Source organism: Oceanicola sp. 22II-s10i (assembly GCF_002210105.1).
In the GTDB taxonomy this organism is placed as follows: domain Bacteria; phylum Pseudomonadota; class Alphaproteobacteria; order Rhodobacterales; family Rhodobacteraceae; genus Pseudooceanicola.
Genome location: NZ_AQQU01000016.1, coordinates 1 through 49,658 on the forward strand (window position 1 = coordinate 1; position 49,658 = coordinate 49,658).

General features: G+C 60.5%; 52 protein-coding genes and 1 pseudogene. 28 read left to right on the forward strand and 25 right to left on the reverse strand.

The genetic code is table 11. The features are described from left to right. Positions 1–265 precede the first annotated feature (265 nt). Complete coding sequence (locus tag ATO6_RS22450; protein WP_231035893.1) at positions 266–2,524, forward strand: heavy metal translocating P-type ATPase; 2,259 nt, start codon at positions 266–268, stop codon at positions 2,522–2,524. 243 nt (positions 2,525–2,767) lie between these two features. Here the strand turns inward: ATO6_RS22450 and ATO6_RS22460 are convergent, their stop codons facing one another. The 5 genes from ATO6_RS22460 to ATO6_RS22485 all read right to left on the reverse strand — a co-directional run bounded on the left by ATO6_RS22460 (position 2,768) and on the right by ATO6_RS22485 (position 7,454). Then, positions 2,768–3,457, reverse strand: coding sequence for a copper-binding protein (locus tag ATO6_RS22460; RefSeq protein ID WP_040618641.1), 690 nt, complete (start codon positions 3,455–3,457; stop codon positions 2,768–2,770). A 47-nt stretch (positions 3,458–3,504) separates the two neighbouring features. Beyond that, the gene (locus tag ATO6_RS22465; protein WP_141102058.1) at positions 3,505–4,863 is read right to left on the reverse strand and encodes a multicopper oxidase family protein; all 1,359 of its coding nucleotides are present in this window, start codon (positions 4,861–4,863) and stop codon (positions 3,505–3,507) included. An 11-nt stretch (positions 4,864–4,874) separates the two neighbouring features. Then, entirely contained in the window at positions 4,875–6,338 is a 1,464-nt protein-coding gene (locus tag ATO6_RS22470) for a TolC family protein (RefSeq protein ID WP_054540802.1), read from the reverse strand. 294 nt (positions 6,339–6,632) lie between these two features. After that, positions 6,633–7,049 carry a hypothetical protein gene (locus tag ATO6_RS22480; RefSeq protein ID WP_230040108.1) on the reverse strand — a complete coding sequence of 139 codons (417 nt, stop codon included), beginning with the start codon at positions 7,047–7,049 and terminating at the stop codon, positions 6,633–6,635. Positions 7,050–7,253: 204 nt separating this feature from the next. Then, complete coding sequence (locus ATO6_RS22485) at positions 7,254–7,454, reverse strand: heavy-metal-associated domain-containing protein (protein ID WP_009815466.1); 201 nt, start codon at positions 7,452–7,454, stop codon at positions 7,254–7,256. Between the two features lie 140 nt (positions 7,455–7,594). Here ATO6_RS22485 and ATO6_RS22490 point away from each other — a divergent pair, with 140 nt between their 5' ends. The 4 genes from ATO6_RS22490 (at position 7,595) to ATO6_RS22505 (ending at position 12,324) form a co-directional block, all read left to right on the forward strand. Further along, the gene (locus tag ATO6_RS22490) at positions 7,595–10,102 is read left to right on the forward strand and encodes a heavy metal translocating P-type ATPase (RefSeq protein ID WP_054540801.1); all 2,508 of its coding nucleotides are present in this window, start codon (positions 7,595–7,597) and stop codon (positions 10,100–10,102) included. 19 nt (positions 10,103–10,121) lie between these two features. After that, positions 10,122–10,541, forward strand: coding sequence for a Cu(I)-responsive transcriptional regulator (cueR, locus tag ATO6_RS22495; RefSeq protein WP_009503818.1), 420 nt, complete (start codon positions 10,122–10,124; stop codon positions 10,539–10,541). Between the two features lie 123 nt (positions 10,542–10,664). After that, a complete protein-coding gene (locus ATO6_RS22500; RefSeq protein ID WP_009503819.1) occupies positions 10,665–11,537 on the forward strand; it encodes a DUF305 domain-containing protein in 873 nt (290 codons plus the stop codon). A gap of 22 nt (positions 11,538–11,559) precedes the next feature. Further along, positions 11,560–12,324: a MauE/DoxX family redox-associated membrane protein gene (locus ATO6_RS22505; RefSeq protein ID WP_170317858.1), complete on the forward strand. Its 765-nt coding sequence runs from the start codon at positions 11,560–11,562 to the stop codon at positions 12,322–12,324. A gap of 100 nt (positions 12,325–12,424) precedes the next feature. Here ATO6_RS22505 and ATO6_RS22510 read toward each other — a convergent pair whose 3' ends face one another. The 7 genes from ATO6_RS22510 to ATO6_RS22540 all read right to left on the reverse strand — a co-directional run bounded on the left by ATO6_RS22510 (position 12,425) and on the right by ATO6_RS22540 (position 16,909). Further along, positions 12,425–13,165, reverse strand: coding sequence for a cytochrome c biogenesis CcdA family protein (locus tag ATO6_RS22510; protein WP_028095358.1), 741 nt, complete (start codon positions 13,163–13,165; stop codon positions 12,425–12,427). Beyond that, entirely contained in the window at positions 13,162–13,653 is a 492-nt protein-coding gene (locus ATO6_RS22515) for a hypothetical protein (RefSeq protein ID WP_009503822.1), read from the reverse strand. The genes ATO6_RS22510 and ATO6_RS22515 overlap by 4 nt, the downstream gene beginning before the upstream one ends. Beyond that, positions 13,650–13,850 carry a hypothetical protein gene (locus ATO6_RS25535; protein ID WP_028095359.1) on the reverse strand — a complete coding sequence of 67 codons (201 nt, stop codon included), beginning with the start codon at positions 13,848–13,850 and terminating at the stop codon, positions 13,650–13,652. The genes ATO6_RS22515 and ATO6_RS25535 overlap by 4 nt, the downstream gene beginning before the upstream one ends. A gap of 141 nt (positions 13,851–13,991) precedes the next feature. Further along, positions 13,992–14,957, reverse strand: a complete 966-nt coding sequence (locus ATO6_RS22525) for a cation diffusion facilitator family transporter (RefSeq protein ID WP_028095360.1) — start codon at positions 14,955–14,957, stop codon at positions 13,992–13,994. Beyond that, the gene (locus ATO6_RS22530; RefSeq protein WP_028095361.1) at positions 14,947–15,702 is read right to left on the reverse strand and encodes a transglutaminase family protein; all 756 of its coding nucleotides are present in this window, start codon (positions 15,700–15,702) and stop codon (positions 14,947–14,949) included. Before ATO6_RS22530 ends, ATO6_RS22525 begins: the two co-directional genes overlap by 11 nt. A 96-nt stretch (positions 15,703–15,798) precedes the next feature. After that, on the reverse strand, positions 15,799–16,377 hold the full coding sequence (locus tag ATO6_RS22535; protein ID WP_028095362.1) for a cation transporter: 579 nt from the start codon (positions 16,375–16,377) through the stop codon (positions 15,799–15,801). 103 nt (positions 16,378–16,480) lie between these two features. Next, positions 16,481–16,909: a helix-turn-helix domain-containing protein gene (locus ATO6_RS22540; protein WP_013959865.1), complete on the reverse strand. Its 429-nt coding sequence runs from the start codon at positions 16,907–16,909 to the stop codon at positions 16,481–16,483. Positions 16,910–17,116: 207 nt separating this feature from the next. Between ATO6_RS22540 and ATO6_RS22545 the strand changes: the two genes are divergently transcribed. The 13 genes from ATO6_RS22545 to ATO6_RS22605 are packed head-to-tail and all read left to right on the forward strand — an operon-like array spanning position 17,117 to position 27,693. After that, positions 17,117–17,683 (forward strand): SCO family protein, encoded by a 567-nt coding sequence (locus tag ATO6_RS22545; protein ID WP_028095363.1) that lies wholly within the window; start codon positions 17,117–17,119, stop codon positions 17,681–17,683. A gap of 5 nt (positions 17,684–17,688) precedes the next feature. Next, positions 17,689–18,111: a disulfide bond formation protein B gene (locus ATO6_RS22550; protein WP_028095364.1), complete on the forward strand. Its 423-nt coding sequence runs from the start codon at positions 17,689–17,691 to the stop codon at positions 18,109–18,111. Continuing rightward, positions 18,108–18,767 carry a thioredoxin domain-containing protein gene (locus ATO6_RS22555; protein WP_028095365.1) on the forward strand — a complete coding sequence of 220 codons (660 nt, stop codon included), beginning with the start codon at positions 18,108–18,110 and terminating at the stop codon, positions 18,765–18,767. Before ATO6_RS22550 ends, ATO6_RS22555 begins: the two co-directional genes overlap by 4 nt. A gap of 23 nt (positions 18,768–18,790) precedes the next feature. Continuing rightward, positions 18,791–19,258 carry a copper chaperone PCu(A)C gene (locus ATO6_RS22560; RefSeq protein ID WP_028095366.1) on the forward strand — a complete coding sequence of 156 codons (468 nt, stop codon included), beginning with the start codon at positions 18,791–18,793 and terminating at the stop codon, positions 19,256–19,258. Continuing rightward, positions 19,258–19,884, forward strand: coding sequence for an SCO family protein (locus ATO6_RS22565; protein WP_028095367.1), 627 nt, complete (start codon positions 19,258–19,260; stop codon positions 19,882–19,884). The genes ATO6_RS22560 and ATO6_RS22565 overlap by 1 nt, the downstream gene beginning before the upstream one ends. Continuing rightward, complete coding sequence (locus ATO6_RS22570) at positions 19,881–21,254, forward strand: M23 family metallopeptidase (protein ID WP_028095368.1); 1,374 nt, start codon at positions 19,881–19,883, stop codon at positions 21,252–21,254. Before ATO6_RS22565 ends, ATO6_RS22570 begins: the two co-directional genes overlap by 4 nt. 3 nt (positions 21,255–21,257) lie before the next feature. Then, positions 21,258–21,713, forward strand: a complete 456-nt coding sequence (locus tag ATO6_RS22575; protein ID WP_028095369.1) for a DUF411 domain-containing protein — start codon at positions 21,258–21,260, stop codon at positions 21,711–21,713. Between the two features lie 12 nt (positions 21,714–21,725). Continuing rightward, a complete protein-coding gene (locus ATO6_RS22580; protein ID WP_028095370.1) occupies positions 21,726–22,508 on the forward strand; it encodes a ZIP family metal transporter in 783 nt (260 codons plus the stop codon). Positions 22,509–22,536: 28 nt separating this feature from the next. Further along, complete coding sequence (lspA, locus tag ATO6_RS22585; protein WP_009503845.1) at positions 22,537–22,995, forward strand: signal peptidase II; 459 nt, start codon at positions 22,537–22,539, stop codon at positions 22,993–22,995. After that, a complete protein-coding gene (gene lnt / locus ATO6_RS22590; RefSeq protein ID WP_028095371.1) occupies positions 22,962–24,575 on the forward strand; it encodes an apolipoprotein N-acyltransferase in 1,614 nt (537 codons plus the stop codon). Before lspA ends, lnt begins: the two co-directional genes overlap by 34 nt. Next, a complete protein-coding gene (locus ATO6_RS25215; protein ID WP_009503847.1) occupies positions 24,566–24,733 on the forward strand; it encodes a hypothetical protein in 168 nt (55 codons plus the stop codon). Before lnt ends, ATO6_RS25215 begins: the two co-directional genes overlap by 10 nt. A 60-nt stretch (positions 24,734–24,793) precedes the next feature. Next, a complete protein-coding gene (locus tag ATO6_RS22600) occupies positions 24,794–26,695 on the forward strand; it encodes a penicillin acylase family protein (RefSeq protein ID WP_223870726.1) in 1,902 nt (633 codons plus the stop codon). Beyond that, the gene (locus tag ATO6_RS22605; protein WP_028095373.1) at positions 26,692–27,693 is read left to right on the forward strand and encodes a cytochrome c oxidase assembly protein; all 1,002 of its coding nucleotides are present in this window, start codon (positions 26,692–26,694) and stop codon (positions 27,691–27,693) included. Before ATO6_RS22600 ends, ATO6_RS22605 begins: the two co-directional genes overlap by 4 nt. 219 nt (positions 27,694–27,912) lie before the next feature. Here ATO6_RS22605 and ATO6_RS22610 read toward each other — a convergent pair whose 3' ends face one another. The 3 genes from ATO6_RS22610 to ATO6_RS22620 form a co-directional block, all read right to left on the reverse strand. Beyond that, on the reverse strand, positions 27,913–28,425 hold the full coding sequence (locus ATO6_RS22610; RefSeq protein WP_035367119.1) for a murein L,D-transpeptidase family protein: 513 nt from the start codon (positions 28,423–28,425) through the stop codon (positions 27,913–27,915). A 182-nt stretch (positions 28,426–28,607) separates the two neighbouring features. Continuing rightward, the gene (locus tag ATO6_RS22615) at positions 28,608–28,874 is read right to left on the reverse strand and encodes a zf-TFIIB domain-containing protein (protein ID WP_035367121.1); all 267 of its coding nucleotides are present in this window, start codon (positions 28,872–28,874) and stop codon (positions 28,608–28,610) included. A gap of 34 nt (positions 28,875–28,908) precedes the next feature. Further along, a complete protein-coding gene (locus tag ATO6_RS22620) occupies positions 28,909–31,263 on the reverse strand; it encodes a cation-translocating P-type ATPase (RefSeq protein WP_028095376.1) in 2,355 nt (784 codons plus the stop codon). Positions 31,264–31,445: 182 nt separating this feature from the next. Between ATO6_RS22620 and ATO6_RS22625 the strand changes: the two genes are divergently transcribed. Further along, a complete protein-coding gene (locus ATO6_RS22625; protein WP_028095377.1) occupies positions 31,446–31,730 on the forward strand; it encodes a hypothetical protein in 285 nt (94 codons plus the stop codon). Positions 31,731–31,777: 47 nt separating this feature from the next. Here the strand turns inward: ATO6_RS22625 and ATO6_RS22630 are convergent, their stop codons facing one another. The 5 genes from ATO6_RS22630 to ATO6_RS22650 form a co-directional block, all read right to left on the reverse strand. Beyond that, positions 31,778–32,440 (reverse strand): L,D-transpeptidase, encoded by a 663-nt coding sequence (locus ATO6_RS22630; RefSeq protein ID WP_009503854.1) that lies wholly within the window; start codon positions 32,438–32,440, stop codon positions 31,778–31,780. 291 nt (positions 32,441–32,731) lie between these two features. Beyond that, positions 32,732–33,259, reverse strand: coding sequence for a cytochrome c (locus tag ATO6_RS22635; protein ID WP_028095378.1), 528 nt, complete (start codon positions 33,257–33,259; stop codon positions 32,732–32,734). Beyond that, entirely contained in the window at positions 33,246–33,740 is a 495-nt protein-coding gene (locus ATO6_RS22640) for a DUF411 domain-containing protein (RefSeq protein WP_028095379.1), read from the reverse strand. The genes ATO6_RS22635 and ATO6_RS22640 overlap by 14 nt, the downstream gene beginning before the upstream one ends. Then, positions 33,740–34,669 carry an exo-alpha-sialidase gene (locus ATO6_RS22645; RefSeq protein ID WP_223870725.1) on the reverse strand — a complete coding sequence of 310 codons (930 nt, stop codon included), beginning with the start codon at positions 34,667–34,669 and terminating at the stop codon, positions 33,740–33,742. The genes ATO6_RS22640 and ATO6_RS22645 overlap by 1 nt, the downstream gene beginning before the upstream one ends. Before the next feature lie 17 nt (positions 34,670–34,686). Further along, positions 34,687–36,132 (reverse strand): multicopper oxidase family protein, encoded by a 1,446-nt coding sequence (locus tag ATO6_RS22650; RefSeq protein ID WP_054540800.1) that lies wholly within the window; start codon positions 36,130–36,132, stop codon positions 34,687–34,689. Between the two features lie 161 nt (positions 36,133–36,293). Between ATO6_RS22650 and ATO6_RS25220 the strand changes: the two genes are divergently transcribed. After that, the gene (locus ATO6_RS25220) at positions 36,294–36,743 is read left to right on the forward strand and encodes a hypothetical protein (RefSeq protein ID WP_176441066.1); all 450 of its coding nucleotides are present in this window, start codon (positions 36,294–36,296) and stop codon (positions 36,741–36,743) included. Here ATO6_RS25220 and mntR read toward each other — a convergent pair. Beyond that, positions 36,738–37,190: a manganese-binding transcriptional regulator MntR gene (gene mntR / locus ATO6_RS22660; RefSeq protein ID WP_054540798.1), complete on the reverse strand. Its 453-nt coding sequence runs from the start codon at positions 37,188–37,190 to the stop codon at positions 36,738–36,740. The genes ATO6_RS25220 and mntR overlap by 6 nt on opposite strands. 116 nt (positions 37,191–37,306) lie before the next feature. On the opposite strand from mntR, the gene ATO6_RS22665 reads away from it, so the two are divergent. Together ATO6_RS22665 and ATO6_RS22670 are read left to right on the forward strand one after the other, a co-directional pair. Beyond that, on the forward strand, positions 37,307–38,515 hold the full coding sequence (locus tag ATO6_RS22665; protein WP_223870724.1) for a multicopper oxidase domain-containing protein: 1,209 nt from the start codon (positions 37,307–37,309) through the stop codon (positions 38,513–38,515). Further along, on the forward strand, positions 38,512–39,693 hold the full coding sequence (locus tag ATO6_RS22670; RefSeq protein ID WP_054540797.1) for a ZIP family metal transporter: 1,182 nt from the start codon (positions 38,512–38,514) through the stop codon (positions 39,691–39,693). Before ATO6_RS22665 ends, ATO6_RS22670 begins: the two co-directional genes overlap by 4 nt. Before the next feature lie 327 nt (positions 39,694–40,020). Here the strand turns inward: ATO6_RS22670 and ATO6_RS22675 are convergent, their stop codons facing one another. Next, complete coding sequence (locus ATO6_RS22675; RefSeq protein ID WP_009503863.1) at positions 40,021–41,100, reverse strand: hypothetical protein; 1,080 nt, start codon at positions 41,098–41,100, stop codon at positions 40,021–40,023. A gap of 226 nt (positions 41,101–41,326) precedes the next feature. On the opposite strand from ATO6_RS22675, the gene ATO6_RS22680 reads away from it, so the two are divergent. Beyond that, positions 41,327–42,220 carry a recombinase family protein gene (locus ATO6_RS22680; RefSeq protein ID WP_088626263.1) on the forward strand — a complete coding sequence of 298 codons (894 nt, stop codon included), beginning with the start codon at positions 41,327–41,329 and terminating at the stop codon, positions 42,218–42,220. Positions 42,221–42,280: 60 nt separating this feature from the next. Here ATO6_RS22680 and ATO6_RS22685 read toward each other — a convergent pair whose 3' ends face one another. Then, positions 42,281–42,676: a PIN domain-containing protein gene (locus ATO6_RS22685; RefSeq protein WP_088626264.1), complete on the reverse strand. Its 396-nt coding sequence runs from the start codon at positions 42,674–42,676 to the stop codon at positions 42,281–42,283. Then, a complete protein-coding gene (locus ATO6_RS22690; RefSeq protein ID WP_088626265.1) occupies positions 42,666–42,893 on the reverse strand; it encodes an AbrB/MazE/SpoVT family DNA-binding domain-containing protein in 228 nt (75 codons plus the stop codon). The genes ATO6_RS22685 and ATO6_RS22690 overlap by 11 nt, the downstream gene beginning before the upstream one ends. A 236-nt stretch (positions 42,894–43,129) precedes the next feature. On the opposite strand from ATO6_RS22690, the gene repA reads away from it, so the two are divergent. From repA to repC, 3 genes are all read left to right on the forward strand, one after another. Next, positions 43,130–44,317, forward strand: a complete 1,188-nt coding sequence (repA, locus tag ATO6_RS22695; protein WP_088626266.1) for a plasmid partitioning protein RepA — start codon at positions 43,130–43,132, stop codon at positions 44,315–44,317. Continuing rightward, entirely contained in the window at positions 44,314–45,330 is a 1,017-nt protein-coding gene (gene repB / locus ATO6_RS22700) for a plasmid partitioning protein RepB (RefSeq protein ID WP_088626271.1), read from the forward strand. The genes repA and repB overlap by 4 nt, the downstream gene beginning before the upstream one ends. A gap of 177 nt (positions 45,331–45,507) precedes the next feature. Further along, on the forward strand, positions 45,508–46,728 hold the full coding sequence (gene repC, locus ATO6_RS22705) for a plasmid replication protein RepC (RefSeq protein WP_088626267.1): 1,221 nt from the start codon (positions 45,508–45,510) through the stop codon (positions 46,726–46,728). 136 nt (positions 46,729–46,864) lie between these two features. On the opposite strand, the gene ATO6_RS22710 is transcribed toward repC, so the two are convergent. Then, a complete protein-coding gene (locus ATO6_RS22710; RefSeq protein WP_088626268.1) occupies positions 46,865–48,067 on the reverse strand; it encodes a Fic family protein in 1,203 nt (400 codons plus the stop codon). 293 nt (positions 48,068–48,360) lie between these two features. On the opposite strand from ATO6_RS22710, the gene ATO6_RS22715 reads away from it, so the two are divergent. Both ATO6_RS22715 and ATO6_RS22720 read left to right on the forward strand, forming a co-directional pair. After that, entirely contained in the window at positions 48,361–48,831 is a 471-nt protein-coding gene (locus tag ATO6_RS22715; protein ID WP_254919247.1) for a hypothetical protein, read from the forward strand. A gap of 40 nt (positions 48,832–48,871) precedes the next feature. After that, positions 48,872–49,603 (forward strand): annotated as a pseudogene (locus ATO6_RS22720) (ArdC family protein); the annotation flags it as partial. Between the last annotated feature and the right edge of the window lie 55 nt (positions 49,604–49,658).

Below are 49,658 nucleotides of genomic sequence, written 5' to 3' on the forward strand. Positions count from 1 at the left end.
GGAAGTGTGACATTTCTACTTTGCAGATGTGGGACATTTTAACTTTGCGCGTACAGTGCATACACGCGTATTGTTTATTATGTAATATATTGGCAGTATCAATCAGCTTTCCTTCGCTAATCAGCAATCCAAGCTTGACCTTCCAGTTGCTGGAAGCCCCATCTTAGGAATTGGCATCATTTTGGAGGGCTAGAGCATGATACAGGTAACAGAACCGCACCCGCGAGAGCGGTCATCCGATCAGGCCAAGGATCCAGTTTGCGGCATGTCCGTCACTATGTCTCCGCAGGCCCGTCAGGCGGATTATGACGGTGAAACCTTCTACTTCTGCTCCGATAAGTGCCAGACCAGGTTCGAGGCCGATCCGATCTACTATGCCTCAGGTACGGCATCGGATCACAGCATGACCCCGAAAGCCGGAACTCAGTACACCTGCCCAATGCACCCCGAGATAGTTCGTGACGAGCCCGGCGCCTGTCCGATCTGCGGCATGGCGCTTGAACCGATGGTGCCGTCGGATGAACCCAGCGAAGAACTGACCGACTTTACCCGCCGGATGTGGATCAGTGCCGCCGCAGCCGTTCCTCTGGTTATCCTGACTATGGGAGAGCTGGTCGGTTTGCCGGTCCGGGACTTGATCGGACATCGGCTGGCGACATACATCGAGTTCCTGCTGGCGACGCCTATCGTGTTGTGGGCAGCGAAGCCGTTTTTCGTGCGGGGATGGGCGTCGATCGTGAACCGCTCGCCCAACATGTGGACGCTGATCGCGCTTGGTGTCGGCGCGGCCTACATCTATTCGCTGGTCGCCACATTCCTTCCGGGCGTGTTTCCGGAGGCTTACCGGATGGGCGCGGGAGTCGGCACCTATTTTGAAGCCGCCGTCGTTATCATCACTCTGATTTTCGTCGGACAGGTTTTGGAATTGCGGGCGCGGGAACGGACCGGCGATGCCATCCGGGCACTGCTCGATCTGGCCCCGAAAACGGCGCGGCGCATCCTGCCCGACGGCACGGAATATGACGCGCCGCTGGAAAACATTGTGGAGGGCGACCGGTTGCGGGTGCGCCCCGGCGACGCGGTCCCCGTCGATGCCAAGGTCGTCGACGGCACGTCATCCATCGACGAGAGCATGATCACTGGCGAGCCGTTGCCGGTCGAAAAAGGTCCGGGCGATACGGTCACCGGCGGCACAATCAATAAGAACGGCTCCCTTGTCATAGAAGCCGCTCGTGTAGGTGCCGACACGATGCTGAGCCAGATCGTCGAGATGGTCGCGAACGCGCGGCGATCCCGCGCACCGATCCAGGGGCTTGCGGACAAGGTTTCTTCCTATTTCGTGCCGACCGTTGTCGTGGTCGCCATCCTTTCCTTCGCCGCTTGGCTCGGCTTCGGGCCCGAACCTGCGCTCGTCTTTGCCATCGCCTCGGCGGTGTCAGTGCTGATCATCGCCTGCCCCTGTGCATTGGGCCTTGCGACGCCGATCTCGATCACGACGGCTGCAGGGCGCGGTGCACAGGCGGGTGTCCTGATCAAGGATGCCGAAGCGCTGGAACGCATGGCCAAGGTCGATACGCTGATCGTCGATAAGACCGGCACCCTGACCGAAGGCAAGCCGAAGCTGACCGATGTGAACGCTCTGGGCGACGAGACCGAAGAAACCATTCTGAGCCTCGCGGCTGCCTTGGAAAAAGGCTCTGAGCACCCGCTGGCAGAGGCCATCGTCGAAGGCGCGAAAGAGAGAGGTATCAAAGTCGGCAATGCCGAGAACTTCGAAGCCGTGACCGGCAAGGGTGTGAGCGGAACCGTCTCGGGCCACGCCGTCGCGCTTGGTAACACCGCGATGATGCGCGACATGTCCCTCGACACCTCCGCAGCAGAGGAGGCGGCAGACGTTCTGCGCAGCGAAGGCAAGACGGCCATGTTCGTGGCCATAGAAGGAAAACTGTCCGGCATCGTCGCCGTCGCCGACCCGATCAAGGAAACGACGGCCGAGGTCATCAAGGAACTGCACGAGGCGGGCCTGCGGATAATCATGGCTACGGGGGATAACGAACGCACTGCAAGGGCCGTGGCGCAGCTCCTCGGCATCGACGAGGTCCGGGCTGGAGTTCTGCCGGAAGACAAGAAGGCGCTGGTGGACGAGCTGCACGCGAATGGCAAAAAGGTCGCCATGGCCGGCGATGGTGTCAACGATGCACCGGCTCTGGCCGCAGCGGACGTCGGCCTGGCCATGGGCACGGGTGCGGACGTGGCGGTTGAAAGCGCGGGCATCACTCTCTTGAGCGGCGATCTGAACGGTATCGTCAAGGCACGGACGCTGGCCGTGGCGACGATCGGTAACATACGCCAGAACCTGTTCTGGGCCTTTGCCTACAACACGCTCGGTGTGCCCTTAGCTGCGGGCGTGCTCTACCCGGTATTCGGGCTGTTGATGTCGCCCATGTTCGCCGCCGCCGCAATGAGCCTCTCGTCGGTCTCGGTCATCGCGAACGCGCTCAGACTACGGCGATTGAGGCTTTAGACGATCCGCGTATTGAACGTGAAGCTGGACGATACTTCTATTTCAGCAAAACGTGTATTGCTGCATGAGGTTGCTGACCTTTGCCACTGGAAGCGTTCACTGAGAAAGCCGGAACGACGAGCGCAAGGGCGCATGTGCAGGTTATCAGGAAATTCATAATGCTCGGCTACCTCCGTAGCGCTTGATTTAATTGCCTCAAAGCGTTGGGGCCGGGCATGTACGCCTCGGCCCCAAGGTCAGTCTTCACTTCATCTGCGTGACAGTAAGCTTGCCCTTGACCCGGTCGGCAACAAACTCGATGTCCTGACCTTCTGCCATCTTGGCCATTATCGCTTCGTCCGCGCGGAATACCATCGTCATCGCGGGCATATCGAGGTTGACCAGAGGGCCGTGGATGATTGTGACCTTGCCGGCCTTGGCGTCGATCTTCTTTATGGTCCCGCTCGTGTATTCCACGTCAGCCTGAGCCATCTGGTCCCCCACCGAGACCGCACGGTGCATGCCGGATTCGTAGTGACCCGGGATCAGGCACGCGGCTTCGAACGTACCAGCATTCGCGAACGTCCAGACGACCTCGCCCGTGGCACCCGGATCAAGACGGATACGGTTCGGGTCGTCGTGTTCCATGTCCATCTTGGCCATTTCGATCTTGTGCTCGGCGTTATTTTCCAGCGTGTCGAGAACAAACTCGTGTTCCAGCTCACCCTTGTTCGTGATGTTGAAGCGTATGGTTTCACCCTGCTTGATGGTCATCTCCTCACTCTCGATCAGCATTTCGCCTTCGTCGTTTTCAAGCAGGGTTACATCAATCGTCCGGTCGACTTTTGCCGTATGGCCGGGCATACCGATGGCCATTTTGGCATGACCAACGTCAGCGAAAGCCCCCGTTGAAGCGAAAAGGACGAGAGAGGTGCTCAGAAGAAGTTTTTTCATTTGGTTTTCCTGTAGGTTTGGTTTGGTTGGAGTCGACGAAGGGCCGTTCAGCCCTTCGAGTTTGGTTTTGGTGTGAGAATGGTCTTGGGACTGTTGTTCGAGGCGAACTCGGGCAATTCGCCAGTCCATTCGTAGGCCATCTCGCCCGGAGGATTTTCGTACCAGCCGGGATCGGAGTAATCGTCCGCGTCGATGCCGTCCCGCACCTTTACGACCGAAAACATGCCGCCCATCTCGATGGGGCCGTAGGGCCCCCAACCCGTCATCATCGGGATCGTATTGTCAGGCAGCGGCATTTCCATTTTCGCCATGTCCCCCATGCCGGACATGCCCATGGGCATGTATTCCGGCTGGAACTGACGGATCTTCTGGGTCAGCGGCTTCTTGTTGACCCCGATGAACGTCGGCACATCGTGACCCATGGCATTCATCGTGTGGTGCGACTTGTGGCAGTGAAGCGCCCAGTCACCCAGATGGTCTGCGACGAACTCATAGGCGCGCATCCCGCCCACGGGGATGTCGATGCTGACCTCCGGCCATTGCGCTTCTGACGGCACCCAGCCACCATCCGTGCAGGTGACCTTGAAGTCATAGCCGTGCATGTGGATCGGGTGGTTTGTCATCGTGAGGTTGCCGACGCGTACTCGCACCTTGTCGCCCTTGTTCACGACCAGCGGATCGATGTCGGGGAAGATCCGACTGTTCCACGTCCACAGGTTGAAGTCCGTCATCGTCATGATGCGCGGCACATATGTGCCGGGATCGATGTCAAAGGCATTCAGCATGATCAGAAAATCGCGATCCACCGGCATGAACGTGGGATCCTTGGGGTGGACCACGAACATGCCCATCATCCCCATCGCCATCTGCGCCATTTCGTCGCCATGGGGGTGATACATGAAGGTTCCTGATTTCACCAAGTCGAACTCGTAGATGAACGTTTTGCCTGGCGGGATGCTGGGATGACTCAACCCGGAGACCCCATCCATGCCCGAAGGCAGGATGAGCCCGTGCCAGTGCACTGTCGTGCCTTCCGGCAGCTTGTTGGTGACGTAGATGCGGACCCGGTCGCCTTCGACTGCTTCGATCGTTGGGCCGGTGGACTGGCCGTTGTAACCCCACAAATGCGCGATCATGCCGTCGGCAAGTTCGCGCTCTACCGGTTCGGCGACGAGGTGAAATTCCTTGACCCCGTTGTTCATCCGGTGCGGCAGGGTCCACCCGTTCAGCGTGACCACAGGTGTGTAGTCCGGCCCCGACGACGGACGCGCCGTAATCGCCGTTGCCGCACTGTCCATCTGCGCGGCTTCGGGTAGGCCCATGTTCAGGGTTTGACCCCAGGCTTTTGAAGAGACCAGCGTTGCGCCTGCCGCGCCGGCTCCGAGTAATTGACGTCTGTTCAACATGTCAGTTCCTTTCAGTGTCCTGCACCGCCACCGGCGGCAAGCGTTGCGCCTTCTCCACCAGCACCACCGCCGCCTTCGCCGCCGCCATAGATCGCGGCGGTCAGATCGGCCTGTGCCATGTAGAATTCGCGTTTTGCATTTGCCGCTTCCAGGGATGCGCCAAGTTTCTCGCGCACGTCAGTCAGCAGCTCGAAAGTGTTGGTGATCATGCCGTTGTAAGACAGCAAACCCTCTTCTTCGACGGTCGTGCGTAGCGGCACCAGAACGTCGCGGTAGTGGCGCGCGATTTTATATGCGGCATGATAGGAAGTCTCAGCACCTCGCGCTTCGGACCGGACGTTCACGGCCTTCTCTGCGAGCACGTTGGCCGCTTGTAGATAAGACAATTCCGCCTTGCGCATCCGGGCCTTGCCGGTGTCATAGATCGGGATCGCGAACTCCACTTCCACCTGAGGGGTGGTCACGGTTTCCGTTTCTCCGTCCTCAATTTCCCGCTCCGCCTCGAACCCGGCAATGAACTCAAGATCGCTGACAATGCGGGTCTGATCGGTCAGCCCAAACGCCTTGGCCTGCGCTTCCAGGCCAAGTTTGGCAACACGCAGATCCACCCGGTTTCGGAGCGCCTTGGCCTCGATGTCGGTCACACGGCCGACAGAACGCGGCAGTGCAGGAAGGGCATCTGGCACATGGTAATCGACTTCGGTGCCCCAGAGACCCATCAACCTGGTCAAAGCCTCCTTGGACCGAGTGGCGTTCAATCGTGCCTGTGCAAGTTGCCCCGCCAGTTCGGCATTGAATGCCTGTTCGCGGGCCTGCCCAGCTTTGTTGAGTGCGCCGGTCTCGCCCAACCTCATCGCCAGTTCAGAGCCGGCGTCAGAGGTCGCTTTCGCGCGCCGCAGATAGCTCACTGCCTCGAAGGCGGCGACTGCATCGACCCATGCCTTTCGCGTCTGATTGGCCAGCGCAAGTGTGTCGTTCACGGCATTGAGCTGAGCCTGCCGGAAGCTTGCATCAGCAATGGCCATGCGCTGTTTGCGCGTGGTGGCATCGAGGACGTTCGACCGGATCAGCCCTTCGATCGCTCTGTAGGCACCGAGCTCAGGCGCACCGATTCCCAAAACACCAATTGATACGATCGGGTTTTCCGGCGTCGATTGCTGCCAGGCCTCAGCGGCCGACAGGCCAACATTGGCGTAAGACGCTTGCAGACCTTTATTGTTCAGGAGCGCGACCTGAACGGCGGTGTCCGCCGAAATGGTCTTGCGATGCACCATCGCATGCACCTGCTTTTTCAAAGCCTCGTTTTCGGCCTGGGTTTCGGCGAAGGCAGTCCGTTTGCCGATGGCCGGTGTGACTTGGCTGGAAATGTTGGCGAAGCCGGCTTTCGGTTCCGTGTAGATGCCCGGTACAGCGGTTGCGCAGGCACCCAAAATTAGCGGAAAGCCGAATAGCAGAGGAAATTTCGATAGCCGCATCAGTTGCCCTCCGTCTGCTCTTGATTGACGGAACGCCAATCACGGGGACCCGTCGGACCACGATAGGTGTAGCCAGCCAATGGATCTTGATAGCTGATCGGAGACGAAACGGTCGCGTTGACGACAGCCTGTTGTGTCGCAACGGAGGGCAAAGGGGTAGGCTCATAGGCGCATGCGCCAAGCCCGAGGGCCGAAGCCCCCATAAGTAGATGAATTTTCATGAAGGTAACCTGATTGATGAACGATGTCTCACGCAGAGTCTGCGCAAGGCTCACACCCGGATTGGGCGCCGTTTCAGATCAGGAATCGAGGGGGCCGCAGAAACCCTGATGTTTCGACGGAATGCGTCTGACCGCTCAGGATCATATATTTTTTCGCAGCAATAGGATCCGGGAATACCAAGTCTGCGTCTGGAATGACGACAGAAATGCATATTCCGTTACAACACTGAGTTGATTGATGCTCTGTTTCACCAATGTCGGAGGATATGTCATCCACGTCAACTGTCGCCGGGTGTTTCATGTGGTCGGCGTGGATATCAGTTCCCTGACCAACTGTCGGTTCGCTGAGAAGGGCGCTGATCGATCCAGAATGCTGACCATCATGCATTCCCGAGGCCGCGTGTGCCGCAGAAGGTGGAGACAGAACCAATGCCAACGCAAAAGCGAAGCAAGTGAGGAATTTCACCCATACCGAAGTGGCGACACGCATTCTCATGAACGGAAACTTGGACGTTTTGACAAATTAGTCAACGCTTACAGCGCGGGAAGGTTTGGCACATTCTAGCGAGGCAGGCGAATTCTCGCTGCGAGCGCTCAAAACTGTTGCGCAATAGATACATAGCAACGTTCACCAGTCAGACAGAAGACGCGAAAATGGTAGTGAGTACTTCAGTAATGACTGGAAGTGCCGGGACTAACTCAGTCTTTGCGATCCGTAGCCCGCATCGTGAATCGCTGCCTTCAGAGCGCTTTCATCCAATGCGCTATCTACCTCGACGGAACGCGCAGTCAGGTCACAGGTGACAGTCGCGTGTGGGTCTATCGTCACAATGGCCTTCTCTATCGACGCGGTGCAATGTCCGCAGTTCATGTCCGGCACGCTGAACCTGATCATCACGATCTCCTTCTTACTGCTGCCATCTAGGCCGTCCCCCTATGGGAAGGTCAATGCCCGAAAAAATTCCTCGATGCATCTGTTGACCTTCCAGCGAATGGAACCCTTATCTCTCGGAGGATCAGGATCAGGAGTCACCCATGTCGGATTCGCATACCCTTCGACTTTCCCTGCAGAACATGTCCTGCGCCTCTTGCGTCGGGCGGGTGGAGCGTGGGCTTTCCGGCCTGCCGGGCGTCAGCGACGTTCGAGTCAACCTCGCCAGCGAAACCGCTCAGGCGCAGATCGACGCGCCAGAGCGCATTTCGAACATCGTCGAAAAGCTGGAAGAGATTGGCTATCCGGCCCGTAAGCAGAGCACTCGCCTGAACGTGGCCTCCATGTCCTGCGCGTCCTGCGTCGGTCGGGTGGACAAGGCTTTGGCGGCGATGCCAGGCGTGCTGGCCGTGAACGTCAATCTGGCCTCGGAAACTGCGACGGTAACGTATCTCGAAGGCGCGGTTGCGGTTGCAGACCTGCTGAAGGCGGCGGGTGACGCAGGCTATCCCGCGACCTTGCCGCAGGACAGAGAGGCGGAAGACACGAGTGTCCGGAAGGATGAAGAGGCGCGGATGCTGGCCCGCAGGACCGCCCTGGCGGCGGCCCTCACCCTGCCGGTGTTTCTGCTGGAAATGGGCGCGCATCTGATCCCCGGCATGCATGGTCTGATCGGCGACACGATCGGCCATCGAGCAAGCTGGCTGATCCAGTTCGTCCTGACCACGGTGGTTCTGCTCTGGCCGGGGCGCAGCTTCTACACGCGCGGGTTTCCAGCCCTGCTCAAGCGTGCGCCGGACATGAACAGCCTTGTCGCGGTCGGCACTTCTGCCGCCTATCTCTATTCTCTCGTGGCGCTATTCGCGCCCGCGCTGCTGCCCGAACGGTCGCGTGCCGTCTATTTCGAGGCGGCGGCGGTCATCATCGTGCTAATCCTGCTGGGCCGGTGGCTGGAGGCGCGCGCCAAGGGCCGCACCGGCGCAGCGATCCAGAAGCTGCTGGGCCTTCAGGCCAAGACCGCCCGCGTGCTGGTGGACGGAGAGCCTGAGGACGTGGCCATCGAGCGCATCGCCGCGGGCGACATCCTGCTCGTGCGCCCCGGAGAGCGGATTGCCGTGGACGGTGAAGTGACCGAAGGCAGCGCCCGCGTCGATGAGAGCATGATCACCGGCGAGCCGGTGCCTGTCGCCAAGTTGGTGGGCGATCCCGTCACCGGCGGGACCGTCAACGGTTCCGGTGCCTTCCAGTTCCGTGCGACACGCGTGGGAGCGGATACGACGCTGGCGCAAATCATCCGCATGGTCGAAGAGGCGCAGAGCGCCAAGCTGCCGATCCAGGGGCTGGTCGACCGGATCACCCTGTTGTTCGTGCCGGCGGTCATGGCGCTGGCGCTGCTTACGGTTATCGTCTGGCTGCTGGTCGGCCCCTCGCCCGCCCTGTCCTATGCCCTCGTTGCGGGTGTATCCGTGCTGATCATCGCATGCCCTTGCGCGATGGGGCTGGCCACGCCGACCTCGATCATGGTCGGCACCGGCCGTGCCGCTGAAATGGGCGTGCTGTTCCGCAAGGGCGATGCGCTGCAACAGCTTTCGACAGTGGATGTGGTGGCGCTGGACAAGACCGGCACGGTGACCGAAGGGCGCCCCGAACTGACCGATCTGGTGCTGGCCGACGGCTTTGAACGGGCCGAGGTGCTGGCCCTGGTCGCGGCGGTCGAGGCGCAGTCGGAACACCCTATCGCCGAGGCCATTCTGCGGGCGGCGGAAGCCGAGACGGTCACTCGACACGACGCGCGGAACTTCACCTCCATCACGGGCCACGGTGTCCGGGCCGAGGTCGCAGGCCGCGACGTGCTGGTGGGGGCCGACCGTCTGATGACGCGCGAAGGGGTGGACATCGGCGCGTTGGCCGACGCCGAGCGCCGCCTGGCTGAACAGGGCCGCACCGCGCTTTATGCCGCCATCGACGGGCGGGTGGCCGCCGTCATCGCCGTGGCCGATCCGGTAAAGCCGTCCAGCGCGGCGGCCATCCGGGCGTTGCACGATCTGGGCCTGAAGGTCGCCATGATCACCGGCGACAAGCGAGAGACGGCAGAGGCCATCGGCCGCGAGACCGGCATCGACCATGTGATCGCGGGCGTGCTGCCCGATGGCAAGGTGGCGGCATTGGACGATCTGCGCGGCCCGAGCCAGCACATCGCCTTTGTAGGCGACGGCATCAACGATGCGCCCGCGCTTGCTCATGCGGACGTGGGCATCAGCATTGGCACCGGCACCGACGTCGCCATCGAATCCGCCGATGTGGTGCTAATGTCGGGCGATTTGCGCGGCGTGGTCAACGCGCTGGAAGTGTCGCGGCGTACGATGCGCAACATCAGCCAGAACCTGTTCTGGGCCTTCGGCTATAACGTGGCCCTCATTCCGGTGGCGGCGGGGCTGCTCTACCCGGTGTCGGGCCTGCTGCTGTCGCCGGTGCTGGCGGCTGGGGCAATGGCGCTCAGCTCGGTCTTCGTACTGACGAACGCGCTGCGCCTGCGCCGCGTCCGCCCGGCGATGCAGGAACAGGCGCAACCCGGCTCTGCCGCCAACCTGTCACCAGTCCCGGCTGAATAAGCTCAAGGAGGAAACTATCATGAACATCGGAGACGTGGCCGACATGTCCGGCCTTCCCGCGAAGACCATTCGCTACTACGAGGACATCGGGCTGGTCGAGCCGCTGCGCAGTGCCAACGGTTATCGCAGCTTTCGGCAGAGCGACGTCCACAAGCTGGCGTTTCTCGGCCGGGCGCGCGCCTTGGGCTTCACCATCGAGGACTGCCGGAGCCTGCTGAAACTCTATGCCGACACCGACCGCGCCAGCGCCGAGGTCAAGCAGATCGCCGAAGAACACCTCGACCGGATCGACCGGAAAATCGCAGAACTGACCGAGATGCGCGCGACGCTGTCGCACCTTGTCGATGCCTGCGCTGGCGATCACAGGCCTGATTGTCCGATTCTCGCAGATCTGGCTATGGAAGAGGATAAGACCCGGACCGCCAGGGCAGCGGATTAAGATATGTCCCGCAGCGGGCAGCGCCACCCATAAGGTGCGACTGGCTGCAGCTTTTTCGGAACATTCCAGCGCGGGAAAGTTGTTCTACCTCTATACTTCACGATTTCGAGAGAGGACAACTTCATGTCATATGGCCGCTTTTTCGCGATGATCGCGACATCTACCGTCGTCATGTTCGGTCTGATGTATCTCAATACCTACCTCTGGACGCATGTGTTCTGGTCGGAAACGCGGGTCTACATGGCTCTCCTGATGGGTGCCACCATGGCGATCATCATGCTGGGCTTCATGCTGTCGATGTATTCCAGCAAGACGGCTAACGCCGCCATCTTCATCGGTGCCGCTGTGGTCTTTGCCGCCTCGCTCTGGCTGGTCCGCAGCCAGGTGACGGTGGGCGACACCAGCTACATGCGGGCAATGATCCCGCACCACTCGATCGCGATCATGACCTCCAGCCGCGCCGATATCTCGGACCCGCGCGTGCGCAAGTTGGCGGATGAGATCATCTATGCGCAGGACAAGGAAATCGCCGAGATGCGTTATCTGGTGAACGATATCGACGCCAATGGTGACAGTCCGGCACAGTCAGAAAGCGGACCGGCGCAGATCGTGAGCCTTGACGAGGCGCTGTCCACGGCGGAGATCACCATTCTCGATCTTGAATTCCTGACCCGGGAGGACATCGCACAACTCTTCCCGGACGGCGCGGCGTGCACGTTCACCTACACCACCACAAGCAGGCCTGCGCTGGCGGTGGGCCGCATCGACGGTGGGAGTGTAGCTCTCGCCAAGATCAGCGGCGATCTGGTGCGGCTGGAGGCTGGCGACGCCGGAAGCACTTGGGGCAAGGAAGGCATGACAGTGGCGTTGAGCGCGCCGAGCGGAACCGGCACATTGGCCGCAAATAGTGGCGAAATGCAGGACGCCGATCTCGTTCTCGAACTTGGGCCCGGTCTGCGTGCAGGGTATCGCGGACATTACGGTTGCGGTGCCTGAACCAGAAACTGGAGGAAACACCATGCCGAAAGACGCATCGAAAACAGCCCAACTCTACCGGATGGTCATGCTGGATCACCTTTGCCCTTATGGTCTCAAGTCCAAAGACCTGCTCGAACGGGAAGGGTACGAGGTCGAGGATCACCACCTGACGACACGCGAGGAAACTGATGCTTTCATGGAAAATCACGGGGTCGAGACCACGCCGCAGACCTGGATCGGCGACAAGCGCATCGGCGGCTATGACGATCTGCGGGTCCATTTCGGCCTTGACGCACCGGAAAGCGAACGCTCGGACACCTCCTATCAACCGGTGATCGCGATCTTTGCCGTCGCGTTTTTGATGGCGCTCGGCTTGTCATGGTACAGCTTTGGAACCATCCTCAGCCTGCGCGCGCTGGAATGGTTCATCTCGATCTCGATGTGCTTGCTTGCAGTGCAGAAACTTCAGGATGTCGAAAGCTTTTCGACCATGTTCCTAAATTACGACCTGCTGGCGCACCGCTGGGTGCGCTACGGCTATCTCTATCCCTTCGGAGAGGCCTTCGCCGGTATCCTCATGGTCGCAGGGGCGCTCACCTGGCTGTCGGCACCCGTGGCCTTGTTCATCGGCACCGTCGGCGCGGTTTCGGTCTTCAAGGCGGTCTATATCGACAAGCGCGAGCTGAAATGCGCCTGCGTCGGGGGCGACAGCAAGGTGCCGCTCGGTTTTGTCTCGCTCACCGAGAACCTGATGATGATGGTCATGGGTATCTGGATGCCGATCCGGGTCTACCTGATCGGCTGACGGCACCGCGACCTCTACAGAGGCGCGGCGTGGATGACATTGATTGGCGGAGATAATCCCTACACTGCAGCCATCACACCTAGAGCTGGTTCGAGATTCGTCACCCGATCGTCGCGAGAAAGGGAAACGTCCCCAGCAGCCAATAGGCAAACCGTGACAATTGCCCGGTCATGATGGCAACTCCCATGATGATCATGGCAACACCCGCGCCCTTGTAGAGCCAGCGACCGGCTTTGCCGATCTGCCTTACCCGCGCGGCGATGGCGTCGGTGAAGAGCGCGGCCAGCAGGAAAGGCACCCCCAGTCCAGCGGAATAGATCGACAGCAGCCAGATGCCGTCCGACATGCCGCCGGAGGTCGAACTGAGCGTCAGGATTGCGCCGAGGATCGGACCGATGCAAGGTGTCCAGCCAAAGGCGAAGGCCAGTCCCAGCACGTAGGCCCCAAACGGGCGACCGCCGGGAATGTCGAGATTGAAACGGGTATCGCGCGAGAACGCATTGAGACGAAAGACACCCAGCATGACCAGTCCGAACAGAATGATGATCGCGCCGCCGAGATAGTTTAGCTCGGTGCGCCATGTCAGCAGCAGGGATCCGAGCGCGCTGGCCCGGGCCCCGAGGGCGACGAAGACCGTCGAAAAGCCCAGGACAAAGCAGGCACTCAACCCGAGCGCCCCGGCGCGCGCCCGCAAGCCGACCGACCGCGTCGTGCGCAAATCTGGTTGCCCTGCGATGTACGAGACGTAGCCAGGCACCAGTGGCAGGACACAGGGCGACAGGAACGAAATGGCACCCGCCAGGAAGGCCGCGAAGATGCCGATGCCGGAAATATCCATCATACATCACGATCGTTGTTGAAAGGCCGCCAGACCCACCAGAACGCGACCAGCGGTATCACGATCCATTGCAACACAGGTGACAGGCCCGCATCGAGGATCGGAATGATCGGCATCAGGTCCGAATAGGCCCAGGCCGCGCGGATCACGATGTTGAGCCATTCGCTGAACAGCGTGTATCCGAGCCCGAACACCACCGTCAGGACGGTCACAGACCGCCGCGTCGAGGCGACCAGGGGCCAGCCCCGGCCCGACAGCATGAGGGCAAGCATCAGCGCGCTCATGGCGATCAGGATATCGCCACCCGTGCAATGGACGGCTGCGAAGACAATCTCACCCCAAGTGCCCTCGTTCCAGATCGTGTAGAGCGGCATATGCGCGAACTCCCAGATCAAGTTGGCCGGGATGATCACCGCAAAATACCGACGCAGAGCTGTCAGGGAAACTCCGTCTGTCGAGGACAGCCTGACGCCAGTCGCGACGACACTCATTGAAACACACCTGTCAGCCGGTCCCACCAGTTGGGCTCCCGGCGTCGATGCTGGGCGTTGTTGATCAACTCGCTGACATAGAGGATCAGGTTCACGTTCTTGAAGTCCATGCCATGGAATTTTGCAGCGAACCGCCCGCCGATGTCCACGACATGGGTGACCGCTCCGTGCATCATCATGTCGCTGTCGGCGGTCATCGTGAACTCCAGCCCATATTCCCGCGCCGGAAGGCGCGTCGCGTCATTTGCCTGATCGGATCGTTTGGTCAGAATGACCCAGTTGCTCGGATCGAGCCCATGCCGGTCCGCGTAATCGCGCAGACGAGCCCGATGACATCATCATGCTCGGTCAGCGTTTCCTTGAACATTGGTCTTCTCCTTTTCACTTGCGTTGCCGTGACCGTAGAGATCGGCGTTCTGATGAGCGCGATCCTCATGCTCAAATTCGAGACTGGAATGGCTGATGCCGAACTCTTCCTTCAGCCGCTTCTTGATCGCGCTCTTGATCTCTTCGATCTTCGACCAGCCCTCGGCTGCCACGACGACATGGCAGTCGAGCGCAGCCTCGTGCTCTTGCATTTGCCAGAGATGGACGTAGTGGACGTCGGCGACGCCTTCGACTTTCCGCATCGCTTCGACGACGGCCTCGTTGTCGATGTCCGGCGGGCTCCCGAGCATCAGGGTTCGGATTGGGCCGCCTATTTCAGTGAAAGACAGATACAGGATGTAGATCGCGATGCCGATGGTGATGGCAGGATCGACCCAACGCATGTCGTAAAGGATGATCAGCGACCCACCGACGATAACCGCGACCGAAGCAAGCGCGTCCGACAGGTTATGCAGGAAAAGCGCGCGGATGTTCACGCTGCCCTTCTGCATCGAATAGGTCAGCATTGCGGTCAGCGTGTCGACCACAAGCGCAATTCCACCGAGAATGACGACGGTCCACCCCATGACTTCGGGTGGATCAATCATGCGCATGCCACCTTCGTAGATCAGATAGAAGCCGATCACGATGAGGGTGGTGTAGTTGATCAGGGCCGCCACGATTTCGACCCGGCCATAGCCGAAGGTCATGCGTTCATCGGCCGGGCGGCGCGCGATCTTGCGTGCGGCGAAGGCAATGACAAGCGAGGCCATATCGGAAAAGTTGTGCAGCGCATCGGCGATCAGTGCCAGACTGCCCGAGAATATGCCCCCGACGACTTGCGCAACGGTAAGTAGCCCGTTTGCCCAGATGGCGATGGCAACCCGCCGGTCCCCAGAATTCGGATCGATAGGCGCGTGCCCGTGGTCATGTGGCATTGGCAGGCTCCGCGTGCGCGTGTGTCGCGCGTCGGTCAGTCTTCAGGCGACCGCTGCGAAAACCACGTACGCGCGCATTCATCCAGTGGCGGATGATATGACGGTAAAGGGCACCACGCAGCCATCCAAAGGATTGCTCATGGGACAAATAGAAGGCGTCCGGCGTATCAAACACGCCGAAATCTTGCACGATGCCGGATTTCTGAATGTAGGTATCTTCTCCGTTCCAGGTGACGGGAGGCGCGCCAAGGCAATCCGTGCCCGCGCCATAACCGCAGAGACTGTCCGTGTCCGAGAAAGACGTTTGCAGGACTGTCAGGAAAGCGTCATCCAGGATGAAGCCTTCGAGGTTGAACCAAGCACCTTGATATTCGATCTCAACCCATGAGTGGAGAATTTCTTGCGGAGCAAGCGGATACACCAACTCTGGGACAACACCGCGCTGCAAGCCTTTGTGGATCGTAAACCCATGCAACCGGCAACGAATGCCAACACCACGCAGCAACGCCATCAAGAGCGTCCCTTTGGTATTGCACTGCCCGTAGCCGTCGGAAAGCACCTCGGAGGCGGGGATGTCGTCAGCTCGATTGTATCCGAACGCGATTTCATTCCGAACGAAATCATAGGCAGCTCCGATCCGATCGTATTCGGATAAGCCGCGCCAGCCGCGGGTCTCAATTAGATGCGCAAGAGGCGCGGCATCAAAATCCAGTAATTTGGTGGGTGCAAGTAGGGGGTCGGTCATCTGCAACGGAGTCGCTCCTCGAATCGTCTTGGAACAAGCCTAATTACTATAGTCACTATAGCTTCAACCCTTTCTTTCAGAAAGAATCTCCCGCAACTATTTGCCCGTATGAACTGCTTTGTGGTGTTCGCCGTGTGCGTCGCGCAGAATGTCGATACCTCCCCAGGCCGCGATCCCGGCGACAATCACGCCGACGACGAGGTCCGGCCAGTTGGTTCCCAGCCAGGCGACGAGGCCGCCAGCCAAGACGATTCCGAGGTTCGCGGCGAAATCGTTGTAACTGAAGGTGTTGGCCGCGCGGATGTTGACGTCCGGATCTTTGAGCTTAGCGAGCAGCCAGACGCAGACTGCGTTGATCGCCGCCGCAAACAGGGCCATGGCGATCATGATCGTCCCGAGCGGATCTGACCCGCCGATGTAGCGGCGCCATGCATCGTAGAGGATACCAGCGGCGAACAGGATCAGCAGCCCGCCGGAAACGTTCGCCGCCCCGCGTTTCCATTTGTCGGATCGGGACAAAGCGAAAAGGCTGATCGCGTAGACGAAGCTGTCGGAGAGGTTATCGAGCCCGTTGGCGATCAGGGCACTTGAGTCGCCGAAGGCGCCTGTTGCGAAAAAGGCCACGGCCAAACCGATATTGAGCGCCAGAACGATCCAAAGCGTCCGTCTCTCCATTGAATTTTGTCTAGCAGCCATTTTGTGGTTCCAGCCTGTGTTGTACGACACATTAACTTCTGCGGCTGATCTGCGTTCCAGCCGGAATGTTGGCTGAATTCCTTCAGGCCCCGATTTCCTCGTGCTCGGTCAGGCATTCCGAATGGTCCCGCAACACCTCAAGCACCTTGCAGTCTCCCGTCCGCCCGCCGCTGCATTCGTGAACCATGCGTTTCAGTTCCGTGCGCAGCGCCTTCAGGCGGGCCATGCGCTGCTCCACCTGTTTGAGCTGGCGACGCGCGATGGCATCTGCCTCGTCGCAGGGGCGGTTGGGATGGTCGCTGAGGTCGAGCAGCTCGCGGATCGCATCGAGCGAGAAACCGAGTTGCCGCGAATGGCGGATGAAGGACAGTCGGTCGAGCTGTGCATTGTCGTAGCGCCTCTGTCCGCCTTCGGTCCTGCCAGGTTCGGGCATGAGTCCGATCTGTTCGTAGTACCGGATGGTCTGCACTTTTGTGCCAGTCTTCTTTGACAGAGTACCGATCGTGAGCATTTTCGCCTCCATGAAAAAGATACAGTTTGTGTAGGTTTTGCCGTCGGAATAAACAAGTGTCGGATTCACAGACGCGTGAGTTCAAGCTATACCATGATTTCGTGCTTGAACCTCTAGCGGCTAGAGGATGTATCCGCACATGCAATAAGAATCAATAACAGGCGAACAGGATTGTCCCTTACATCGGCACAGAAGTTTCTTTGGGTTTTGGCAGGCGTGGCAGCGCTTGCCTTCGTATGGCTTTTGCTCTGGTCCGACTATCGTGCCGACCGCGCCCGAACCGACGCCGAACCGCCTTTTTTCGCTAAATTCGAACTGACGGACCACCAGGGTATGGTTCGAACCGAGGAGGACTTTGCGGGGCGCTGGATGCTGGTGTTTTTCGGCTTCACCAACTGTCCCGACGTCTGCCCGACGACCCTGTCAGAGGTCGCGGCGGTGATGGACGGTCTGGGCGACGATGCCGCCAAGGTCCAGCCGATTTTCATAACAATCGACCCCGAACGGGACACGCCCGCCGCACTCGCCGAATACGTCCCGCTGTTCGATGCGAGCATCATCGGGCTGACGGGCACGCCGGAACAAATCGCCGCCACATCCGAGACGTTTCCGATCTTCTTTGAACGCGTCGAAGAGGCTGCGGCGCCGGATGGTTACACGATGGGCCACACGTCGCATCTGTTCCTCTTCGATCCCGACGCGGGCTTTGCCGACTCCTGGCCCTACGGCACCCCGGCCGAAGAGATTCTCGCCGATCTGGAAGAGAGGATCTGATCGACATGAACCGCATATCCGGAGAAACAGCCCTCGGGCTGGCATGGATCATCGCGCTCGTCGCCTCGCTTGCCGTGCTTTTCATCGGCGAGGTGCTGGGGCAGACGCCCTGTGTGCTGTGCTGGTTCCAGCGCGCCTTCATGTTTCCCTTGGCCATTATCCTAGGGCTGGGCCTTTGGTGGCGGGACGGCCGTGTGGGGCGCTACGGCATCGCATTGGCGCTTGGCGGCGGCGCAATCGCCCTCTGGCACATGGGGCTGTACGTCGGTCTTGTTCCCGAACGCATCCAGCCCTGCACGGCCACCGGCCCCTCTTGCACCGATGACAACCAACTGGTCTTCGGCATCCCGATCCCGCTGATGGCCCTCGCCGCCTTCGCGCTGATCGGGGCGCTGTCGGCCCTTTCATTGAAGGACACACGAAAATGAACCGACGCGCCCTGATCCTGTCCGTTCTCGCCTTCGGCGTCGCCGGTTTCGGCGGAACCACCTGGTTTGCAACCCGCCCCGGCCCGGTGGCCGAAGCGGAGCCTGTTGCGCCGGAACTCGCGGACGCGATGATCCGCCCCTACTCGCCCATCCTCGGGCCTGCGGAAGCGCCCGTCACGATCGTCGAATTCTTCGATCCGGCCTGCGAGGCCTGTCGCGCCTTTCATCCCGTCGTGAAGGACATCATGGCCGAGCATGGGGATGCTGTCCGCGTCGTGATCCGCTACACGCCCTTCCACGGCGCGGCATCCGAGGAAGCGATCCGCGTGCTCGAGGCGGCACGCATGCAGGACGTTTACGTGCCGGTGCTTGAGGCCGTTCTGCGGGAACAGCCGAGATGGGCGTCGCACGGTGCCCCGGCGCCCGGCCTGATCCTTCAGATCGCCGCCACGGCCGGACTCGATGCCGAGGCCGCGCGCACGCAAATGATGGCGCCCGATGTCGTGGCGATCCTGAACCAGGATCGTGCCGACGTCGAGACCGTGGGAATTCGCCAGACGCCCACATTCTTCGTGAACGGCAAGCCGCTCGATCCATTCGGGGAGGCAGAATTGCGTCGTCTGGTGGCCGCCGAAGTCGCTGCCGCGCAAAGCTGAATACAAAGGGCAGGATCAGAACGATGAAAAAGTATATTTTGACCAGCACACTGGCGGCGCTTTTGACCCTTGGAGGGTTCTCAGCGCCCGCGCTGGCCGGACCCGAGGATGTTGTCGTCGAGAACGCGTGGTCCCGCGCCTCCATCGGGATGAACCGTCCCGGGGCCGCTTACATGACGATCCGCAACACTGGCGACGAGCCAGTGACGCTGATCGGCCTTACAACGCCGCTCGCGATGATGCCCGAAATTCACGAGACGAAGACAAATGCCGAAGGTGTGAGTTCCATGAACCCGGCGGGGGAGATCGCGATCGCCCCGGGCGAGAGCGTCGCGCTCGAACCGGGGGGCCTGCACGCAATGCTGATGCGGCTGCAAGAACTGATGACGGAAGGGGACACCTTTCCGCTGACCCTGCTTTTCGAAGACGGAGGCGAAGTGACGGTCGAGGTGCCGATCCTCGGAATCGCCGCGCGGGGGCCAGAGGACTGATGCGGCGACGGGCGATCCTGGGGTACGGGGCGGCTGGTGTCGGGGCGGTCGCCCTGATGCTCTTCGTCGGTTGGTGGCAGGTCGATGGACCCGGTGGACCTGAACCTGTCGGGCAGCGGCCTGTGGCCCTGACCGAGATGGATTTCCGTCTGACGGATCATGAGGGCAACGCGGTCGGGCCGGAAACCCTGATCGGTCGCCCGACGATGGCGTTCTTCGGCTTCACCTACTGTCCCGATGTCTGCCCGACCACGCTCTCGGACATTTCGGGATGGCTCGACGATCTGGGAAACGAGGCCGACGAGATGAACGTGGTTTTCATCACGGTCGATCCCGAGCGCGACACTGTCGAAACGATGGCCGAATATGTCGGCTACTTCCATCCTGCGCTCCGTGGCTGGACGGGGCCGGAAGAGCAGATCGCGCGCGTCGCGGACGGCTTCCGCGCCACCTACGAGCAAGTACCGACGGAGAGCGGCGATTACACGATGAACCACACCGCGAGCGTCTTCCTGTTCGCAGCCTCTGGGCGGTTCGTCACCATGATCGACTATCACGAAGCCAGAGAATTCGCGGTGCCGAAGATCCGTCGCGCGCTGGCAGAAGAAATGGAGGGGGCGACATGAGGCTCAGAACTTTGGCGGCGGGTGTCGCAATTGCGGGGACGGTTTCGGGAGCGGCTATCGCCATCTCTGATCTTTTGTCGAAAGAACCCGTGCCGCCGGAACTTGCCCAGGCAGGTAGCTGGATGCCCCAAGGTCCTGAAGCCCCTAGAAACGTTGACATCCTCGTGACGCTGCCCGCGACGGCATGGGCAGAGGATGCACCCGACCTCGGCTCCCTACCCCTTCTGCAGGTCGCGTTCGCCGACAGGCCGGTAAGCGCGATCGAGCCACCGCTGTCGACGTGGTCGCGCGACATTGCACCTGGCGAGACGCTCGATTTCTTGCTGTCCGAAGCTGGACTTGCGGCACCTGACAGAGCCGAAGTTGCCCTCGCGCTTGGCGCGGAATACGATCTGCGACGGCTGCGGCCGGGGCACTCGGTCACTGTTGCTTCGACCATGGACGGCAGCCCCCGCACCGTCGCACTTGCCGTCGAGGACGGGGTTCGGATCGAGGTGGTGTTCGGCGAGCGGTTGTCCACACAGGTCGTGACTCCGGATCCGGAGATCGTAACCCTTGCCGGCGAAGCGGTGATCGACAGCTCGATCTTCGCGGCACTCGAAGAAGCCGGCATACCCGCCCGTTTTTCCGTGGACCTTGCGCAGATGCTGGGTGGGACCGTGGATTTCCGCCGCGAGATGGCCGGCGGCGAAGCACTAAGGCTTCTCTGGCGTGAGGCGCGGGTCGGCGAGGACAGGATCGGACAGCCCGAACTCGCCTTCGCCGCACTGGAGATCGGCGGTTCGCTTTACGAGATCGTATGGCCGGACGACGGCAGCGGTCAGGCGACGATCTACGTCGATGGCGAGGTGCTGCGCGTCTTCGCACAGCCGGTCGAGGGTGCGCGCCTCAGCTCGGTGTTCGGACGCCGCACGCATCCGGTCTTTGGCAACGTCCGGATGCACACAGGCGTCGATTTCGCAGCGGCACGTGGGACACCGGTTCAATCGACGGCACCGGGGCGGGTTAGTTTCATTGGCTGGCGCGGTGGCTATGGCCGTGTGGTCGAAATCTCGCACGGCTCCGACACCATGACGCGCTACGCGCATCTGAGCGCCGTGCCGGAAGACCTGGCACAAGGCCAACGCGTTGCGGCGGGAGATGTGATCGGCCGCGTCGGCGCGACTGGCACGGCGACAGGTCCGAACCTGCACTACGAAGTCCTCGTGGATGGGCGCCCGACTGACCCCCTCACTGACGACCGGCTCGCCGAAGCAGCTGAGAGCGAAGCGGATGATACCGCCGCGCTCTCGCGTCTGGCCGAGGCGCGGGCGCTTCTGAATGAAAACCTCGGCAGCGAGATTGCCGAAACGACAACCGAAAGGCTCTGACCCATGAAACGCATGACCCAAGCTCTTGCCATCACGCTCGCCCTTTTCCCGGCGGCCCAGGCCCTCGCAGAGGCAACGGCGATCGACGTCCGCAAGACGAACGGTTGCGGCTGCTGCCTCTCGTGGATGAACCACCTCGAAGAGAACGGTTTTGTGCCGACCGGCCAGGACATGTTCGGTGGGTCGCTGGTTCGCTTCAAGCTCGACAACGGCGTGCCGCAGCGCATGGTCTCCTGCCACACCGCGCTCATTGACGGCTACGTGATCGAAGGCCATGTACCGGCCGCTGACATCCGCCGCCTTCTCGATGAGCGCCCGGACGCAGTCGGTCTCGCCGTGCCTGGGATGCCCTATGGCTCGCCCGGCATGGGGCCAGAAGACGACCGCGAGGCCTATGATGTCTTCCTCATCCGCGAGGACGGGTCGACGGAAGTCTTTTCGAGCTACGGCGAAGGATAACCTGGCCCGCCCATGGAAAACCTCTCTCCGATCATGCTCGGCTTCCTCGGAAGTCTGGCTGCCGGATCGCTCACGGCAGTCGGAGCAGTTCCCGTGTTGTTTGGACGCATCCCGTCGCGGGCCACACGCGATCTGTCGCTCGGCTTCGCTGCCGGTGTGATGCTCGCCGCTTCCTTCTTTTCGCTGATCATCCCGGCATTGGATGCGGCCGAGCCGATGTTCGAGAACGGCGCGATGCCTGCGGCCATCGTATGCGTCTCGATCCTCTTGGGCATGGGGGCTGTCGCGCTGATGAACGAAAAGCTGCCGCACGAGCATTTCAAGACGGGACGCGAAGGGCCCGAAGCGGCGTCTTTGCGGCGGGTCTGGCTTTTCATCATCGCGATCACGATCCACAACTTCCCCGAAGGCCTCGCGGTCGGGGTCGGCTTCGGATCCGGAGGTATGGAGGGCGGTTTGCCGCTTGCTGTCGGCATCGGGCTTCAGAATGCGCCCGAAGGATTGGCCGTCGCTGTATCTCTGCTGGGCGAGGGATATCCGAAGCTGCGCGCCTGGGGCATCGCGGCGCTGACGGGCATGGTCGAGCCGATTGGCGGCCTGCTCGGGGCCGGGATCATCACGCTGTCGGAACCGCTGCTGCCATGGGGACTGGCCTTTGCCGCGGGCGCAATGCTCTACGTCATCAGCCACGAAATCATCCCCGAAACCCATCGCAGCGGCCATCAGAACAGGGCGACGCTCGGTCTCGCAGTCGGGCTCGTTCTGATGCTGTTTCTCGATGTCTGGTTGGGATGAGGCAATGTCATCATACAAAGTATCTGCGATGATCGGCGTCTTTGCAGCGCTTGCTGCGTTCGCGATCGATCAGATCACCAAAGCCATTGTCGTTGCGAATGCCGTCACTTTAAGCGCCGGGATTTCCGTGTTTCCGGGATTCAACCTCGTCTTTTATCGTAATGACGGCGTGACTTTCGGGATGCTGGGCGGCGCTCCGTGGTGGAGCCTCATCGCTCTCGCTCTTGCCATCTGTGTTTGGCTGGGGGTTATGCTGTTTCGCGCCGAAAATGCGGTCGAAACACTTGCCTATGGCGCGATCATTGGCGGAGCCTTGGGCAATGTTATCGATCGTGTGCGGTATCGGGCTGTAACAGACTTTCTCGATTTCTACATTGGCACAACACATTGGCCTGCCTTCAACATGGCCGATATATTTGTTGTCAGTGGCGTGGGGCTCTTGCTCGCCGCGCCATGGATCAGCGCGCGGCGTTCGATCAAGTCGTGAAACCGAAAATTCTGAACCGCATCGCTCTGCGCCACCGTTTGCTTTCGCGGATGACGCTTGGTTTCGCCGCCGGGGCGCTGACCGTTCTGACTTTCCCGCCTTTCTCGCTTCTCCTGCTCGTTCCCGTTGCCTATTCCGCGTTCTTTGTCGGTCTTCGCGATCTCTCCCTAGGGCGTGCTTTCCTCGTCGGCTGGGCGTTTGGTCTTGGCCAGTTCGGTTTCGGGATTTCGTGGATTGCAGAGAGTTTCTACGTCGAGGCCGAGCGGTTCGGGGCGATGGCGATCCCGGCTGTCGCGGGATTGTCCGCAGGTCTCGCAATTTTCCCAGCCATTGCCGCAGCGCTCTTCGCCGAAATCGCGCGGCGCGGAGCCCTGGGTAGTCTCCTCGCCTGCCTCCTGTTCACGACCTCCTGGACCGCGACCGAGTGGTTGCGTGGTCACGTTCTGACAGGGTTTCCCTGGAACCTCGCCGGCTACGCACTTGCCGACTACGCCGCCCTTCGCCAGACCGCCGCCTGGGTCGGAAGCTATGGGTTAAGCTTTCTCAGCGTGTTCGTCGCGGCACTTCCCGGCGCGGCTGTCATGACGTCCGGGCGGCAACGATTGACCGTTTCGCTCATGGCGCTGGCCGGCATCGCGACGATGTGGGCTGTCGGTACGCTTCGCCTCCAGTCGGATGCACAACAGCCACCCGGTGTCGACCTGCGCATCGTCCAGGGCAACATTCCACAAGAGGAGAAATGGGCGCCCGAGAACCGCGAGGCGACCTTCGCGCGCTATGTTGAGCTTTCAACCCAGCCCGGCGATTTCGACGTTCTTCTTTGGCCGGAAACCGCCTTTCCGGGTTTCCTCGATGAGGATACGGAGGCGCGGGATCGCATTGCCGCAGCGCTACCAGACGGCAGCATGCTGCTCACCGGGGTGCCGGACCGTGTACCGAGCGAGGATGGCACCCGATATTTCAACACGGTCCAGGCTTTTGGCGAGACCGGCAGAATCCTGACCGGATACGCGAAACACCATCTCGTACCCTTCGGCGAATATGTGCCATTCCGTGGCTGGTTGCCCATCGAGCGACTCACGGCGGGTCTGGGCGATTTTACGCCCGGACCGGGCCCGCGAACGCTTGCGCTTCCGGGTGTGCCCCTGGTCGCCGTGGCGATCTGCTATGAGATCATCTTCCCAAGCCATGTGGTCGACGACCTGTTCAGGCCGGACTGGATTTTCAACGCGACAAACGACGCCTGGTTCGGCACCAGCATCGGACCCGAGCAGCATCTGGCTTCCGCACGGATGCGTGCCGTAGAGGAAGGCCTTCCTGTCATCCGAGCCGCGAATACGGGCATCTCCGCGGTCATCGACGCGAACGGTGACCTCGTCGCGCGGCTCGGCAACGGAGAAACCGGTGTAATAGATGCGGCTCTGCCCTCTGCTCATCCGTCAACGCTATATGCGCGCTTCGGCGACTGGGCGCTGCTGGCTCTCATCTTCACTACTTGGGCCGTGGGACTGGCTGCAGGTCTGGTCGGCACACACCGGTGCAACAAGAGAACACGAACGGAGAAAAAGTCATGCTGGTAATCGCGGGCATTGTCGCGGGTGCGATCTGGGGTGGATATCTGGCGCGACGCCGAAAAGGAAACCGGCTGGATATCCTCCAGTATGCGGCGAGTTCGGCGATCGCCTTCGGTCTTCTCACCTATTTCGTTTCGGTGGTCCTCTTGCGCATCTTTGCATGAGAAGGGTTTCGAAACGGCACCGACGTGAGACGTCTTTTCAACATATTACTGTACGGGTTCTTGGCGATCTGTATCACGGCATCGGTTGGTTCCGGGTTGGTCTATTTTCTGCTGAGCGCATCCGTTCCCGACTACAACGAGGACTTCTCGGTAGCAGGCTTAGGTGGACCGGTCGATATTCTGCGAGATGCCTCGGCAATCCCGCACATTACCGCGAGTTCCGCCGCGGATGTCTATTTCGCGATCGGCTTCGTTCATGCGCAAGACCGACTCGGTCAGCTGTTAAGGGCAAGGCGAATGGCCGAAGCTTCTTGGCCATCCGATGAGACATTGTCCGTTGCGCCAGCGGTCTCAGACGCGCTCGAATCCTATGCCGCCGGCGTCAATGCGTGGCTCGAGCTGGTGTCGGCGGGAGGGCGCGGCAGAGGCTCGCCGGAACTGTTGATCGCAGACGAACGGTCGATCGATGCCTGGACACCTGGCGATAGCCTGAGGATTGCCCGGTCTTTTCTGAATGGCCTGCGACCGGAAAGCGCACGGAAAGGAACGCCGAGCTTATCAAGTGCAATTATACCGTCGGATCGACCAAAAGTGCTCGAACTATTTGCGACTGATCCGCAGCAGCGCCTCGATGCATGGGCGATAGACGGTGACCGAACCGCTGCCGGGACACCAATTCTCGCCGCCGATATCAGCGGTTCCCTGTCGCTGCCCTCGGAATGGTATCTCGCCGATCTTCAGTTTTCGACAGGGCCGGCCATAGGGGCCACGATGCCGGGCGTACCTTTCGTTATTGTCGGTCGCAATACGCGCGTCGCCTGGGCCTTCCGGTCATTTCCCGTGCCAGACGAGGAGGCACCAAGGGGGCCGTCACCCGTGCAGGCGGCAGGTTTCCTGACGATGCTGGAGCTGTTCACGCGTTCGGCCGACGCGACCGATGCCATCGGAGTTGCCGCAGACATGTTGCCGAAAGGCATGGAGGCATTGGCCATTGACCGAGAGACCGTTGCCCGATGGCCAAAAGAGGAAGCCGTACGAGCGTTGTCATTTCGCGACATTCGACTGGCGGAGCTTGAAGCGCGGCAATCGATCTTCTCGACTGAAGGCGCCATCGGTGTTCAAAGGGACACCGTAAGTACCGTGGCGCGAACCCTGCTGCCCCTGATGGCGAAGGAGCTTTGGTTCGTGCAGTCCAGAGACAGCATCGAAGGCACCGATGCGAACGACCTTCGTCGTGAACTACTGGACAGGCTTGCGTCGTGGAATGGCGACATGGATCGCTATTCACCGGAACCTCTGCTGTTCTGGACTTGGCTCCGGGCTTTGCAGCAGCGCATTTTGAAAGACGAATTTCCGGCAGCGCAGCAACTCTGGACCCGTCCGAACCCGAACTTTCTTTATGCGGTACTCAGCGATCGTCGCGGTAGCGCAATCTGGTGCGACATCCGCCTATCCTCACCTCGCGAGACATGCGAGGAGCAGGTTCGCGTGGCCCTGGATGATGCCCTTGGCTGGCTGGTCGATCGATATGGGCGCGATCCCTCGACGTGGACCTGGGGGGAGGAGCATAGATTGGACATGCAGTGGTCGCCGATCAGTTCACGTGGGTTGCTGACCAACCTGCTGTCCCTTCAAGCGCCGATTTCAGGCGATCCGTTTACGCAATTCTTGACATCATTTGGTGTTGAAGAAGACCGTCCATTCCTTGTGAGTGCCGGAAGCAATTTTCAGGCGGTCATGTCGATATCGGAAGCAGCGGGATCATACTACATCACGCCCGCCGGACAGTCGGGACATCCGCTATCTCGATTCTACGACAATCTCTTTCCCTCGTGGATACAAGGCGAATACCTCGCCATGTCGACCGATCTGTCACTGGCCCGTGGCGGCGCTTCCGGGATCTCGCGGCTCACACCGGCTACCTCCGACAACCCTCGGATGAGCGAGGGCCAGAGCGAATGATCACAAACTTCTTCTTCCTTTACGACCCTTTCGGCTATGTGCTGTCACCGGTGTCGCTCATTGTTGTCGGTCTTACAGTATGGCTGTTTTTGCGTGGGCTCAAAATACACGCTCGCTGTCTCGGAAGGGTTTCTGGTTGGCGTCGAACCGCCTTCTTTGTCGGCCTCGCGGCCGTCCTCGTCGCGACGAATGGGCCGCTCGCGCCATTGGGGCACAGTCTGTTTTCGGTACATCAGGTCGAGCATCTTCTTCTGCGACTGGTAGGACCGCTTCTTATCGCGGTTTCTCAGCCCTGGCTTGGCCTTCAAGCCGGATTGAAAAGGGAATGGCGCCGACGCCTTGCCGCGATTGGGCGTGCGCGCATCCCGCGATTCTTGGCGCTTCCTGCATCTGCCACCTCCTTGTTGATTGGTGCGCTTTTCGTCTGGCAGATCCCGATGATCTACGCCCTTACACAACGTATTGCGGCGATGGAAGCGCTGGCACATCTGTCTATGGTGCTTGCTGGGCTTTGGTACTTTGCTATGCTGTTCGATCTGCGTGATCCGCCTGAAGGAGCGCGGCGCGGCGCTCGGCTGATGTCAGGGTTCGTGGTGATCGTTTCCAACATCTTTCTGGGCTCCCTGACAACGCTCAAGGAGGTGCCCCTCTATGGATCAGAAATCATCGCAGCGAGCGGTGGTCGACTTCGCGCCCTGGCTGACGAGACAATCGGTGGCTACGTAATCTGGGTCCCGTCGTCGATGGTTCTCATCGCGGCAATCATTCTGGTGCTGAACGGCTGGAACGCGGCGGAGGAACGGCGCTGGACGTCCCGCTACGACCTGATGCGCCAATCGAATGCGGCGGCGCTCGAGTTTCCGGAAACCGCGGAGGAACTGCGTCTGAAAGTAGAGAAGCCGAACCGGGACATGGGCCGTACGCTCGCCCTTGGCGCATTCTCCATGTTCATGGTTGTCATGATTACCGTCGTGACCATCGTCTATGCCCTCGGATAGATTGAATTCGACATGAGACCAGACGCATTCTTCTCCGCTAGGGCCCGCCTGTTTCGCCACTGCCACGGCTGGACACATATTGTAGTGTCCTTACGCGTACCGGGTGCTTGCGCTGGCCCCCGGCGGCGAGCGTCACTTTAGCCGTGATCGCCATCGAAGTGATCAACGTGGCCCTGTGCCGACGATTTTCCTGATCTGACGGAAGATCATCTCCTCCCATCAGGCGTAGATGTCGATCGGTGTTCCGTCTTTCACCATTGCATAGATGTCCTCGATCTGCCGATCTGTGACCGCGATGCAGCCAGCTGTCCAGTCGCGGACATCCGTTGGGTCGATCCCTGGGCGTGGACCACCATGGATGAAGATGTCGCCGCCGGGGGAAAGGCCCTGCGCTTCAGCGAAGGCTATGTCGGCCTCATTCGGATAGGAGATGCCAACCGAAAGATGATACGTACTGTCGGGGTTGCGCTTATCGACTACGTAAGCGCCCTCAGGGGTCCGGCCGTCTCCCTCGAATTGCTTGTGACCCTCAGGAGCGAAACCCAGCCCGACCGGATAGGTTTGCAATACGCGATCGGCTCCGTCCAGAACAAGCAAACGCTGCCCCTTGTAAAGCCGAACACGGGTCACCTCGGGTCCGCCATAGCTGCGGAACTTGCTGGCACAGCCAGACAAAAACGCTGCCAACCCGCCCAACAGGACGGCGCGGCGGGGAAATCGGATGGTTTTCACTGCTCGATGCCTCTTTCGTGAGGTCTGATATGGACATTACGTTACCTTGCAAATGCTGCGTGATCAATGTCCGTGGGCAAGCGCGGCCTTTGCGATCTCTGGACCAACCTGCTCACCGCTGAATGCCTTGCGGGCCTACCGCAGCGCCTTGAGGGCGACCGGCAGGGAGGCCACGGCAAGCCTTAATCGAACAACTCGTGAAGCCAGGATTTGCGCCGATAGCCGTGCTTTCCGCGCCGGTAGCCGCGATCATCGTCGTAGCCGCGCGGCTCAGGCACCCGCTGAGGCGCCACATCGGGTGCCGAACGCTCGATGATCTTGTCCAGTTCGCCCCGGTCGAGCCAGACACCCCGGCAATCGGGACAGAAGTCGATCTCGATCCCCTGGCGGTCGGTCATGCTCAAGGGCACCTCGCAAACCGGACACATCATCCTGCCCTTCACGCTCATGTCTCGTCTCGGCTCCTTTCCGGGTTCTCCCAGTTCAATGACCATGTGCCAGCGCCCCTTTGGCCAAGCCTTCGCCAACCTGTTCACCGCCGGACGGCGGCGCCTTGGCCTCTTGGCTGTTAAGCAGGCGCAGGGCGTTGGCCACCACCAGCAATGACACTCCTACGTCGGCTGCAATAGCGCCCCACATCGATGCCAGTCCGAACGCGGTAGCGACAACGAAAACGCCCTTGGTCGCCAAGGAAATACCGATGTTCTGATGGATAATCGACATTGTCCGGCGCGAATGACCGATCAGCCAAGGCACCTTGCCGAGGTCGTCGGTCATCAGGGCAATATCCGCCGTCTCGATTGCCGCGTCCGAACCAACAGCGCCCATCGCGATGGCGTAATGCGCGCGCGCCATGGCGGGGGCGTCGTTCACCCCGTCGCCGATCATGGCCACCATGTCATGCGTTTCGACCAGTTCTTCGATGGCTGTCACCTTGTCTTCGGGCAAAAGCTCGGCACGGACCTCGTCGATGCCGACCTCGGCTGCAACGGCGCGCGCTGTCCGCTCGTTGTCGCCCGTCAACATGACGATGGTCTTCACGCCTTGCGCGTGGAGCTGTGCCACGATGCCCTTGGCGTCGGGGCGGATACGGTCGCGCAATTCCAGGATGCCGGTCACGCCGGTGTCGTCGCCCACGGCAACAAGGGTGCTGCCAGCCCCTTCGATGCGGTCGCGCAGATCCTTCGGAATGGCGTCGCCGAAACCCTTCTCCTCGGCAAACCGGTCGGACCCTAGCCAGATCGACCGGCCGTCTGTGCGTCCTTCAAGTCCCCTACCGGGAACGGTTCGGGTGTCTTCCGCGGCGGACACATTGATGCCGTCGGCTTCTGCCCGCGCGAGAATGGCACGCGCCAAGGGATGCGAGGAACGTGCCTCCAGCCCAGCGGCGAGGGTCATCAGATCTTGCGCCGATGCTTTGCCCAGCGGATGCACCGCCGCCACCTCGGGCTCGCCCATGGTGATCGTGCCGGTCTTGTCCATGGCCAATGCAGTGGTCTTGCCCGGTGCCTCAACATATGCACCGCCCTTGATCAGCACCCCCGCCCGCGCAGAGGCGGTGAGTGCAGCGACGATGGAGACCGGTGTCGAGATGACCAGAGCACACGGGCAGGCGATCACCAGCAGCACGAGTGCATTGTAGAACCAATAATCCCAGGCCCCACCGAAAATGAGCGGCGGCAACAGGGCAATTGCGATGGCGAGAGCCATGACGATAGGCGTGTAGATGCGGGCAAATTTCGCCACCCACTGCTCCACCGGCGCGCGGCGGGCATGGGCGTCGCCGACCATGCGGATAATCTTGGCCAACACGGTGTCCGAGGCGGCCTTCGTGGCGCGCACCGTCAGTGTGCCTTCGCCGTTGATCGTACCGGCATAGACATCGTCGCCCCGTTCCTTTGGGACCAGCGCACTCTCTCCGGTGATTGGCGCCTGATCGACGGCCCCTGCCCCATCGACAACCTCACCATCCAATGGGATGCGGTCTCCGCCGCGCACGACGAAACGTGCGTTGATAGCAACCGCGGAAGCCGGTACGTCCGCTTCCGAACCGTCATCATAAAGAATTCTTGCCGTCGGCGGCGCCAGGTCCAGCAGAGCTGAAACCGCATTCCTCGCACGCCCGACGCTCCAGCTTTCGAGGAAAAGCGAGAGCGAGAAGAAGAACGCAACCGTCGCCGCCTCGAAAAATTCGCCGAGGCCAATTGCACCCGCGACTGCGACTACCATGAGCAGGTTCATGTCGGGCGACAGCCGCCGTGCGGACGACCATGCCTTGGGCGCCACGAGCCAAACACCGAACAGGATCGCAACCGCGAATAGCCCTGCCTCGACCAGTGGCATCGGCGCTTCGCCGTGCCCTGCGAAGAGGCCGAGTGCCCCCCCCATGCCGGTCTCGATGATGTGCCACAGAAATCCCGCGGCCCAGAAGCCGCCACTGAGCGCCGTAAACAGCCGCTGGCGTGCAAGATGGGCCGCCTGGTCGACCGACGCGTTTTCGGCATCCCAGGGCTTGGCGGTCATGCCGGTGCTTGCGACCAGCTCTGCAATTTCGCCGTCCGATACACTCTTGGCGCTGTCGAGAATAGTCATCCGTCCATTGATCACGTCGAACGCGAGATGCTCGGCCCCGCCGATCTTCGGGCCGACCACCTTGTTCAGGATTGCTACCTCCTCGGCGCAATCGAGGCCGGACACCTGAAAACTGCGCCCGCCCGCTGGCGCGGGCGTCGTCGGAACGATGTCGCCGCACGTTCCGGCGCTCCCGCAGCAGCTGCCGCCGCTTGTCTGGGCATCTTCGGCGTGATCGTGGTCGTGACGATGGGTGTCGGACGGCATGAATGGACCTCTGGATTCGGGTGCTTTACCATGACATAGCCCCTACAGTAGCTAGAGCTTCAAGAGCAAAATACGGTGGTATTTCAGTTTGTTTTATTGCTAGAGGATGCGGCGACCGGCTCCATCACGCCTTGAGGCATGAACAGCCGCTGCAAAGAAAAACAGTCACGAAAGGAAGCTTGATGCGGGTTTTGATGCTGAAGCAAAAAATGATGGTTGCAGTGGTGCTGTCGCTTACGGCCGGATGCGCAGTCCAGCCGACTGGGCCAGGCGACGCGGCAGACCAGCGGGGCAACGTTCCCGAAGCCGTGATTGCAATGGCTGCCCCGGATCAGGATGTTGCAACCGCGCGCTTGGTGCCCGAGGACGGGTGCTACTGGTACGAACACAGCGGCCCCGTTGAAACGACCTTGCTGCCGCTGCGCACGGCGAACGGCAACCCTATCTGCGTCGCGCGGGAAGTGTGACGACGACCCGCACGTCACATCAATGCGCTGAGAGCTAATTACCTCATTCAACTTCTCGCGGTAACGCTGTCCTCAGCCGAATAAAGATGTGCTGTCGATCCGATCTCGACGTTCGGATAAAGCTCGTTGATGTGTGCCATAACCATCCGCACGCAACCCGAACTCGCACGACCGCCGATGCTTCTCGGATAGGGTGTGCCGTGTATCCGAAGATAGGTGTCGCGATCACCGACATAGAGATAGAGCGCCCGCGATCCCAAGGCGTTTTGAGGCCCGGGTTCCATCCCGTCGGCCCATCTTGCGTTTTCGGGATCCCGCTCGATCATATTCTGTGTCGGCGTCCAGTGCGGCCACCTGACCTTGCGCTTGATGTTATAAACACCTGGCTCGTAGAGGTTGCCCCGCGCGATCGCCACGCCGTAGCGCATCGCGGTTCCACCCTCCTCAATGTGGTAGAGATACCGCGCGACCGCATCGACATGGATGTCTCCCGGCACGAGGCCGTCCTTCGCGTCCACACGCTGAGGCAAGAAACGTGGGTGTAGTCCCCAAGGGTTTGACGTGGCCGGATCGAAGCCGGGCGGGCTGACTTGCGCGTCCCATTCAGCCTTCTGCGCCTCGGTGGGCCAGCTATCGGCAAACACAGGGTTGGCCACAGTCGCCGAAAAGAGCGCTGTTGTCGTTTGAATGAAGTGTCGTCTTGTCAGCATGTCGTACCCTTTCGGTTCCCACCGGCGATCAATGGCAAGAACGATATACATTCTCGTCGACTAGATAGGACTTCTAGTGGCTAGAGGTTCAAGGGCAAATTTTCGTGAACGCATGCACGCGACCCTGGTAGCACATGCTTGCCTTGCGGTCGGGTTAACGGCCAACCAGGTCAGGTCCGAATTAGCGTGGTAAAGCGGGAGTCGGGGGGCGGAGTAGGACAGATTTGCCGAATTGGTCCCCCGGTGGATCGGCTTTGGTCGAAAGATACTATCCTGACACCCTGTCGAACTTCACCCGCCCGTGTCATTGGCCGAAACTTCGGCTTGGAACTCACGTTGTCGCTCAGGCCAGGTGCTCTTGATGTAGACGAGGATCGCCTCGATCTCTGCGTCTGTCAGATCCTCTCCGAAGGCCGGCATGTCGCTCTCGTATCCCGGCACGACGGCACCGACCCCGCCTTTAGTGATCTGAAAAAGCATGCGGTCTGAATGGTGCCAGGTGTGGCCTGTGTCATCATGCGGCGGGGCCGGCATTCTTCCGGTGTCAAGACGACGACGCCAATCGGGCTGGCCTTCAAGGTTCGCACCATGGCAACTGGCGCAGTTGTCCGCATAAAGCTGTTGCCCTGCCGTGACCTCGGATGCAAGCACGGGCTCTCCCAAGAACGTCAGTCCCTCGACACGCGGGTCCACCGGTTCCGATTGGGCCAGCACCACAACGCCGGTGGTCGCGAGCGTGGACACTAGGGCAGCGAGGTGCACTGACCGCCTGACCGTACCCTTCGCCAGTCGGTTTTTCGGCCCCTTATTCATCGGCATAGATTGAGATTCCTTCCGGGCCAAAGGCGTAGGTCCTTAGCGTGCCTGACTTGACCGCAGCCATCCCGGGTGCATTCGCGGGCATTCCCGGCAAGGTGATACCCGTTATCGCCGGACGGGTTTCCAGCAGCCGCTCGATGATGTCGACGGGGACGAGACCGCTGACATAGTAGCCGTCGATTTCGGCCAAGTGGCAGCCGATGCCCTGGGCGGGCACACCGACTTCGACCGAGCGTTTGTCGAAGTCGCGGTCATCCACACGCGTTACGGTAAAGCCGTGTTCTTCGAGATAATCCCCATAGGCATCACAGCAGCCGCAGCCCGGATCGCGCCAGATGGTGATCTGCCTTTCGCTGCCCGTCAGACCGGGCGCCACATCGCCTGTCGCTTGCGCCCAAGCCGATGTGGTCAGGCCCACCATTCCGACAATGCCGCTGCCAATCAGACCAAGCGCGTTTCTTCTCTGCATCATTTTCTCCATCATAGTTCTCCTGTTTCGATCCAGGTTGCGCCGCCGTCACGGCTGAATTTCAAGATGCCGCCCAACAGGGCAGCGATGTAGGTCTCGTCTCTTGGATGAACCGCAACAGCGGTCGCAGCTTTGCTGGCCCGCTTTTGCCAGATGACTCCGCCGTCCTGCGATGCCCAGAGGCCCGAACGCAGAGCGGCATACATCACTTCCGGCGCCGAGGGGGCACTGGCCAGCGACAGGATCGGTTGACCGCCTGGCAATGGCGCTTCGGACGGTGGGGCTTCACCCGCAACCAATGCGTCCATCGCGTTGCCTGGCTGCACGTCCTGCCAGCGACAAAAGCAATCGGGCACCCGCGCAAGGCCAACCTCGGTGCCCGCATAGATCCAGATCCCGCCCATGCCGGTTTCAAGCTCGACCGAAGCCAGAGCAAGAGGTTCGCGCTCTGCGTCGTCGAGCCAGGGGCGGTCCATGGCGAGCGACCAGGTTGCGCCGGCGTCCTCGCTCTTCCACAATCCGTCGCCGCGAACCGAGGCATAGATCATGTCCGAGTTCCGCGAGGCGATGGCAACGGCATTGATCTCTCCGTCAGGCAGCCCAGCGTCGCTGACGCGCCACGAAGCGCCCCCATCTTCGGAAGTGCTGACACCGCCCACGGCGAGCCCCGCAACCACACGGCCGGGCCGGTCGCGATGGGTCGCCAGCGACAGCACGTTCCCCGGTGTCTCTGCCGCGGTCCAAGTCCGGCCGTCATCGTCACTGACGAACAGCCCTCCTCTCGCCAGCAGAATGGTATCGCCATCAAAGGCAAGTGCCGCTGGATCACCATCGCTCGCCGCGAGTGCGAACCCCGGCAACATCGAAGCGACGCCGATACTGAGTGCCGCGGTGAGTACCTTGCGCCGGTTTGGCCGACATCCAATCTCAATCGACTTCAATCTGCATGCTCCTCTGCTCATGCGACGCGGATCACGCCCATCATCCCGGCCGCCTGGTGCTCAAGGATGTGGCAATGGAACATCCAGTCTCCGGGATTGTCGGCGACCAGGGCGATTTCGACCTGCTCGCGCGGCGCGATCAGCACGGTGTCCTGCCATTCACGGAATTCGGTCGGCACGCCATCGCGGCTGATGACGCGGAAGGAGTGGCCGTGCAGGTGGATCGGATGGTCGAAGGCAGTGGCGTTCGTCATTTGGAGGATATGGCTCGCGTCGCGCTCCAATGTCAGGAAGGGATCGAGCATGTGCCCTTCGGCCGCGACGCCATTGACGAACCACATGCCGCCACCCACAACGCCACCCATCATTCCGCCCATCATGCTGCCGGACTGGCTCGGGCCCATCTGGCGCTCGACCATGGCGCCCATCATGCCCCCGGTGAACAGGATTTCGTGACGACGGGCTGCGTTCAGATCAGGTTCGATCAGTGGATTGGCTGGAAGGGCAATTTCCCATTCCGGCGGCGTGGCACGCAGGGGCGTTTCGTCAAAGACGACATCCAGCAGGTTAAATTCATTATCGCGATAGGCGCGGTCGACGATTTGAAGCGTGGTTCCCGGGTCGGCAGGGCAATCGAGCATTATGTCGGCACGCATCGCCGGGCCCAGAACCACGACACCGTCAGGCGCGGCGTGCGGGGTGATCGGCTGGCCGTCGAGCGCAATGATGCGCGCGGAAAGGTCGCCGAAGTCGAGCGCGAAGATGCGGGCGTTGGCGGCATTGATCAGCCGCAACCGGATGCGTTCGCCTTGCCGCACCACGAAGACATCGGGAACACGCCCATTTATCGTGACAGTATTGCCCAGACGGCCCGCATGGCTCATGTCCATGGCTGCGCCGAAGTCATCCGCAATCGCCGCGTCCCGCGTCAGCCGCCAGTCGTCAAGCAGCCAGGTGACATCGCGGTCGACCCGCGGCGGGTTGGATTCGTCGATGATGAGTGGTCCGGCCAGCCCACGTCCGACCTGCTCGAAACTGCGCTGGTGGGGGTGATACCAAAAGGTCCCGGCATCGATCGCGTCGAACTCGTAGGTGAAGGTTTCTCCGGGTGCGATCGGCTTCTGCGTCAGGTGTGGAACCCCGTCCATCGCGTTCGGCAGACGAAGTCCGTGCCAATGGACGGTGGTTTCCTCGTCCAGACCGTTTGTGACGACGATGCGCAGCCGATCGCCTTGCCGAACCCGTAGCTCCGGGCCGGGAACCTGACCGTTGAAGCCCCAAACGGGGGTTGCGGGATAAGGTTCTGGGACCAGCCTTGCCTGTCCCGGCGCGGGGCGCAGCGAAAAGCTGCGGATTTGCGGCTCGGCGCGCAGAGGCTTTCCGAAAGCCGCGGCGCCGAAACCCGCCAAGGATGTTGCAAGAAAAGATCGGCGACTGAAACGGGAACTGATTTGGTAGGACATGGATAAACACTCTCTGATTTCACTGTACGCCGCCAAAGCAATTGCTCAGCGACGTTCATGGCCCCGCGCAAACGCCCATTTGGGGGCGTCCGGCACGGAGAAACACACGAAGCGCAATCAAGCGCCGTGTGTCAGATCAGAGGTAGACTCGAGGAGGTTGTTTGGCCGGGGGGCCAGATATTCCGTGCGGAACGTCCATTGGCCGGATTTCATGGGCCGCGGCGGCAGCGATCGGGCTGGTGCCAGCCGGAATCGAAAGAAGAGCGGCCATTCCCGCGGCATTGCACACAAAATCACAGACGGAACCCATCTTACCGTCTTCCAAGCTGCCGCAGGCGTCGCAATCGTCCATCGCCATCATGCCGCTGTCCGTGGAGACCATTGACGAGGCCATGGCAATTGAGCCCGCAGACTGCGCGACCGCGCCGATGGCAAAAGCCACCAGCGAGAGAATGCAGATAAGGCGCGCCCAACGTCTCATGATCTTGATCTACTACCCGCGCGATCCGAATGCCAGCGGCACAAAATCACGTTTCTTGGAACATCCAAAGATTGGCTCGTTCAAATCCTCGGCCAACCGACTTGTTGCAGCGGCAACCACCTGCCTATGACCGCTGGGCAAACGCCGCGAACAGGGCAAGCGTGCGCTCGCTCACATGATGCTCGATCCCTTCGGCATCGCGTTCAGCCGTCTCGGGGTCTAGCCCGAGGCTCAGGAGAAAGCGCAAGACGATCTCGTGGCGGTGCCTGCATTCCTTGGCAAGCGCCCGGCCTTCCTCGGTCAGAAAGACCGAACGGTATTTCGCGCGAGTGATCAGGCCGTCCCGCGCCAGACGGCCAAGGGTTTTGGCGACCGTCGGCGCGGTCACGCCCATCCGGGCCGAAATATCGACCGGTCGGGCTTCGCCGTTCTCGTGGATCAACTCAGCGATCAATTCGACATAGTCTTCCGCCACCTCGCTGCGCCGCGCCTCGCGCACACCGATGAAGGCCTCGGCGCGGGATTCGACCGCACGTGCCTCTGCCTCGGTTGATTCAAGGTTCTCATCATCAATCATGCCGTCACCCTCGCACGATCAGGATTGACTCGTAAAGCCTGAGCGATGATTATTAGCCTATGCTAACTTTTTGCGCCGGGACTTTGGCCTGCGTGTCATCTGAAGGGACAACGTCCATGCCTGTCGATACCAGCAAGCGAGGGCGCGAGGTGTCGTCCGCCGTGGAGACATCGCTGCCCACAGCGCCACCTGGCGTCGTCACGGAGCCAGTTTCGGCGTCGCGACGCGCGTTGTTGGTCGGCGGTCTGGTGGCTGCCGGCGGAGCGGCCGTGGCCGCGAGCCGCGCGCAATCCCAGGCAACGCCCGACCCGATGGCGGGGCATGCTATGCCCGGCGGGGCGGTCGATCCGTATTCGGCCCATGACAGTGGCATGGCGCATGGTAACATGACGATGGTCGGCCAGGTCGACCACGCCCGGAACGGGTTCGACCCGACGGCCATGCTGACCGACTGGGAGACCGGTCGCACCGAAGTTCTGCCGGATGGGCGCACGTTGCGAACGTTCGAGGTGGACGCCATCGACATGGAAATCGAGATCGCTCCCGGCGTGTTCTTCCCCGCCTGGACGTTCGATGGCCGCGTTCCCGGCCCCGCCCTGCGAGCGAAGGAGGGCGAACGGCTACGGATCGTCTTTCGCAACCTTGGTTCACATCCCCATTCCATGCACTTTCACGGCATTCATTCAGCGCGCATGGACGGTGTTCAAGGCGCCGGGCTGATCGATCCGGGCGAGGAGTTCGTTTACGAATTCGATGCCAAGCCCTTCGGCTGCCACCTCTACCATTGCCATGCCCTGCCACTGAAACGGCACATGCACAAGGGCATGTACGGCCTTTTCGTGGTCGATCCGGATCCGGCGCGCCACCCCGAATTTGCGGCCGTTGCGGCGTCGCGTGTGCTGGGCAGCCCGGAAAACGCCGAATGGCAGGAACTGGCGATGGTGATGAACGGCTTTGACACCAATTTCGATGGTGAGAACGAGGTCTATGCCGTAAACACGGTCGGCCAAGCTTACATGAACGCGCCGATCCGGATCGACAAGTCGCGCCCGGTGCGCATCTACCTCATGAACGCGACCGAGTTCGATCCGATCAACTCGTTCCACCTGCATGGGAATTTCTTCGACTATTACGACACCGGCACCCAGCTCACGCCGACCCTGCGCACGGTCGATGTGATCATGCAGTGTCAGGCGCAGCGCGGCATCCTCGAGTTCAGCTTCGCCGATCACGAGGACGGGATGTATATGTTCCATGCGCACCAGGCCGAGTTCACCGAACTTGGCTGGATGGGCTTTTTCGACGTGCGAGAGGCCGGAGCATGACCGATCATATCCAACGCAGCCGCCCGCCAATGACCCGCCTGCTTCTCGTCCTCGTGCCGCTGGCCGTCATGCTGGGGGCTTTCGTGTGGATTGCCTCGCTCGATCCGCTGCGCGGCTTCAACAATGGCGCGCCCCCGGTCGAGGCGTTGACCGTCGAACGGACGATCCTCGATGGGTCGGGGATTTCGCTCAGTGTGCGCGCCGGCGGATCGGAAGCAATGGTGGTCGCGCAGGTCGCAGTGGACGACGCCTACTGGACCTTCACGCAGGAGCCCGCGGGGCCGATTGCCCGCGGCGAAGCGGTCTGGTTGCGAATTCCCTATCCGTGGGTTCTCGGCGAGGCCCATCGCGTCAACCTGCTGACCAACACGGGCGCGACCTTCGGGCATGAGATCGGGGTCGCCGTCTCGACGCCAAGCGCCACCTGGGGGCAACTCCGGCTGCAGGCAGTGATCGGAGCGATCGTCGGCCTATTGCCGGTTGCGCTTGGTCTCATGTTCTTTCCGGCGATGAAGGGCGTCGGGCGAAGCGGGATGAACTTTCTGCTCGCACTGACGGTTGGGTTGCTGGCCTTCCTGCTGATCGACATGACTGCGGAAGCGGTGGAGTTGTCCGGCGATGCGGCGGCGATATTCCAAGGTTCTGCCATGGTCTGGCTGGCGGCGCTTACAAGCTTTCTTCTATTGATGGCTATCGGGCGCTGGCGCGGCAATCCGGAAGGCATCGCGCTTGCGTTCTACATTGCCCTCGGGATCGGGCTTCACAACTTCGGCGAAGGGCTGGCAATCGGCGGCGCATTCGCCGCCGGGTCGGCGGGGCTTGGAACTTTCCTCGTCCTAGGCTTTGCCTTGCACAATGTCACCGAGGGCATAGGCATCGCCGCCCCGATGCTTCGTGCCCGGCCAACGCTTTGGACGTTTGCCGCTCTGACCCTGCTCGCCGGTGGCCCGGCCATCCTCGGAATGTGGGCGGGCAGCCTTGCCTATGCGCCGCAATGGTCGGCACTGGCACTCGCCGTCGGAGCGGGTGCGATCCTGCAAGTCATGGTCGAGGTCAGCGCCTACCTTGTACGTCAAAACGCCGACAGGCAGGCGGCGCTGATGTCACCAGCCGTACTGGTCGGGTTTCTGGGCGGCATCGCCTTCATGTACGCGACGGCGGCATTGATCAAGATCTGAGCGGTGATCGGCTGTTTCGGCTTCATGGGGCGGTCGCCCAGCTCTATAAACTGACCCCGTCTGTCCACGGGTAGATCGCAATTTTCGTGCCCCAGTTTTTGCGCCCAAGAGACTTATTCTTTCGTGATTTCGAAATAAAGAATTTGAGGCTAGAGCGACTAGAGGATCCCACAGATAGGTGAAAACACCGCAAATCCATCTGACTACTATTTCTGAGCCGCACGTCGAAATCGACTGTCTCATATTTTTGGTCTGTCACGATTCTGGTCCTCCGTTGAACTATCAACAAATGTTACGCACCAAAACGAGTGCTTCTTTAGAGGTGTTTCATGGCATCGCCCGCCACATGCGGAAACGCACCTGTTCGGTCACCTCGCGGATTAGACCTTGCGCTTCCATCCAAGCAAGGTTGCGCTGGACGGCGGCGCGGCTGGCACCGGTCAGGGTCTCGGCCATTGGAGCGGAGACGACGGGCCATTCGGTCAGCACCGCGCGCAATGCAGGTGGTGTCTTGCCAGAGAGCGGTGCCATCATGTTGTCCGCCCGCGCTGACCATGCCTGGATATCGTCGAGGTGCCGCATCGCGGTCAGGCATGCTGTTTCCATTCCCTCGAGCCAACGCTGCAAGCGCTCGGCAGGTGGGCCACTGGCGCGCAGCCCCCCTGCCCCGCGCATAGCCAGAGGCGCAAAGATGGCCCCCCCATTCAAATTCGGGCCTTCGCTCGCGGCAATGCGTGCGGCGGTAACCGCCGCTTCCATCCGGTCGTCCTGTTGCCCGAGGCCCGCAAGGTTCCAGAGGTGAAACCCCATGCAGGCGCGTGTAATCGAATGCAGGTGGGCGGCTTGCGCCATCAGGTCAAGCCAACCGACCGCGCGATCCGCAAAGGGCTCGGCTTCATTGGCCATGTTTTCAGGGTCACGGCGATCGAGGAAAGCGGATAAGTCCACCTCTGGACCGGGACCGCCTGTCAGACGGCGCACCGCCCATCCGACACGCGCGAGCGCTGCGGTGTCGTCCTGCACCCCGGACAAGCGCATGGATATCCAAAGCGCCAGCCGATCCGGGCCAATTCGGTCACCCACAAACCAGCTGAGGTCTGCCGCCTCGATCAGGGCGAGCCTGAGCCGCCAGCCTTCCGGGCCACGGTGCAGACGGTCATCCAGCGCGCCAATCCGGCTAGCCACACGGGCAAGACGGGCGGCATTACCTGCCTCTGCCTTCCGCCAATCGTCGAGGACTGCGGTTTCAGGCAGCTCTGCCCTCGGTCTGGGCGGCAGATAATCCGGCTCCACTTCTATTGGACCGGGCAGGAACCACAGGTCGTCCTCGGACGTCTCTTCAATCCCCTCCGCATCAACTAGAGGATCGTCCAATTTACTATACTGCGTAGGTACTTGAGGCTTCATATGTGCAAAATATGGCGCTTTTGCATTTTACCAAAGTGTTTTGTTAGGGTGCGCCTGCACACCCTATATAGCACGCGCGCGCGGTGGTCTGCGATATCTCTCTGATCGCGCTCAGCATATGAAAACCAAGGGGTTTTTGATTTGCAGCACCACAAAGAGCGCCCTTGCCTCTGTTTACAAACGGTCGTTTAGTAACGGTATATGAAATTGCTAACGGCCGATTTTTATGCCCCTGTTAGGCTATGCGCGCGTATCCACAGAGGATCAGACCCCCCTGCCCCAGTCTGAGGCCCTGAAAACTGCGGGATGCGTCGAGATCTTCGAAGAGCACGCCTCAGGCGGCAATCGTGCCCGGCCGGTGCTTGCCCGCTTGCTGGAGCGCATTAGCAAGGGCGACACACTGGTTGTCGTACGGATCGACCGGCTCGCAAGCTCTCTGTCGCACCTTCTCGAGGTGATCGAACGGTTGGAGGCCAAGGGGGCGTTCTTTCGTTCCATTCAGGACCCGATCGACACCGGATCTCCGCAAGGCAAGTTCACGCTGCAGGTTCTGGGCGCCGCGGCCGAGTTTGAGCGGGCGCTGATCCGCGAACGTACCAAGGCGGGGCTGGCGAGTGCCCGTACTAAGGGCCGGGTCGGCGGGAACCCGGGCCTACGCGCCCGCGATCCAGCGGCGCTACGCAAGGTGCGGCTCGCGCGGCAAGACGGCTACATGGAGCGGCTGAACGAGACGGCTCAAGACTGGGTGCCACATGTCCGACGACTTCGACCCGATATGGCCTGGGAAGATGTGCTTCGGATCATCAATGGCCCCCTGCCGTACGACCGCCACTGGACGCAAAGCCGCCTTCTGCGCGCAGTGAAAGCCTATGTGCGCGACGGGTTTCTGCCCAATGAAGTGCTTGGTCGCGCTGGACGACGCGAAACCGACGATCGCCTGCCCGCGATTGTCGCTGGCATCAAGGGCGCGAACCCTGACATCGCGCTCCAGGCGATCTGTGACCGGCTGGAATTCATGCGCGAACGCTCCCCGCGCGGACGCGCCAGCTGGCAGCCGTCGTCCGTGAGGATGCTGCTGGAACGCGCGGAGAAGTTGGGCTTGCTAAAGTGCGCGCAATAAACACAACCTTGCAAATCTTCCAAATCATGGAACGATTGCAAGGTTGCAGCCCATTTCTGGTCAGGTGAATGGATTCACGACGTGTAACTGATTTTCGACCAGCAATCCGTCGTGCATATCTTCGCTCCACAACGTCGTGCATCCAGCAATAAGAGCGGCCGACACAATCATCGCGTCATAGACCGAAAGCTGGTATTTTTCTGCCAACGCTCGGCCCACAAGATGGGTTTGCACGGACAGGTCCTCGACTGGACACAAGGATTGGACCCCTGCGAGAAAAGCGCCGGTCTCCTCCCAACTGAGACCGGCTTTCCTCCGGCAATTGACCATCGCTTCGTTCAGGACCTGCACACTGATCCGCGGCCCTTGCCCCAAGATGTCTTCCGCCCGATCCGCCTTTGGGCCGTCGTCAAGAAGGTAAAGGACGACATTTGTATCCGCGAATTCAGCGTTCATGCGCAACGTCGCGGCTCAGGCGTGCGTCCTTGGATAGCTTTCCGCGAAACCGCCTTAGCCCTTGCAGGACTTCATCGGCGCGAGGTTGGCGCTGGACGAGCAAAGTACCGTCGTCCTTTATCAGATCGATTTGGTCACCTTCTTTGAGGCCTAGTTCGCGCACAAGATCGGCAGGCAGCCGGACTGCGAGCGAATTCCCCCATTTTGCAACTTGCATGTTGTCGTTCCTCCAGCTGGATATACGATCATATATGTATATCATCCTGCCGCAATTGCCAAGATCAGCATGCGACGACGACGGCGAACGGGCTTGTGTTTCGACGGTGAGCTCACACAAGATGTGGAAAAAACTTGCGCGAATCCGACTCTTACGGCAATAGTCACGGAAACGAGGCAAAAAACGTCAATAACCGTGAACACGCCGAAGATGCGTAGCGCGGATGGAGAGGGCAGATGAACAAGACTTTCGTGCACCAGGACCTGAACGCGGTCATCCGCCAGCATTCTGAGTGGCTGGCCAACCAGTTGCATTCACAACGCGAGAGCCTGTTTCCCCCTGACGCCACAAAGGAAATGCGCAAATTCACCTCCGGCGAGGCGGCAGCGCTTCTTGGTGTGAACGATTCATACCTGCGCAAAATCAACCTTGATGGCAAGGGCCCTTCGCCTGAACTGACGGCCGGCAATCGTCGCCTGTATTCCGCGCAGGACATTCAGGCCCTGCGTGTCCTGCTGGAAAAGACCGCGCGCAAGCCTGGAGACTATATCCCCGGACGGCGTGACGGCGATCACCTGCAAGTCATCGGTGTGATGAACTTCAAGGGTGGATCGGGCAAAACGACGACTTCGGCACACCTTGCACAACGGCTGGCCTTGCGCGGTTATCGCGTCCTGGGCATTGATCTTGATCCGCAGGCCTCATTCACGGCGTTACATGGCGTACAGCCCGAATTCGATCTGACAGATGGCGGCACGCTCTATGACGCGATCCGCTATGACGACCCAGACCCGATCCGCGCTGTCATCCGCAAGACCTATATCCCGAACCTCGACCTGATCCCGGGCAATCTGGAACTGATGGAGTTCGAACACGAAACGCCGCGTGCTCTTTCACAAGGCAACGCAGGCCTGTTCTTTTTCCGCGTGAAAGAGGCGTTGGCGCAGGTTGACGGCGATTACGACGTTGTGGTCATCGACTGCCCGCCGCAACTGGGCTTTCTCACCATGTCCGCACTTTCTGCCGCCACCGGCGTGCTGGTCACAATTCATCCGGAAATGCTCGACGTGATGTCGATGTCGCAATTTCTGCGCATGACGGCTGATCTGATGGACGTGATCGCCGAAAGCGGTGCGGACATGTCCCACGACTGGATGCGCTATGCGCTGACACGCTATGAACCTCAGGATGCACCACAAAACCGGATCGTCGCCTTTCTGCGCACCATGTATGGCGATGCGGTGCTCAACTCGCCAATGCTCAAATCCACGGCGATCTCCGACGCAGGTCTGACAAAGCAAACCCTATACGAAGTAGAGCGGAGCGCCTTTACCCGCACGACCTACGATCGCGCCCTTGAAAGCCTGAACGCGCTGAACGACGAAGTCTCTGATCTTATTCAGAAAACGTGGGGGCGGTCATGACGAGTGGCAAGAAAAAACGCATGTCGATGCTCGATAATCTCGCGGCAGCCGGTGGCCCGGGCCCTACCCCTCAGGCTGGCGCCGTAACCCCTATGATGACGTCCAACCGCGCCCTGCGCTCGGCCCGTGATGCGGTCGATTCACATCATGTCTGGGAACTCGACCCGGCCAGTATCGTCGACGACCGAATGGCCGACCGGCTTGATCCGGCGGATGTGCATGATCTGCGCGCCGCAATCGAGGCGAATGGTCAGACCGTACCAATTCTTGTGCGCCGGCACCCGTCAGAGACGGACCGCTATCTGCTCGTCTATGGTCGCCGCCGGCTCGAGGCGATCCGCCAGTCCGACAAGGTCGCCAAGGTGCGCGCACTGGTCGCGAATCTGGATGATGACAGCGCTCTGCGTGCGCAGATTTCCGAAAACATGGCGCGCCGCGATTTATCCTTCATTGAAAAGGCGATTTTTGCGCAAGAACTCGTATCGTCGGGCTTTGGAAATCAATCACAGGTTGCAGAAATTCTGACTGTGACCAAATCTTCGGTGTCCATGGCCATCGCCATCGCCGACATGGTCGGTACAGACCTCATCCGCGCCATCGGTGCTGCACACGGCATCGGCCGACCCCGGTGGGAGGCCATGGGCCGTGCCATCGCGGACAAGGGCCTGGATCGGGGCAGCCTGATCCGCCTTGCTGAGGAAACCCATGGCAAGGCCGATGTGGCCATGGTGATTGATGCCGCACCTGCGACCGACGACCCCTCTGTGCAGGCGTTCGAAGCTGTGTCGAAGGTTGTCACAAGGTTAGTCAAACCGGCCAAGGCCCCCTCCCCTTCTGCTGCATCCAGTCAGCCTCTCAGGATTGGGGGCAAACGTGGCGGCACGCTCAAACGCACCGCCAAAGGGATCTCTATCGAGTTGCAGAATAGTAAGTTTGCCGACTGGGTAGAGTCTGAAGCCGATGATTTGATTGAAGAACTTCACGAACGCTGGAAGCAGCGTTCAGAAGGCTGAGGAAGAGCAGAAACCAAAAACAGGAGGCACGAAAAAGCCAAAGAAAAGGTCCCGCAAAGCGACCGCCCTACGAGACCCTGACTTGTTCTTAGCACTCTCAAGTTAGTCTCGGACGCCGTTTTTCGCAAGTCTTAAGTGATTCGCGGACCGTGATTTCTTTGTCTTCGTGAATGTAAAATGGACTACACCCCCGTAACGCCTTTCAGGCGACCCATAAATGCTGCCATTCTGCACTATCAGGCAGCGGCACAACAGGACCTCCCGCCTTCCGGCGTCAACAAATGGGAAGCACTTCGCGAACTCGCCGCTGCCCGTATCGCCTTCGGCTTGTCCGACCGTGATTTGAGCGTGCTTCAGGCATTGGTCAGTTTCCATCAGGCCACGATCGTTGGCGGGAACCATAGTGAAACTGTCGTGCATCCGTCCAACAAGGCTATTTGTGAGCGCCTGAACGGCATGCCCTGCTCGACCATGCGGCGGCATCTGGCGAACCTGGTGCAAACCGGTTTCGTCGTGCGTCGCGACAGTCCCAATGGCAAGCGTTACGCGCGCCGGTATGGCGACGAAAAGATCGCTTTCGGCTTCGATCTGGCCCCCCTCGCCCAACGCTTCGTCGAAGTGTGCGAAGCCGCAGAGGCTGTCCGTGCTGCTGAGGAGCGCTACAAGCGGCTTAGATCCACAGTAAGCCTCATGCGCCGTGATCTAGCGGGTCTCGTCGACTACGGCCGTTCTCTGCGCCCTGACCGAGCCATCTGGGACCAGGCGTCTGACCTATGCGTCCTGACGGCGCGTGACCTTCGCCGCAAGCTCGACTTTGCAGAGTTGCAGCAGATTGAGTCTGCGTTGTCCGAAGCCCTCAACGCCATTAGGGACCTGTTGGAACCAGTGCGGTCACAAGATATGAGCACCAATGAAGTCACAAATGAGCAGCACTATCAGAATTCAAATAAAGACTCTTATGATTTTGAACCACGCTTAGAAAAAGCGCAGGACGAGGGCCGCGTCTCCGATCCGGCGTCAGCACTGGTTGCAGAGGGTAGGACTGATGAGCCTGTCTCAGTCGACAACAATCTACCTAGAATACCCCTCGGTCTCGTTTTGGCCGCTTGCTCTGAATACCGAATTTATGCTGAACGACCTGTGCGCCACTGGCATGATCTAGTAAGGGTTGCCGATGTAATAAGACCTATGATGGGCGTCTCTCCCTCAGCGTGGGATGAGGCCAAACAGTACATGGGTCCGGAAGAGGCATCGGTGGTCATCTTGGCAATGTTGGAACGCTTCGGCGACATCCGGTCGCCTGGTGGGTATTTGCGGTCGCTGTCTGCAAAGGCTGCGCTCGGTGAATTCTCCTGTGGTCCCATGATCATGGCCCTTATGAGAAAGGACGCTGCATGAAAAGTTCACAGCTGTGAACTGCGTCTTGTTTCGTCGCGCAGAAGAAAGGTTCACAGCTGTGAACTCATTGCTTAGGGGATCCGTCCACTTTCTCCCTTGGGGGCGCTTTCCTGCGCAGAGCGCGGACTAACGAAAATCACACAGTCAGGTCACCATCTCCAAAGAGGTTTGGAAAGAGCCGCTCTCGATAATCCAACGGAAACGCCAACCGAACCGGCGTCTTCGGCGAGGCGGACGTCATGTATCCGGCGGCGGTCAGTTTACTCAGCGTGTTGCGAGCAGTACGCTCGGACGTCTTGAGCACAATCTGCGCATCGCCTCGTTCCAGTGCCCCATGCCGAAGAACCGCCGAGATTAGTTCCGGCGCTCGCTTGTCATCGATGGTATCTGCAACAAGACGACGATACCGTTGGTCAAGTCCGCCGAGATCGAACAATCTTGCTGAGAAGGTGATCTGGTCGAGCGTCACCTTTAGGAACCATTCACTAAACGTCTTCAGTGCCGCTTCTGACAGGTTCCCCCGTCCGTCGCGGTCCCCGCGGCGTGGACTGTCGGCCAGATCCATCATCCGTTTGTACTCGCCCCGATCGGTTAGCCCGCGGGCCAGCCCTCGTGATACGGACCAGAGTCCTTGGCCACCAATCCCCGCTGTGAGGGCCATGGCATGAGACATCAGTCTGCTGACACGGCCGTTACCATCCGGGAAAGGGTGGATGTAGTTGAGCCGGTGATGCGCAGAGGCGATCGCGATGATCCGTCCGCTCGAAGACCGCGCCGCAATCTGAAATCGTTTGTCGAAATGGTCCATGAATGCCGCGACGCGCGACGATGAAGGAGGTAGGTGGCGCCCGACCGCAACTTCCCGATCGTCATCCTGGCGCATGCGTCCCGGAACGATGGGCTCTTGTGTGCCTTCGGGTTGTTCGATGACCCGAAACTCATCCGGCATCTCGTCGTAGAAGCTCTTATGGACCCAAGTCAGGAATTCGACGGATGTGGGGCGGGGCAGGGTGCCCTTGCGATACATCTCGTCGATGGCCCGTTGAACGATGACGTGCGCCCGGGCCTCAAGGGCGAGGGGACGGGTTTCTTCCTCAAGCTCGGCCCCAGCCAGCGCCCTTTCGATGTCGCGGGGGCGCGTGTTGTGTCCTTCGATCAGGTTGGAGTAGTAGCAGTTCATCACACGGACGAGATCGGCAAGTTCGGCTGCGCTGTCAGGATGCAACCCTTGTCCCAGCCCGGTGGCTTCCCTCTGGATGTCGACCGAAAGGTCTGCCAGTTCTGTAGGAATATGCTCCTCGAAGAAGCAGGGTTCGATCCTGGCGGGTGTCTCCAGCATTTTTGCCGATCTTCCATGTTTTCAAAGTAATTGAAAAATAAACACATTTCGTACTTTCAAGCAAGGTTTTGCCGATATGCGTTGCCGATCTTGCCTGCCGATCTGGAATTGCTGCATGAAATCAATGGCTTCGGCAGAAGGGCCGGGCTTTTCGGTTTTGTTGTGTGCCCAAAGGGGCCGAAAAAAGTAAAAGTGTTCTTCGGGTTTTGTGACTGACGGATGAGGGCCTTTGGGGTCCCTCAGATGGGTCCGGGCCGGGTTCCGGTCTGCCGTTCCTGATGAAGGGCATTCCCATGCAAACAGGTGTCTTGCGCGTGTTGCGCGCGACCGCTGCCTCGTGGTGGCGACACAAGGAACTACGCCGAACCGGCCAGACGGGGCAGGCACAACGGCTCGAGCGCGAGACCGTCCTGCGTGATCTCGGCTATCTCAGGCAAGCGGCAGCATTGCCACACGCGCATGCGATTTGCGGAGAGGGTGGGACATTCATCCATCTTGGTTGGACCACCGTTTCAACCTTCGCGCCGATTGAGCGCTTTCCCTTGGCCACTCTTGCGGTCGCACGAGGGACGCCCTTCATCGATATCCGACCTGTCACCGATGTCATCGCCATCGCGAACCTGCCGCGGGTGGCGCGGGACGGATCGGTCGACCCTGAACCCTGGGGCCCCGGCAGTTCTGTATCGCTGCTCACCTACATCGACATGGTCGAAGGGCTCGGCGCGAGGATCCTCAACGATCCGCGGTCCCATCAGACAGCCTGATCACCACTTACTCTCACCAAAACTCGAAAGGACGCCAACCATGGCCCGATCCCGCACGCCCAAATTCGATGCCTCCGAGGCCATCACAAACGAAATCATCCGCATCATCGAGCGCGGCGTCCTGCCGTGGCGCAAGCCCTGGACCGCAGGTGGCAGCTCTCGCCCCTTGCGCGTGGGCGGTGAGCCCTACCAAGGGGTGAACAACTTTCTGCTGACGATGCGGACCGTGATGGCGGGCCACAGCTCTCCTTTCTGGATGACGTTGCCGCAGGCCAATGCCTTGGACGCAAAGGTTCGCAAGGGCGAGAAGTCCTCTGTCGTCGTTTATTACGGTCAAAGCCGGAGGGACGCGGGCGGCGATGAGCATGACCGCAGCGACGGGAATGATCACTCCGAGGAAGCCCGTATCTTCCGCTTCCAGAAATCCTACCGCGTGTTCAATGCCTGCCAGATCGAGGGTCTGCCCGAGAGCTTCTTCCCCGACCCGGAGCTAACGCCCGAGCATCCTCCGTCCGAGCCCATCCCGCACATGCAGGCGTTTTTCGATGCCATCGACATCACCACCGTCTTCACGGGCACGGAGGCGTACTATTTGCCGCCCGTGGACAAGGTCTACATGCCGTCCATCACGCGGTTCCAGGATCCGCGTAATTTCTACGGGGTCTGGGCGCATGAGCTGGCCCATGCCACGAAGGCCCCCCATCGACTGAACCGTGATTTCGGGTTCTCGAAGTTTGGCAACACGTCCTATGCGCGCGAGGAGATCGTCGCGTTATCTTGACAGTCTGCACCGCATGCCACCTTGCCGTAGGATGGGTGACAGGCGT

Bases quoted from the DNA above. Each gene is read 5' to 3' on its own strand.
- ATO6_RS22450 (WP_231035893.1), top strand. From the start codon at position 266: ATGTCCGTCACTATGTCTCCGCAGGCCCGTCAGGCGGATTATGACGGT.
- ATO6_RS22460 (WP_040618641.1), bottom strand. From the start codon at position 3,457: ATGAAAAAACTTCTTCTGAGCACCTCTCTCGTCCTTTTCGCTTCAACG.
- ATO6_RS22465 (WP_141102058.1), bottom strand. From the start codon at position 4,863: ATGTTGAACAGACGTCAATTACTCGGAGCCGGCGCGGCAGGCGCAACG.
- ATO6_RS22470 (WP_054540802.1), bottom strand. From the start codon at position 6,338: ATGCGGCTATCGAAATTTCCTCTGCTATTCGGCTTTCCGCTAATTTTG.
- ATO6_RS22480 (WP_230040108.1), bottom strand. From the start codon at position 7,049: ATGCGTGTCGCCACTTCGGTATGGGTGAAATTCCTCACTTGCTTCGCT.
- ATO6_RS22485 (WP_009815466.1), bottom strand. From the start codon at position 7,454: ATGATCAGGTTCAGCGTGCCGGACATGAACTGCGGACATTGCACCGCG.
- ATO6_RS22490 (WP_054540801.1), top strand. From the start codon at position 7,595: ATGTCGGATTCGCATACCCTTCGACTTTCCCTGCAGAACATGTCCTGC.
- cueR (WP_009503818.1), top strand. From the start codon at position 10,122: ATGAACATCGGAGACGTGGCCGACATGTCCGGCCTTCCCGCGAAGACC.
- ATO6_RS22500 (WP_009503819.1), top strand. From the start codon at position 10,665: ATGTCATATGGCCGCTTTTTCGCGATGATCGCGACATCTACCGTCGTC.
- ATO6_RS22505 (WP_170317858.1), top strand. From the start codon at position 11,560: ATGCCGAAAGACGCATCGAAAACAGCCCAACTCTACCGGATGGTCATG.
- ATO6_RS22510 (WP_028095358.1), bottom strand. From the start codon at position 13,165: ATGATGGATATTTCCGGCATCGGCATCTTCGCGGCCTTCCTGGCGGGT.
- ATO6_RS22515 (WP_009503822.1), bottom strand. From the start codon at position 13,653: ATGAGTGTCGTCGCGACTGGCGTCAGGCTGTCCTCGACAGACGGAGTT.
- ATO6_RS25535 (WP_028095359.1), bottom strand. From the start codon at position 13,850: ATGACCGCCGACAGCGACATGATGATGCACGGAGCGGTCACCCATGTC.
- ATO6_RS22525 (WP_028095360.1), bottom strand. From the start codon at position 14,957: ATGCCACATGACCACGGGCACGCGCCTATCGATCCGAATTCTGGGGAC.
- ATO6_RS22530 (WP_028095361.1), bottom strand. From the start codon at position 15,702: ATGACCGACCCCCTACTTGCACCCACCAAATTACTGGATTTTGATGCC.
- ATO6_RS22535 (WP_028095362.1), bottom strand. From the start codon at position 16,377: ATGGAGAGACGGACGCTTTGGATCGTTCTGGCGCTCAATATCGGTTTG.
- ATO6_RS22540 (WP_013959865.1), bottom strand. From the start codon at position 16,909: ATGCTCACGATCGGTACTCTGTCAAAGAAGACTGGCACAAAAGTGCAG.
- ATO6_RS22550 (WP_028095364.1), top strand. From the start codon at position 17,689: ATGAACCGCATATCCGGAGAAACAGCCCTCGGGCTGGCATGGATCATC.
- ATO6_RS22555 (WP_028095365.1), top strand. From the start codon at position 18,108: ATGAACCGACGCGCCCTGATCCTGTCCGTTCTCGCCTTCGGCGTCGCC.
- ATO6_RS22560 (WP_028095366.1), top strand. From the start codon at position 18,791: ATGAAAAAGTATATTTTGACCAGCACACTGGCGGCGCTTTTGACCCTT.
- ATO6_RS22565 (WP_028095367.1), top strand. From the start codon at position 19,258: ATGCGGCGACGGGCGATCCTGGGGTACGGGGCGGCTGGTGTCGGGGCG.
- ATO6_RS22570 (WP_028095368.1), top strand. From the start codon at position 19,881: ATGAGGCTCAGAACTTTGGCGGCGGGTGTCGCAATTGCGGGGACGGTT.
- ATO6_RS22575 (WP_028095369.1), top strand. From the start codon at position 21,258: ATGAAACGCATGACCCAAGCTCTTGCCATCACGCTCGCCCTTTTCCCG.
- ATO6_RS22580 (WP_028095370.1), top strand. From the start codon at position 21,726: ATGGAAAACCTCTCTCCGATCATGCTCGGCTTCCTCGGAAGTCTGGCT.
- lspA (WP_009503845.1), top strand. From the start codon at position 22,537: ATGATCGGCGTCTTTGCAGCGCTTGCTGCGTTCGCGATCGATCAGATC.
- lnt (WP_028095371.1), top strand. From the start codon at position 22,962: ATGGATCAGCGCGCGGCGTTCGATCAAGTCGTGAAACCGAAAATTCTG.
- ATO6_RS25215 (WP_009503847.1), top strand. From the start codon at position 24,566: ATGCTGGTAATCGCGGGCATTGTCGCGGGTGCGATCTGGGGTGGATAT.
- ATO6_RS22605 (WP_028095373.1), top strand. From the start codon at position 26,692: ATGATCACAAACTTCTTCTTCCTTTACGACCCTTTCGGCTATGTGCTG.
- ATO6_RS22615 (WP_035367121.1), bottom strand. From the start codon at position 28,874: ATGAGCGTGAAGGGCAGGATGATGTGTCCGGTTTGCGAGGTGCCCTTG.
- ATO6_RS22620 (WP_028095376.1), bottom strand. From the start codon at position 31,263: ATGCCGTCCGACACCCATCGTCACGACCACGATCACGCCGAAGATGCC.
- ATO6_RS22625 (WP_028095377.1), top strand. From the start codon at position 31,446: ATGCGGGTTTTGATGCTGAAGCAAAAAATGATGGTTGCAGTGGTGCTG.
- ATO6_RS22630 (WP_009503854.1), bottom strand. From the start codon at position 32,440: ATGCTGACAAGACGACACTTCATTCAAACGACAACAGCGCTCTTTTCG.
- ATO6_RS22635 (WP_028095378.1), bottom strand. From the start codon at position 33,259: ATGCCGATGAATAAGGGGCCGAAAAACCGACTGGCGAAGGGTACGGTC.
- ATO6_RS22640 (WP_028095379.1), bottom strand. From the start codon at position 33,740: ATGGAGAAAATGATGCAGAGAAGAAACGCGCTTGGTCTGATTGGCAGC.
- ATO6_RS22650 (WP_054540800.1), bottom strand. From the start codon at position 36,132: ATGTCCTACCAAATCAGTTCCCGTTTCAGTCGCCGATCTTTTCTTGCA.
- mntR (WP_054540798.1), bottom strand. From the start codon at position 37,190: ATGATTGATGATGAGAACCTTGAATCAACCGAGGCAGAGGCACGTGCG.
- ATO6_RS22665 (WP_223870724.1), top strand. From the start codon at position 37,307: ATGCCTGTCGATACCAGCAAGCGAGGGCGCGAGGTGTCGTCCGCCGTG.
- ATO6_RS22670 (WP_054540797.1), top strand. From the start codon at position 38,512: ATGACCGATCATATCCAACGCAGCCGCCCGCCAATGACCCGCCTGCTT.
- ATO6_RS22675 (WP_009503863.1), bottom strand. From the start codon at position 41,100: ATGAAGCCTCAAGTACCTACGCAGTATAGTAAATTGGACGATCCTCTA.
- ATO6_RS22680 (WP_088626263.1), top strand. From the start codon at position 41,327: ATGCCCCTGTTAGGCTATGCGCGCGTATCCACAGAGGATCAGACCCCC.
- ATO6_RS22685 (WP_088626264.1), bottom strand. From the start codon at position 42,676: ATGAACGCTGAATTCGCGGATACAAATGTCGTCCTTTACCTTCTTGAC.
- ATO6_RS22690 (WP_088626265.1), bottom strand. From the start codon at position 42,893: ATGCAAGTTGCAAAATGGGGGAATTCGCTCGCAGTCCGGCTGCCTGCC.
- repA (WP_088626266.1), top strand. From the start codon at position 43,130: ATGAACAAGACTTTCGTGCACCAGGACCTGAACGCGGTCATCCGCCAG.
- repB (WP_088626271.1), top strand. From the start codon at position 44,314: ATGACGAGTGGCAAGAAAAAACGCATGTCGATGCTCGATAATCTCGCG.
- repC (WP_088626267.1), top strand. From the start codon at position 45,508: ATGGACTACACCCCCGTAACGCCTTTCAGGCGACCCATAAATGCTGCC.
- ATO6_RS22710 (WP_088626268.1), bottom strand. From the start codon at position 48,067: ATGCTGGAGACACCCGCCAGGATCGAACCCTGCTTCTTCGAGGAGCAT.
- ATO6_RS22715 (WP_254919247.1), top strand. From the start codon at position 48,361: ATGCAAACAGGTGTCTTGCGCGTGTTGCGCGCGACCGCTGCCTCGTGG.